Here is a 42,668-nt window from a genome sequence, read left to right as displayed (position 1 = left end):
CATTCGCTCTTGTATAGCTGTATGCTTCGCCACCTTCTTGTCCACCACCTTGAACGTGATGAAGTCCACCGCATACGGCATATTAGACTCATTATCCATACGGACGTGGAAGTAAAGCAACCCATTGTGGGCATATAAGCCACGCAGTAGGAAGCGCATCCCGAATTGCTTCGCTCCAACATGCTTGATGGTTCGCTTATCATTTTGGTAGATGCTCTTCATAATCAGCTTAACCAATATGGGCGACTCACTTCCCAGCTCTTTGAAGTATATGTCCGCACGATTGCTCGGCAGTCTTCCCTCCGTAGGAGATAGAAAGTCCTTCATCTCCATGCTGAGCTTCCCTGGTTCATCCGCATACTTCACGTTGAATGCATAGAACGAGCCATCCTCGCAGATGACGCTCATATTGGTCTCCGTCTCAAACTCACGGACGGCAGCCTTTACACGCAGCACATTCTCCGCTTCATAGACTTATCGCTTGTAAGTTTGGATGTCACGATTCTCTCGTACGAGGAAGTGCTCCATCAGAAACCCTTGCGGATTGTTGTCCGAGCGAACCGAGTTTTGCAGCGAGCAACTAGTCACCAAGCTCCGCTCCGTGACATTGCTCTGTCGGATCCAGCATCAGAGACTTCCCTTGGTCCAGTACGTACACCTTCTCACGCTGCTTCTTAGCAAAGCTGTACGAAGCGTAGACCGCATAGCTACTGACCGCTATGCAGACTATCGCAAAGATGATAGCGTAGAGCCTAATCTGCTTGAAAGAGGTCTCTATGTTTGTGAGTGATTTGAATTCCATATTCCATTATTCTAATTGTCTTATATCTAAAAACTTCTGAGGGGTAGTCTAGTGCCAATGCGCCTTGGCACTGTAGTGCCATACGGGTGAAACTCTAGTGCCAACCCCACTTGGCACTGCAGTTTCATACGGAAGAAACTGTAGTTTCATAGGTGAGAAACTGTAGTTTCATAGGCAGGAAACTCCAGTGCCATGGGTAGGAAACTGTAGTGCCACACGGCAGGCACTACGCTTACCTTCCCAGCTACTACATTGACACACATGGGAGGAGCTAATCCTACCCACCTGACCGTCATACGACCGTCACGTGGTCATCGCATCCTCATCAAGCGTGTCATAGCCACCCTTCGGCTGAAGGGGCGCTATTTGCCCTTGATAAGTGCCCCTTTGATACGTTCGCCTACGTTGCCAGCCATAGATCCAGTGGCACTAGCGACCGCCTTACCTCCCGTATAGGCACCTTGGGTACCTCGTTGCGCCGTCTGATTGACATTGCGTCCGTACGCCCCGATGCCACCGTCAGCCTCTATAATCCAGCCCGCTACCCCATCATGCTCAATCTGAACCGCTCCTGGATTCAGAAGCAGGGTGACTTCTTTGTGGAGTCGCCAATTATCTTGCTTGCGGCTATCATTTGGTTTTTGAAGATATACGAGGAGGGGAAGTATTGCACCTTTCCACATGCTATAGAATTCTTGAATCGACCGTATGCCCAGATATTCCCGATACTCACCTCTTACGATGAGCTGGCGAACTACCTTTCGCCTTTTATGGACGCTTGGGAGGGTGGAGCACAAGACCAATTACAGGGGCAGATAGCTAGTGCCAAGATACCGCTTTCACGAATGATTTCACCAGCATTGTATTGGGTGATGACGGGCGATGACTTCTCTCTAGACATCAACAATCCTAATGAGCCGAAAGTGCTTGTGGTAGGGAACAACCCCGACCGACAGAACATCTATTCGGCTGCGCTCGGACTCTACAATAGCCGCATTGTGAAGCTTATTAATAAGAAGCATCAACTTAAAAGCTCGGTGATTATAGATGAGCTACCTACTATCTACTTTCGTGGTCTTGATAACCTGATTGCTACAGCTCGAAGTAACAAGGTCGCTGTGTGTTTAGGCTTTCAAGACTTCTCGCAGCTGACCCGCGACCATGGGGAGAAGGAGAGTAAGGTGATACAGAACACTGTGGGTAATGTTTTTAGCGGACAAGTCGTGGGAGAAACAGCTAAGACGCTTTCCGAGCGTTTTGGCAAAGTGCTTCAGCAACGGCAGTCAATGACCATCAACCGTAACGATAAATCCACCTCTATCTCCACACAAATGGACAGTCTTATCCCTGCAAGTAAGATTAGTAACCTTACACAAGGTATGTTCGTTGGAGCTGTCTCAGACAATTTCGATGAACGCATCGATCAGAAAATCTTCCACGCTGAGATCGTTGTGGATGTTGCCAAGGTCTCTGCTGAAACGAAAGCATATCAGCCTATCCCCATCATAGCGGACTTTACAAACGAAAATGGCTCCGACAGTCTGCGTGAGACTATTGAAGCCAATTATCGCCAAGTCAAGCAAGAAGTCCTTTCTCTTGTGGACTCAGAAATAGAGCGAATTAAGAATGATCCAACACTTGCACACCTCATCAAAGAATGATTCGTAAAGATAGCCCAAGTTTCACGGGAGGGATCGTGTAATGGTTGCTGGGTGCGGGCGGGAGCGTTTGTGTTATGGACTTTGTGTCCTACAGATTTTGATTTTCCTGAAAGGTGCTTCTCGTAAGCCTAGCTTTTGGTAGATCTCGGAGGCTTGTTTCGAGGGCTTGCTACATTGTCGCATTTCGACCTTTTCGCCCAGCGGATTGACGCCTTCGGTGGTGACTAACTTTTGTGTAGACATACGTCGCACGATCTCTCGCCAGTAGCAGTTCTCGCCTTGTGCTTTCAGTCCACAGCGTATGGTGTTGACAACCCAGTAAGCAAGCAGGCCAAAGAAGAGATGGGCATCGCTGCGCTGATCCGTCTGGTGAAAGAGCGGGCGCAAGTGTAGATCCGTCTTGAGCTGACGATTCGTGCACTCTATCTCTCGGATCAAGTTGTAATAGTCCCAAGTAGTTCGTTCGTCTAGTGTACGGACGTTGGTGCGCAGGAAGTAAACGCCGTGACCGCCCTCCACCTTGGAGAGGTCTTTGATTTTCCAAGCCACCTCTTGCATCTCTAGGGGCTTCTCCTCACTGCGGATGTAGTCTATCTCGTAGTAGCGTGCAATCGACGGATAACGCTCTATGGCTCTGCCTGTTCGCTCCACAACTCTTTCGTACTTCTTCGTACCACCCTTCTTCTTGATAGCCTCGTTTATCTTGACCAACTCAGCTTCAAAACGACTGCGCTATTGCCTGTTCATAGAGGCTTCAGTCATCGCTTTTGAGGGGGAGGTAATCTCTAGGAAATAGTCCTCATCGGGAGCCGTGTGCACCTCACGAAGCTTGATTTCTCGCTTGCTGGAGTCCTGCACGACGACACACTTGTGGTCCTCTCGGAGGGTGTACTCCTTCAGCCTCGTACGCGAGACGCAGAGGTAGTTGTAGCCCTTCGCTTTGATCTTCGTTAGATTCTCCTCAGTGGCAATGCCTGCATCCATGACGATCAGTGTCTTTTCCTTTCGGGCAGGGCTTTTCTGAGCCAAGCTCTCAATCATATCGGGCAAAGACTTCGGATCTGCCGTATTGCCCTCGAGGATCGAAGAGTAGCGAATGAACCCCTCTTTGTTGATGCACAGCGCCAAGATAAGGAGCTTGCAATCGGAGCGTTTTTCCTTGGAGCGACCAAACTTGCTCTTCTGGCTGTTGCGCTTGCTTCCCTCAAAATAGAAGTTGGTCAAGTCAAACAGCATCAACTTATTGTCTATATTAAAGAGGTGGTCAGTCATCATACAGAGATGCAGCTCGAGTTGCTCCTTGAGGACAAAGAGTTGGTCGGTAATCGTGTAGAGCGCATTTCTGCCTGGGAGCCAATCGGGGCGACCCGAGTAAAGCTCAGCAGCTGCCGAATTGTCACGCATGGTGAAGTAAGAGGCGTGCTCCGAGGTGGCGTAGACGGTACGAACGATCAGTGCTGAGAGAGCTGTATGGATGGCCTGCTCGGACCAACCTTGACGCTTCAAAAAGCTCTCCAGCTCTAGCTTATCGATGGTTTGCTTGCAGAGCCACTCGGCACCCACATTGCGGGCATCGGTGTGCTTGGCGGTGTCTAGGTCGATGTAGTGCTCCGCCTCCTTGCGAGCAGCCTGCTCTCGCTTGTCAAAGCGATCTATCCCGCCCTCCTGAATCATCCTATTCCACCACTCGTCAGCCTTAGCTTGTTCGTGCTCAGTCAACCCATTAAGCCGTTCGCTGAAGAGCGTCTTGGCGTGGCGATTCTCAAACCTATTCGTCAGTGCACGAGCGATTTTCTTAGCCTGTAGGGCATCGATGGAGGGATCGAAGCCAACGTTGAGCAGGATCAGCGAATGGACATTTCCCCGCACATCACGATAAGACTCCTTAAGCCGATAGTAAGGAGCCTTTTCGCCGATGGCCGGGTTGAAACGGGTCTGAACATTTGCGTGCATGGGGCAAAGTAACGACAAATATTTCAACCAAAAGTGTCCTACAAATCGGAATCCGCACCGCTCGCCAAAAGCCCCCTTTGACACTCAATCAGTTACGGCTCTCGCCTCCTCAAATTTCGGGGCAAAACGCCTCGAAATTCATTTTTGCCGTGAAACTTGGGTTAAAATGCGGACAGGTTGGGAACTTGGCGTGGAGGGTTTGTGGAAGTTTGAATACCCTGACCCATTCCACCCCAATGCCGTCATCGAAGATCACGTAAAAAGGCATTACGGCGAACCAATAAACATAGCCCTATGTATGGCTGATACCTCCTTGCTTTCGGTATATCCCGCCTTTAATCTGCTAAGATTGTTCTCTTCTTACACTTCGAGAGGAGGCACGTTGGGCTACTTTGACCCCATCAATTATGGTATGGTGGTGACAATCGGAACCCCAATGCACCCTTCGACCAACAGATTGAAGGCGTGTTGCTTCACGAAGTACAACATTTAATACAGGAGGCAGAAGGTTTTGCCAAAGGTGGTAACACATCTCAAGGATATTCCCGCTATCTTCGTCTTGCAGGCGAAGTGGAAGCCCGAAATGTGGTGATACGCCACAGCCTCTCAATAGAGAGTCGCCGTGCCAAACTCCGTTCAGATACCCAAGACGTGCCCGACGAAAGACAAATAATCGTGAGATAAAGAAAGATGTGCTTTAATATGGCATAGCCGAAGCACTATCTTTGCATCCAATTAACAAAAGAATATGGCGAAAAAAGATTATCTCCTTCCCAAATATTGGGATAATGCCTCTGGTGACGAGGAATATCTACGAGACCTCGTTGTTGAGGGTGCGTGCGAACGCTATGGCGAGGATTGGTCAGACGAACTGGCCAACCGCATAGATTATGAACTGAGATATATTGAGGATTCTGGATATGCTGATTACTTCCTCATTGTGGCTGACTATGTGCAGCACGCACGAGAAATCGGGCGTGTCAGTCCTGGAAGAGGCAGTGCTGCCGGTTCTATTGTAAATTATTGCCTTGGCATCACGTCTATCGACCCTTTGAAGTTTGGGCTACTGTTCGAGCGTTTCTGCAATCCTGACAAGAGGTTATTGCCTGACATCGATATTGATGTGGACATGGCTACGCAAGGCAAGATGTTCGATTATCTGAGTGAACACTACGACCATGTGGCATACGGACGTGAAGAAACGCATCCCATCTTTATCTGTTCCCAAAACATCGTAGACATTGTCTCTGTTGAGAAAAAAGGGGTCAGAAATAGACCGACCATTGCTGTATCTATGTTGGATGCGGAAGACGCAGGGTTGATACCATTTCATCTGCTACGAACTGAAGCACTATCTGTCATTGACTTGTGCTTGACAATGTCTGATGGCAATTTCGATTTGGATAATCTTCCTTTGAATGACAAAACCACAATGAATCTATTTCGCCAAGGAGATACCTGTGGCATCTATGACTTTGACAGTTCAACCATGCAAGACCTGCTTCGGCAAGCTGCACCACAGACATTCGAGGAACTGGTTGCACTCTACACTATGTGCCATCCTGGCCCACTGGATTGGACAACAGAATATATTGCCCGCAAGAACGGGGATAAGCCCATAGAGTATGTCATCCCAGAACTGAGGGAAATACTTGGTTACACCTACGGTATGACCATTTATCAAGAGCAAATAATGCTCATAGCCCAAAGGTTGGCATCGTTCACACCTGGAGAGAGCGACCAACTGCGCAGAGACCTTGGAAAGAAAAAGTATGATAGCTTTGTCGTGCTCAAGGACAAGTTCATTGCCCAAGGAACGCGGAATGGTTTTCCGACTGACGCCCTACGGGGCATCTTCGAGGAATGGGAGCATACTACCTGCTATACTTTCATTCGCAGCCATGCTGTGTGCTACACATTCCTTGCGTATCAGATTGGCTATCTTAAAGTCCACTTCCCAAAGGAGTTTGCCACGGCATATAAGACGATGGAACTGGCATCAGCAATGTCTAACTATAGCAATTACAGCGATGAGTGATTCTATTTTAGAAAGATTTGACGAGATGAGCAAGGCATTGCATCTCAACAACAAAGTTAAGAGACTATCCACGTATGAGAACTATCGTGAGTTAGTTATAGAGCGTATTGTGAAACAGCAAAATCTGATTAGTCTCGATTTACAAGACATTGAGGCAGTATGCAAGTCGGGAGATGTTCTTGATGCCTTGGCCTTTGACATCTCCAGGGATAGTCCTAATCGTATTACGTCTGCAATCCAGCAACTTCGACAAGCACACGAAGAAATAACTTTATCCTCCTGGCTATGCAATATGGCTATCCGCGACCAAGAAGAGGTGCCTCTATGGGCAGCATACCTTAAAGACATCTAAGAAAAGATGGAAAGCAACCACGTTGAGATGAAGTTTGGTCTATACTTCCCCGACAGAATGTCTCCTACAGGAGTGATTATTGCTGCTTACACATCTCAAAATGGAGAAAAAACCTCAAATAATGGCGATTAAACGCAGAAATCGCACTACTATGCCGCAATTTTTCATAGATTATTGGTAGCTTTGCAGTCAAAAGATCAAAGCATTAGATATGGGAGCACGAAACGCAGACCTGTTCGGCCGCTATGTATGGCTTATAGACACCATACGAAGATACAGGCGCATCACATTCCAGGAAATCAACGAATGTTGGAAGCGCAGCCACCTCGGTTATGGCGATGACCTGCCGTGGCGCACGTTCATGAACCACAAGAAAGCCATTGCGGACGTATTCAATGTCTATATTGAGTGCGATGCCAAGGACGGCTATAAGTATTACATCGACCACCAAGAAGATTTGGAGGGAGATGGCTTACGATCATGGTTGGTGGACAGTTATGCCACTCTTAACCAGTTGCAGGCCGACCGTTCATTGGAACATCGCATTCAGTTTGAGGAAATGCCGTCGGGTAGCCGTTTCCTCACACGTATTCTGGAGGCCATGCGCTTTGATAGGGTTCTGAAGATAACCCACCAAGGCTTTGGCAAGGACTATGCTTCAACCTTTGAGGTAGAACCTTACGTGATGAAAGTCTATAATCGCCGGTGGTATCTCGTAGGCCGTTCTCCTTATTACGACGATGTGCGCATATACGGCCTTGACCGCATACAGGAGATAGAGGTACTGGAGAAGATGTTTAAGATGCCGGACGATTTTGACATCAATGCATTCTTTGAAGGTTGCGTTGGTGTCATTGCGGATAAAAAAATCGGCATTGAGCATGTAGTTATCAAAGCGTATGACTATGCCCGTAAATACCTGGCCACATTGCCCATCCACCCTTCTCAGAAAGAAATTGCCCGAGATGATGAATCAACGACTTTTTCATACGATGTGCGGCCCAACTACGAGTTTCTACAAGCCCTACTTATGCAGGTGGATCAGATAGAGGTCGTGGAACCGGAATCAGTAAGGAAGCAAATGCGGAACATCGCAAAAAACTTAATGCATATCTATAAATAACAGCTATGGCAAGTGATATTCAGAAGCACATCAACGCATTGTGCGACATCGCAAATAAAACCCCGAAAGCGTCTAAGGCCATCAATATGTATAAGGAGGCTCTTGATTTTAACGAGTCCTTTGTCCCCAACAATGAAAACGACGAAAAGGATCAGAAACGCTTAAAGGGCTTGTTGAGAGATATTCGTATCGAATTTGGCATCTATGATGGTGGCGTGAAAACACACCCACAGTTGGAGGGCTATATCCATCGCCTTCAGGAACTGGTGGATAACCATCCAGACGTTGACGATATTGATGCCCTTCAGGAGGAAGTTGCTGAGATGAAAGAAGAAATGTCTTTCCTTTCTGAAACGGTGCTCATTAATCGAGAAGGGTATATCCCGCATTATACAGAAGAACGTATTAACCTCTTCGAGAAACTGGTGAAGCAAGTGTCGGCAGAATACGACTTCTACGACCCCGAAGCTGAAATGGACATGATGTTTCCGAATCGTCATGATGACGATTATGACGATGACGATTTTAGTATTGACGGTTTCTTTGGGGAGGACTGACTATGAAAAAAGGAGTGAATTTCATCGCAATAGACTTTGAAACCGCCACTGGCAAACGTGCATCGGTTTGTGAAGTTGGCATTTGTGTGGTAAAGGACGGTACTGTGCAAGAAACCAAATCTTGGCTTGTGCGTCCAGAGGACAACTTATATAGTTACTGGAATATGCAATGTCATGGCATACAGCCAGAGGACACTAAAAACGCTCCCGACTTTCCGCAAGTGTGGGAGGAGATAGAACGCCTCTATCTTGATGAGTTCGACACCTTTGTAGCCCATAATGCCGGTTTTGACCGCAGTTGCTTAGAACATTCTTCAGAGTTATATCATTTGCATTTGCCCGAACTAAAATGGGAATGTTCATTGCAAACGGCTCGTCGTATCTACGACTTCGGCTGCAACTCCCTCGAATACCTCTGCAAGCAACTCGACATTCCCGAAGGCACTCACCATCGTGCCGGTGACGATGCTGAGATGTGTGCAAGATTGTATTTGCGAGAAATCGCAGACGCTGCACAATGTGAACTTATAGAACAACCCACTAGTAAATAAAGGATACGGTGATGGCATATTGGATTCAAAACAATAAAGAAGAACTAAACGCAGCTTTGACACGGAGTGGTCTAAACGCTAGGGTCTCCGGCATTCATGCTCCCGGAGGTTCGTGGCAAAGTTCGCGCCATATACGATTCTCTGCTGGCTACGCCCCTGATAATGATGCTCATGATGAAGAAGTTCACTATGAGTATCATAGTAATGGCACATGGAGGGACGGCTATGTACTTTTGCATTTTGAGCCCCAAACCGAAAGTGAAGGAAGAATAAGACGATTGGCCCGGTTCCTGAAAAACAAAACTGTTGGCAAAGAAGACATCGAATGGCTATCGTGGAATTGGAACGATTTTACAAACCTTCCATATGCGCGTCTGTCTGTTGACACTCCAGATTTAGATGCACTCGTTGCAAACCTCAAACGGTTAGAGACATACTTCTTACCCTTGATAATGGATTTTCTTTCACAACCTGAAGTGGAAAGTTTGGAGGCTCCGTACAACATAAAAGAAACATTTGATGAAACTCCTTATTCAGACACATCTGAAGATGGCGTTTCCGCATTCTCTATGCATCTTGGCGAGTTGATGAATTGGAATTTGGCATTGCCTGACTATCAAAGAGACTATTGTTGGGAGAATAACGATATAGTCACTTTATGGAATGCCATTAAATCCTCACGTTTACAAAACGACTACCATTTGGGAACCATTATCCTGCATTACCATCAGGACACAACTCCCGACAAGCCTTATGTTTATGATATTATTGACGGCCAACAACGTTTGGTCACACTAAGCCTGATGATAAGGGCTTTGGGGGCAACCGGTCAGTTGCCGTTGATGAAACATTCATTCTTCTCTCATGAGTCTACGAAGCATGTGTCTAATGCAAAATACGTCATCAAAACACTTGTCGCTCGTGAAAAAGAGCCACAAGATTTTGCCAAGACGATGCTCGAAAAGTTGTCGTTTGCGGTGCTAATTCTCACTGGCAACAATATGGATTTAGCCTACACTTTCTTTTCGGCGCAGAACTCACGTGGCGTACCTTTGTCAGATTTTGACCTTCTCAAAGCTCACCATTTACGCTACATACATATCGAGGAGCAGGCTATGCACCTCGCAGAGAAATGGAATGCAATGACACAAGAGCAAGATGGTTCAGGCAAAGAAAACAATCTCAAACAGACCCTCGCGGTACATCTATTCCGCCTGCGTCATTGGATGCGGAGAAATTTTGCAGACGAAGATGCTTACAGGCACGTACAAAAGGAATACCAGGCAGCTCCGGTAATGATAGGCATACCTCCGTTTGGCGAATCGTTTGTTTTCAACGAAAAGATTCAGGGCGGGAGCCACTTCTTTGCTTATGCCGAAAATTTTGTCCATTCCTATGAGGACTTTCGGCAAACGAAGATTGTCGAGTTACTGGATAGACACCTGAATTGGGGAGCACATGCCAGATATGCCAGTGTCATCGAGAGTCTGCTATTTGGATATTATCTCAAATTTGGACGAGCATACCTGACAGAGGCTTTGTTCTGCATCTGCTCTTATATGGCCAAACATCGTTATTCCACACCGCGTGCCACTACGGCCAGCGTGAGGGAATATGCCCAAAACAGTGAGATAATTATGATGGTTGAGCAATCCTCTTCGCCCACGTTCTTTCTTGCTGAAGCACTGGAACGTATTGTACCATGTGTGTATGAAATGCAGGAGGACGTAAGACCTGTACATTCAGCATTCTTCAATTCTCTCAAAAATCTGTTCAAAGCAATTCCAGCAGTTTCAGATAAAGAAATCTCAAAACGCATAGAAGATGAATTCGATTGGTAAACTCACACCGATAGGCAAACTCACACCGCAAGATATTGTCAACAACAATATTTCATTTGCCATACCTCTTTATCAACGCTTGTTCGTATGGGGATTGAAAGAGGTGAACCAACTCATGGATGACTTGATTGAGCATTATCGCTACAAATCAGGAACTCCATATTATATTGGCATGATAACCACAGTGAGGAATAATGGCACGTATGAACTGATTGACGGCCAACAACGTTTTACCATGCTAATGTTGATTGGTATCTGCCAACAAAAGTTTTCTGATGACTGGAGACGTTTTGTTCAGGGCGGAGCAAGGTTAAAGTTTGTAGGGCGTGATGATGACGAGAAATATTTGAGTCAAATTGCAAGCGTAGACTCTTATGCCATCTCTCGTTATACTAACAAGAAAATGGACGAGGCCTTGTGTGCCATCTCGGCTAAACTCAATAATGAGATACCTGATGACGATGAGAAGCTCCGCTTTGCGAGAGTTGTGTTTGCAGATCTGACTATCTTCAACAGCATTCTCCCAGAACACTACCAGACTGTGCCAGACTCTCTGAATCGCTATTTTGAGGCCATGAACTCAACAGGAAAGAGTCTGGAACAACATGAAATTCTGAAAGTGGAATTGCTACGTCAGCCTATGGAAAACAAGCCATTCTACACGCGCATATGGAATGCTGTGGCTACCATGGACAAGAAACTTATCACTGCAAGCGAAGAAGATGACAAACAGCGCATTGAAAGATACCGTGAAGCAATTGAGTGTTGCAAAAACGGGAATTGTTCCGCTGCCTTTGAATATTGTGATATGGCTCATGCCACAACCAGTGATGATGCTACTACCATAGCCCTTACACCCATTAAGGAATACAAATTCCAAAACAGTCGTTTCGACAAAGAGGCAAGTATCATCAACTTTCCCGAATTGTTGCTGGTAACACTAAGCTATATGGGCTACAATATCAGTTTCCGTACAGACAAACTGACTGAAACCTTCAAAAAAGAGAAACCTGACGCGACCAAATTCTTTGAAACCCTGCTTCAAGTACGTCTTCTGCTCGATTTGTATGTGATTCGCAAGAGCTACTCAGAGCAAAATCGTTTCGACTATAGGCTTCTCTTCACATCTACCGACAAGCAACGGAGCAATCATGATGCCCTTGAGCAATATTTGGCCATGATGGATGTTTCCACCTCTTATTCCAGATGGCTGGTGGCATACCTCAAATATGTATCAACGTGCAATCAAGAGCCATCATCAAACAATATCTTGATTTGGCTGAGATATTACGACACCCAAATCCATCCGTGGCCAACAGGCAATATAGATAAGGCTTTGAGTTATCATATTGTCCGAGGCAACCATTACCTGTTTTGGCGACTGGAATACTTACTGTGGGAAAAAGCGGAAAGCGTATTCGAAAGACTGGCAGATAATATAAAACCTGTTCACGACTACCGCTTCCGCTCCAACAACTCTGTAGAGCATCTTCACCCACAAGAAGAAAGCAACAATGACAAGTGGGCCAAAAGAGATGACGAAGACATACATCCGATTCACTCGTTTGGCAATCTGGCTCTGATATCCCAATCGTTCAACTCTACACAAGGTAACGATCCTGTTCATGTGAAGTTTGCTCGCGTAGAAGATCAAGTAAATCGTTATTCCCTGCAAAGCCTAAAAATGTATCACATGTATCTTATGGCTAGACAATCTGGTGGTTGGTCAAGGAAAGTGTCTGACGAGCACAAAAACATGATGCTCGACCTTTTGGCCGATAGTTACAATATTGATGCAAACGATCGACCTTGGAATTGTACGAGCCTAAATCAAAGTTGTGACAATCAATAAATGTATAAGATGGTATGCAGTATCTAGACCTTTCCGACCATCCCGACAACGTGATTGTCTGCGGTGACATACATGGGGATTTTGAGACGTTGGTCTATGACATAGATCGGCGCCAGATAACTGATGCCACTGTGATTGTAGCAGGGGACTGCGGTTTTGGTTTCTGCCGTATCGGTTACTACGATAACCTCTACAAGCGGAAGTTGCATAAGAAGTTGGCAAAGGCCAATGTTTTACTACTGATGTTACGTGGCAATCATGATGACCCTATCTACTTTGAGAAAGAGTTGATAGACTATCCGTATATGAAGACGCTTCCAGACTATACCATCGTACATACAGCTGGCCATAACATACTATGCATTGGAGGTGCTGTTTCGCAGGATAGGAACTTCCGCATATCTATGATGTCTATCCAAGAGAAAGGAAAGATGCCTTTATGGTGGACTGATGAGCCTTTTGTTTTCAAATTAGAGGAACTTCAAGTGCTGGAAGATGAGTCTGTGCGTATTGACGCTGTTATTACACATCCTGCGCCATCTTTTTGCCCACCACATACCAAAGGTGACTTTGAATACTTCTGCGCTAACGACAAGAACCTAGCAGAAGATGTAAGACGAGAGCGTGAGGGACTTAACAAAGTATATGAGTGGCTATCGAAATATGGCCATCCTCTCCGCTACTGGTACTATGGCCACTACCATCAATCTGCTACTTACGAGCATAATGGTACGTTTTTTCATTTACTCAATATCAACGAATTGAAGGAATTACCAACTCACAACGAACTATAGGCCATGAAAAAAACTTTTTGTTATTCCTCTTATGGTTCTTGTATGCATGGTAGTAGCCATACATAACCTTGGTAGGGATGAACCCACATCAGATGCAAGAGGTTTCCTCGAAGCATTCTATTATAAGGAGGTGTTTGTTCGTGACGGTCTTTCTATTGACCCCAAATATGACTATGTTTCCGTAGAGAACAGCTGCTCCTCGACCCAAGTTTCACAGGGAAAAGCGTGTAATGGTTGCTGGGTGCGGGCGGGAGCGTTTGTGTTATGGACTTTGTGTCCTACAGATTTTGATTTTCCTGAAAGGTGCTTCTCGTAAGCCTAGCTTTTGGTAGATCTCGGAGGCTTGTTTCGAGGGCTTGCTACATTGTCGCATTTCGACCTTTTCGCCCAGCGGATTGACGCCTTCGGTGGTGACTAACTTTTGTGTAGACATACGTCGCACGATCTCTCGCCAGTAGCAGTTCTCGCCCTGCGCTTTGAGTCCACAGCGTATGGTGTTGACAACCCAATAAGCAAGCAGGGCAAAGAAGAGATGGGCATCGCTGCGCTGATCCGTCTGATGAAAGAGCGGGCGCAAGTGTAGGTCTATCGTGTCATAAATAACAAGAAGGCCGATCGGAAAATCCCTATTTTTAGGTATTGTGTATTCTGGAAAACTTCACGAATTTTGCTCGCAGAAGTAGGATAAAGCACTTATTATGCAGACGACAAAGGAACATACACGCAGACTATTGCAAGATACAGCTCGAGAAGCGTTTCTAGGGAAAGGCTTCAAGGCGGTGTCTATGCGTGAGATTTCCAGGCTGTCTGGTGTTGGGCTAAGCAACATATACAATTATTATCCCTGCAAGGATGATTTGCTGGCAATCGTCTTGCGTCCACTTTTGGAGGCGATGACTAATATGCTGGAAAACCATAATAGTGATGAAAAACTTTCACTTGAGATCTTTACCTCAGAAGAGTATTACCGTCAATATATGCAAGAGGTAATGGGTGTGATTACTCGTTATCGCAAGGAGCTTAGGTTGCTATTTCTCGATACTCGAGATACACGATTTGAAGACTTTTGGGAGCGATGGATTGATAAAAGCACGATAACCGGAATCGAGTATTTAGAAAGGATGAAAGAATTATATCCGGGGCTACATACTAATGTTTCCCCTTTTTTCATACACTTCATCAGCTCTTGGTGGATCAGTATGATGAGAGAGATTGTATTGCACGAGGAGCTTTCCTCCGAGGATATCGAATGCTTTATCGGTGAATATATCCACTTCAGTATAGGTGGGTGGAAGCGCCTTATGAAGGTAGATCATCAGAGCGTATTATGAGCATTACATATAGTACTAGCAATGAAAGAAATATGATTTTGGAGAGGGCGTTGATGGGCTTTCTCTCTTTGATGCTGATAAGTGTGGGCAAAGCCGTGGCAATGTCTATTGCACTAAAGCTTGGTACGAGTGGTCAATGACAATAAAGAATGAAATGAATGATACAGACTATCCAAATACAAAGTAGCGGGGAAATTTATTCTAGAGTCCTGCAGTATAAGAGATTTCATTTTAGGAAATCATCCTATCGAGCGAGTCGCCTACAGAGGCGGCTCGCTTTGTTTTTGAACAAAAACGTCTTCCCGTTCTCTTTTGGACTATTGCCACTTAGGAGTAAAGACACTTCAAGATCAATATAACATGAAACGATATGAAAATAGAAAGAATTAACAATTGGTTTGCCTTACGTGGCAAAAGAATGATGCGTAATCGCTGGGTAGTGCTGGGAGGGTTTATCCTGATCCTTGCCATTGGCGTATCGGGACTTAGGTACTTCAAGGTAAGTGCCTCATGGGAAGACTACTTTCTCGAAGACGACCCGATGCTTGTCAAAACCGAAGAATTCAAGGAGATATTCGGGAATGACAACTTCGCAGCCGTGCTGACTAGGTGTGACAATTCGTTTACGAAAGACAATCTGGAGCTGATCCGTGAACTAACGAACGAGATGGTGGACAGCCTTTCGTACGCCGACAAAATCACCTCTCTTACTGACATCGAGTTTATGATGGGAGGCGAAGATGGTATCGCCATTGAGCAGATAGTCCCCGATACGATCCCTACGGATCCCAAGCAATTGGAAGAGATTCGTCGCAAGGCTTATATGAAACCTCACGTAGCAGAGCGATTAATTTCCAAAGATGGGACGCTCTCGTGGATTATACTCAAGCTACGTACTTTTCCCGAAGACTCTGTTTGGAATAAGGGGAAGAACCCTGTTTCTCCCGAGGTCCTTACGGGCAATGAACTAGATCATATTATTACCAAGGACAAGTACAAGGCACTTCATCCCAAAGGAACTGGGCTACCCTATGTGACAGCGATGAAAATGAAATGGATTGGGACGGAAATGCCACGTGTAATGGGTATCGCAACCCTCGTCTCCATTCTTATTCTTCTACTAGTGACACGTTCATTTAGAGGGGTAGTCGTCCCTCTTCTCACCGCTATCAGCTCCATCATCGTGGTGTATGGGGTGCTGGGATATGTTGGTATGACCATAGACAGCGGTATGGTAATGATCCCTATGTTGCTGGTCTTTGCCGTTTCCATTGCATACAATATTCACGTATACTCCTATTTCAAGCGTAGGTTCCTCATTCATGGATTAAGGAAACAAGCCGTAGAGGAAACGGTAGGGGAAATGGGGTGGCCAGTGCTTTTCAGTGCACTCACCACTTTCGCTTCCTTGCTTTCATTCCTCGCTATTCCTATGCAGCCGATGCGTTTTATCGGAATAGCCTCCTCTTCGTGTGTGATGCTGTCATTTCTTTTCTCCATCACCTTGATGCCCATTCTCCTCAGTTTTGGCAAGGACGGAAAGCCTCACCCCAAGGTGCAGGAGACTGGTGGAAGGTGGATGGATCAGAAGCTAGAAAGCTTAGGTAAGAGTGTACTCAGGCATGGCACTTTGATACTATGGCTCACTGGGATTATCTCTGTGGTTCTTATATACCAATTCACCAAAATAGAGACGGCTTTTGATGTAGAGCGAACGATGGGACGAAAGATTGATTACGTTAACAACCTATTGGAGGTGGGAGAAAGCGAACTTGGGTCTGTTTATACCTACGATGTAATGATCGACTTCCCGGAAGATGGATTGGCAAAGTCTCCAACAATGCTACTGCAATTGGACTCCCTTGCACAGCATGCTGGTGGGTATAAGTTGACCAAACGAACGACCTCGGTATTGAATATACTCAAAGACCTAAATCAAACGCTCCATGACGGTAATCCTTCTTATTATACCATCCCCCATAACCCTGATGAGGTTGCACAGCTGTTGCTCCTTTACGAAAATGCGGGAGGTAGTGAAGCAGAGTATTGGATAGATTACGACTACCGCCGTCTTCGTCTGATGGTGGAGATGAATTCATACGATTCTGGGGAAACGGAGCGAGAGTTGAACGATATAATTGCTTACGCACAGAGGCTCTTCCCCAATGCAGCGGTCACTACCGTTGGAAGTATCCCACAGTTTACCGTAATGATGCAGTATATCGCACGCGGGCAAATGGTTTCGTTCGCCATTTCTCTCCTCATTATAGGTATACTGATGATGATCGTTTTCGGCAGTGTACGCATAGGACTTGTCGGTTTAATCCCTAATATCACCCCGGCACTGGTCGTTGGAGGACTAATGGGGTGGCTGGGCTATCCATTGGATATGATGACGGCCACTATTATGCCGATGATCCTCGGCTTGGCTGTGGACGATACCATACACTTCATCAATCATAGTCATCTTGAGTTTGACCGTAAGGGCAATTATAGGAATGCGATCCTTCGTTCATTCCACACCATTGGTACTCCAATCGTCTTGACAAGCGTAGTAATCTGTGCCAATTTCGCTGTATACACCACATCAGAGGGGCTCTCCTTTGTACATATGGGCATACTATCTGTGACAGGGATCTTGTCGGCCCTGCTTGCCGACCTCTTTGTGACGCCTATACTCATCCAGAAGTTCCGTCTGTTTGGCAAGGAGACGAACACTATTGAAAGACCAAAAGAACAAACAAACATAATTGAATCATAATGAGTAATACAAACAAACAGAAGAAGCCGTCGGTATTGAAGCGATCACTCCACTACGCAGGTAAGAAAAGGTATATGCTTCCGCTGGCGATGGTTTTCTCGGCCCTCTCGGGTATTTTGGTGCTGATGCCTATGGTCTATATCCATAAGATTGTCAGCGGGATTATCTTGAGTGGTAGTGTCGATGGGGGGACCATACGATACTACGCCATTCTGGCAGCGAGCTTTGCTGCAGCAGGAATGCTACTCTATTTCTGTGCATTAATGGTATCCCACCTCTTCGCTTTTGAGGTAGAGGCCAACATCATCAAACTCAGCGTGAAGAAGATGATGGCGAAACCTTTGGGCTTCTTTGCCAATCGTGAAAGTGGCAATCTCCGCAAGACGATTGTTGATGGGGCTGGAGAGACCCACACGATGCTGGCACATCAGTTGCCCGACCTCGCCATGACGATTGTTTCGCCCATAGTGCTATTGATCTTCTTCTTCCTTTTCGACTGGCGGCTTGGTCTAGTGAGCCTTGTTCCGATGGTCATAACCGTGCTATTGATGGCGACTATGGCGACCCCAAAGAGCAAGAAGTTGCGGGAAGAGTATTACGAGGGACTTGCCAATCTTTCTGCCGAATCGGTAGAATATGTGCGTGGCATCCCAGTCGTAAAGACCTTTGCCCAGAGCGTGGAGAGCTTCGATCGTTTCTACTCACTCATCGTAAAGCTGAAAGATTTCGTGGTGCGGTGGAGCATGGGGTTCAAGAATAAGATGTCGCTGTACGAAGCCATTTCAAGCTCTACGGCATTCTTCTTGGTGCCTGTTGCCATTATGATGATCACCTCGGGAGCTGATATGCGAGAGGTGCTGGGAAATTCCGTTATCTATCTATTAATAGGGCCTGTGTTCGGTGTCTTTATGATGCGAAGTGCCTCCATGCAAAACTTCATCTACTTCGCAGAGTTGGCGTTGGATAAGATTGACACAGCTTTGGATTATGAAGACCTCACTTACGGCGAAGCAACAGCTGTTGGAGAGGGCTTGGAGTTCAGAAACGTCTCCTTTTCATACGGAAAAGACAAAGTGCTGGACAATGTATCGTTTAAGGTGAATAAAGGTGAGACTGTTGCCCTGGTGGGAGCTTCAGGAGGAGGTAAGACCACCGTGGCACGTTTGGCAGCCCGCTTCTACGATGCCGATGAGGGCGACATCTTCATTGGAGGCATCAGTATCAAGGAATATAAGAAAGAGGCCCTGAGCCAAAAAGTGGCTTTTGTATTCCAAATGTCTAAGCTCTTTAAGATGAGCCTAAGGGAGAACTTATTGCTAGGTAACCCCAACGCCAGCGATGAGGAGATAGAGCAAGCTCTCGTCAGAGCCGGAGCCAAAGAGATTGTCGATAATCTAGAAAAAGGCTTGGATACCGTATACGGCACTAAGGGCACCTATTTTTCAGGTGGCGAAATCCAACGCCTTTCTATCGCAAGGGCTTTCCTGAAGAATGCCGACTTTGTGATACTTGACGAGGCAACCGCTTTTGCAGATCCCGAGAACGAGCATATTATTCAAGCCTCGTTCAAGGAACTATCAAAGGATAAAACCACACTGATGATCGCACATAGGCTCTCCACAGTGGTCAATGCCGATAGAATCCTAGTAATGGAGAATGGCAAAATCGTGGAAAGTGGTACGCATAATGAATTATTAACCCTAGGCGGTGTCTACAAAAAGCTGTGGAGCGAGTATCAAAAAGCCGCCAATTGGAGAATAGGAGGTGACAATGAATAAGTTCTTTAAGCAAAAATACGCCATGTCGGAGCAGGGTGCGAAGAACCTGCAGAAGTCTATCTTCTCGCATACCATCCTAAATCTGACCAAGATGTTTCCGCCCATTATCGGATTTGTCTTTTTATTCCAGTATTTGGGCAGTTTGGAGGGTATTCCTGCACCAGTAGAGCTGACCCTAGTAGACTATATCGTCATCATCTTAGTGATGCTGTTGGTGATGTTTTTTGTGGCAAGGTGGGATTACGTACGCCTTTACGACAATGTCTATAATGAAAGTGCCAACTCACGTATCGATATAGCCAACCGTCTGAAGAAACTGCCTCTCTCATATTTCGGCAAGCGTGATGTATCCGACCTCTCGGCGACGATGATGAGCGACCTGAATCTCTATGAGCAGATATTCTCACACTCCGTGCCGCATATTTATGCCACATCCATTTCCACGGTGATTATATCTGTAATGATACTCGATTATAATTGGCAGCTCGGATTGGCGGCATTGTGGGTCATCCCCGTCTCGCTACTACTCTTTTCGCTTTCCAAGAGGAAACAACGGAATGATGTGAATGCCTATGTGAAGACCAGTCGTGACGTGCTTGACGACTTACAAGAGCAGATAGACCAGATACAGGAGATTAAGTCCTATAATCTAGAAGAGCGGACACTGAACGAGTTCTACCACAAGATGGATGGTAATACTAGGAATAAGGTAAAGATGGAACTCTCCGCTGGTATTGCCACCGCACTGGCTGGTATGCTGATGAAGCTCGGAATCGTCTCGGTGGCGATTGTCGGTGCCAACATGCTGATTGCCGGACAAATCAATATTCTGGTCTATATCGCCTACCTCATCCTCACGGCAAGCATCTACGTGCCTATAGAGGGCATTCTGTCCTTTATGGCTATGATCGTGACACTCGATGGTGTGGTGGCACGTATCAAGGAGATCAAGACTATGCCTATTCAGGAGGGCAAACAAGAGATGAACCCTAGGGATTATAGTATAGATTTCAAAGATGTAGTATTCGGCTACGAGGATTATACCGTCATCAACGGCGTGAGCTTCACTGCGAAACAAGGCGAGGTGACAGCATTGATTGGGGCTTCTGGAAGTGGCAAGACCACGCTGACCAAGTTGGCCGCTCGCTTTTGGGACATACAGCAGGGCAAAATCCTGCTCGGTGGCGAGGATATTAGTCAGATAGATCCCGAAACACTGCTCAAGAACTACGCCATTGTCTTTCAGGATGTAGTGCTATTCAATGCCAGTATCAAAGACAACATTCGTATCGGCAAGAAAGGAGCAACGGACGAGGAAGTGACTCGTGTCGCCAAAATTGCCCGCTGTGATGAGTTTATCGATCGTATGCCTGATGGTATTGATACCGTCATTGGGGAAAACGGCGAGCGACTTTCTGGTGGAGAACGCCAGCGGATCTCCATTGCCAGAGCCCTCCTAAAAGATGCACCCATCATCTTGATGGATGAAGCCACGGCCTCGCTAGATGTGGAAAATGAAAGCCTAATACAAGAGGCTTTGTCGGAGCTGATCAAGGAGAAGACAGTCATTGTTATCGCTCACCGCATGCGTACCATTCGTGGAGCCAATAAGATCGTGTTGCTCCATCAAGGTAAGATTGAAGCAATGGGTACGGATGCAGAGTTGCGGGTGCAATCGGCTACCTACAGGAAGATGCTTGAAAAGTCAATGGGATAAATCAACAACAAAATATCAATCATGATGAAAAGAATTATTTTAGCAAGTTTGGTGGTTTGGGCTTTTGCCGCTACTGCAATGGCTCAGACGGGCAGAGAGATTGCCCAAAAAGTAAAAGATCGTCCCGATGGCGATACCCGTCAATCGGAATTGGTCATGAAACTGGTCAATAAGCGTGGGGCGGTACGCGAGCGGAAGCTTATCTCTTACTCCATAGACGTGGGAGCGGGGAAAAAAGACCGTAAGAGTATCATGTTCTTCCTATATCCCGGAGATGTAAAAGGGACGGGCTTTCTCACTTGGGATTACGACAATCCTAATAAAGACGATGACAGATGGCTCTACTTGCCCGCGATGAAGAAAACCCGCCGCATCAGTGGCTCTTCTGCCAAGCAGGATTACTTTATGGGCAGTGACTTCACCTATGATGATATGGGCAGTCGCAATGTAGACGAAGACTCCCACCAGTTGCTGGGCGAAGAGACTATTGGCGGACACAAGTGCTGGAAGCTGGAATACACGCCTAAAGACAAACGAGAGATCTACTCTAGAAAGGTGGCGTGGATTCGTCAAGACTGCCTTATCGCCGTTAAGGTGGAGTACTACGACAAGATGGGGAAGCTACACCGTCGCCTTGAATTGTCGGACATTGTGAAGGTTTCTGGTTTTTGGATTGCAAAAAAACTGCATATGACCAATGTTCAGACTAATCATCAGACGATTCTTGAGTTTAAGGATCCTAAGTTCAATACCCCTATGAACGAGGCTCAATTCAGTGTAAGCACCTTGGAAAAAGGCCGATTCTAATGACAGATACAACTAGTCATTCAGCAAAATTCTTGTTGCTGTTTATTCTCTTCTTGCCCCTGCATATCGCATGGGGTCAAGAAGAGGTGGCTTCATCGTGGCAAGTCAAAGGATTTGTGGATACCTATCATGCCGTCCGATCCGAAAAACCGAACAACTTTATGTCTTCGCGCACGAGAATAAGGGGAGAGATAGGTAAAAGTTTTGAAGGCTCTTCGCTTTTTGTCTCATTCAACGCAACTTACAATGCATTATTAAAAGAGCGTACAGGTTTTGAACTGCGGGAAGCGTATCTTGACCATAGAGATGACCATTGGGGCTTTCGCCTCGGGCGACAATTGGTCATTTGGGGGGCGGCAGACGGTGTGCGTATTACCGACTTGGTCTCTCCTATGGATATGACAGAGTTCTTGGCACAAGACTATGATGACATTCGGATGCCAGTCAATGCCCTACGCCTTTTCGTTTTTAACGATAAAATGAAATTGGAACTGCTTGCCGTGCCAACCTTTGAAGGGTATAAACTACCTACCGACGCAATAAATCCATGGTGCATTTTACCCAAAGATAGCCCACTGCCTATTGCCTGGGAAGAAAATGGGAGCCACCCCAGTCTTCATTTTGCCAATATCGAGTATGGCGGAAAGCTATCTTTTACCTTGCCTGGAGTGGACTTTTCGCTCTCCGCATTGCATACGTGGAACAAGATGCCCGTGTTTACGTATCGCCCTACAGATACCCACATTGTCGTTTCTCCGCAATACTACCGAATGGGATTTTTCGGAGGAGACATATCCAAACCTCTAGGGCAACTGGTATTACGAGGAGAAGCAGCCTTCAATGTGGGGAAGCATTTCAGCTATAGACCTGATGCGTCTGATCAAGAACAAAAGGGATTCAACACTGTGAATTATCTCGTGGGTATCGATTGGTATGCCCCAAAAGATTGGGTGGTGATGGCACAGTTTTCCTCTGAAAGCATCCTAAAGTACGAAGACCAGATTGCACAGCCGCATCACAATTCACTCCTTACGCTCAATGTGTCGAAAAAGCTGTTGGATAACACTCTACAACTCTCCAACTTCACCTATTTCGACCTCAATCATAAAGGTTGGTTTAGTCGGTTTACTGCCGCCTACTCTCTGAATGACTTCATTCAGCTCTCTCTCGGGTATGATTGGTTTGGAGGCGATGAAGGCGTGTTCAGCGCGTATAAAAACAACTCAGAAGTATGGGCGAAGGCAAAATATAGCTTTTAATCGAATGTGATGAGCAAAGCAAACGATACCAGCTGAATAGCACAACAATAGAAACGCAACCCCACTCAGGGTATGTTCGTTGGGGCTGCAGACAAATTCGATGAACGCATCGATCAGAAAATCTTCCACGCTGAGATCGTTGTGGATGTTGCCAAGGTCTCTGCTGAAACGAAAGCTTACCAGCCTATCCCCATCATAGCGGACTTCACAAACGAAAATGGCTTCGACAGTCTGCGTGAGACTATTGAAGCCAATTATCGCCAAGTCAAGCAAGAGGTGCTATCCCTCGTAGACTCTGAGACTGCTCGTATCAAAGCTGACCCAACTCTCTCTCTCCTTCTGAAGGAGTCGTAGGTTGTTTATCCTCCCAGCTATCAGTGAGTTTAATCGTTTGACTTTTTGGTGCTATAGAGTCTTCTAGTTTATCTATCTGAATAATTACAGGAAGGTCAGCAATAATCCCAGATAAAACACATGCTCCAGGAGGTAAAATAGGCAAAGTTTCAATGGATAATTTATCCAGGTATGAAATCGCTTTCTCAATCATTTCCAAGTCTCTATTATTGATAAGTCTATGTACGAAATAGTTGTGTAATTGAGAAATTATGGTAGAAGAAATATCTGAAGGACGTTGACTGGCTATCGTTAGAAAAACACCGAACTTACGTCCTTCTTTGATAATCTCTTCGAATGTCTCTAATCTAAAATCCTTCCAGGATTCACTCTCTCTATTGGAGTCATAAGACAAAATATTATGAGCTTCATCTATTACGATATTAAGTGATTTTGTAACTGTTTCCTGTTTGTGACTTTTATGTTCTTGATAACACCAATGTGAGATTAATAGAGGAATTAGTTTTTTTGTTGATGTATTGACTTTGTCAAGGTTGATGACGACTAAAGGCTTTCCGTCCTCCCACAAGTCACTATGTTCATTATTTGCAGGAATTGAAATAACCTTTGAAAAGTCCTTGCTAAGGCTGTTGAGTTTGCTTATAGCAGGAGCAATATGTTCGTTTTTTGCTCTATTGGATAATACATCGTTTATAAGTTGAATGTACGAAAACTTTGTGATGCGAGTTATAAATTCCTGATTAAAATCAAAATCATTAACTGCTTGGAAAATCTTTGTCTGCTCAATATATGAATAGTTATTTGGATCGTTAAAATACTTCATTCCAGTATTGTGCTTATAATAAAAACAATTATGCCTGCTTTGCCGCCCAATATCATCAAGCAAATTCTCATCGTTGTCGCTTGAGTTTGATAGTAATTTCACAAAGTATGCAATAAGCAAATCTCCCATGACCAAATCAGCCATTGTAAGTGTTTGGATAAGTTGATTCCTAATGATACCTCTTGTATAGCCAATGGGGTCATCTTTTATTTGAACCTTTTCGTATAGTCTCAATGCTCTTCTAATAAAAGGTTGTTGTGTTTTTTCTGTTGCACTGGCTAAGATGAAGAAAATTTCAGGTGTAAGAATAACTTCTGGATTTAATCTAATCTTATCTCCACCATTATTAGTCATTGTAGATAGATTGTACACTTTCTTTTGACTAGTGATGCTTGTTTGTCTTGAATACTCTCCATTAAAATCAAAAAGTAGGAAGCGGGCATTTTCTTGAAAGTTAGAGTGTTCTCCAAAACGATCAAACAGAAGCTTGTAAAGAGAAGCAAGAGTGTAGCTTTTGCCACTCCCTGTATTACCAAAGATGCCAATATGGCTAGCAAATAATTTATTTACTGACACTTCTATTGGGATGCTATCGTCAGAAGCGAGATGTCCTAGCTTGATAGATACCTCATCCTCTGAAGAAAAATTGTGAATGTGTTGATATTCGCTTTTTTCTAAAATCAAACACTCGTTGCCTATCAAGGGAAGTTCTTTTACTCCTTTATTGTACTTGCTTTCTTTGTAATAGCCAATAAGTTTAACAGACAAGAATCGATCTATCTTTTCACTGGGATTTCCATAATCATCCTTGACAATAATCTCTTTAATGTATTCTCGCTCAATCTTTCCTATAAGACGGTTAAATCCTTTAAGGATCTTTACATAACTTCCCACTGAGACATTGTTGAGTAGTTCGCCTTGAAAAAGCAAATGGGATAAGTTTTTGTCTTTGTCAACTCGAACTGTAACTTCTCTCCCATCAACAGATGATACAACACCTACTCGAAAAATAGAATGTTTTAGCAAATAGTTTTGACTAACAATTGATCTCGATTTCATTTTAGAAGAGCCCTCTTTTGATCGGTTCAAATACATACTGATTAATTGATTTCAGATCAAAACGCTCCAGCTTGTTGAAATCATCAGGAGATTGAAAGCTCTCTATAAATTGCTTGTCTTGAGACTTTTTGTAATCTTCTGGAGAAAGAATAAGTATATTATTATTGTTTGTACAACCAGCTTTGTTTAAACTTGTTGCAATGTCCTTTTTTGAGTTTTCGCTATAGGCAAAGATTACAATTTGGAGTGTTGGATTCGCTACGGCCGCTCTTATTGTGATCTGTGCAATATGCTCATCTGCAAAAGAAAAACCAGCCACAAATAGACTAGTAGATGCTTTTTCTAAAGCATTTGAATACAAGCGCAATAATTCATAAAAGTGAAGGTCTAACACGGTTTCTTGAAACTTGTTTTTTTCTTGGATTTACCATTACAAGTTTACTATAAACCTCCCTAAATGCTTGCATTTTATCAGTCACTTCAAATTTGCCTTTTTCAATACATTGTTTAGCTTTATCTTCAATAAGCTTAAAGGAAAGAGCTTCTTGTGATTCTTCATCCTTGCCTTCATTCTCTTTTTCCAGTTCTTCTTCGGCAAGCTCTACACAACGATAGTCTTTAGGGTAATTCTCTATCGCTTGAACAATCGTGTTTAAGCAGTTTAGCTGGGAGTCGTAAGTAATCTCATTGTCTTCTGTTGTCATCCAATTAATAGATCCATGAATTTTGAGGTAGTTGAACACAGGAATTTGAGACTGATTCTGATATAGAGGACTTACCTTTGCCATTATTGTGCTAAAAGACTCTTCTCGAAGTACTGGAGTCAATAATCCCTTGAAGCCATTGTTAAATTCAATTCTTAATCGTTCGGCAGCTTCTTCAACAAAGGGGTCAATGTTAGTTGTGAAGATATTTACCTGTTTATTTAGCAAGTTACTACTTCGTCTAGACATTACATAGTTCCAAATGCTTAAGAAATTCTCATAAGCATTCTCTACTATCGTCAAGCTATCTTTGTTAGTGCGATATTGTGGCAAACAAGGCTTCATTACATCTTTTACATACTTGATAAAAAGAATGTCTTGTATAAGATAACGAAGTGTCTCGTCGGCTATTTTATTAGATTCAGTCAACCAGATCTCTATATTTGTCAAGGTGGTTAAGTAAGGGCATGATAATCCCGAACCAAATAAGAAGTTTATGTGTGTTGATTGGATTAGGTTTTTAAGTTTGTCGATATGCATAGTAACTTGCTAGTTATTAGATTGTTTTCATTTGTAGTTTCTAATACAGTGTATCTTAAGGGATTAGAATTCGTTTGTTTTTTTCTTGACAGACTCAAACTGTTTGAAGAGCCTTTTCCCTATTACATCTTGGCTAAAAGTGCGTTCATGTGTAATAGGTGCAGTAGAGATGCGGACTTTTGATATTCCCTTGTTCAAGAGCTTAATTTGATCATCTGTTATTGAGAACTGTGCCTTTGCTTGTAGCTCAGAAATTGGCACCACAACGCTACCTATGACCATACCTGAGGTCTCACTTGAGGTTGCAAGTGAAACTCCATACAAAGTAAAGATCTCACCATCAAATGTTTTGAGTTTGATTGTGGGTGTCCCTGTAAAGATTAGTCTATCTGACATGACTTCCACAAATAGCAGTGGAGCGTTATCTTGGTAAATTGCAGTATAACGAACTCTACAGCCTTCCGCAGCAAGAGGTCTATGTGAATAGACAATTTGAGAGCCACATGAAGTCAGTAGTAACGCCATCAAAATGGGCAATAGGACTCTTTTCATATCAGTAACTAATAAGGTGATTTTCACACATTATCATCATCCATTTCTAACCCAGCGACGAAGTCGTTGAAGTCGGATTGGTCTTGCTTGGTGAACTTCACCTCTAGGGTCTCCTTGAGGTTGAAGATGATAGTCCAGGCACCCATACTAGTGTCTTGGATATCGCTTCCTTGACCATCAGAATCAAAGATGACGTCACGGTCTACAAATGCTTTCACCTTTATCAGTCAAATCAGACAATATTCGCCCCACACTCTCAGGGTGATACCGTGGAAAGTCACTCCTAAAGAAGATGGTGTCATCTTCTGTAGATAAGATCTGCTGCCTAAGCGTCTTTTCATTCATATTCATGTTGGAAATTCTTTAAATATTTCCAACCACAAAGGTAGCTCAAATTATTGAGCAGATCAAACTTATGGCTCATCCGAGAATCTGCGTACATTCCACCCACTAATGCAATTTCTCAAGAATGATGTTGTGTACCTCATTGTATTTCTTGTTCTTGTCAAACTATGTTATCAATTCCTCCTTCAAGTCAGCTTGACGATTCACTGACTCATTTTTTCGTCCTGATTTCTGTTAATGCGTAAAACTAAGGTTTACCACTCCTCTCGTCTTTTTAGCATCTCATCGATTTCCTCACGAAGGAACAATAGGCGACCATTAGCTTTAAGGTAGGGGATCTTACCCGCCCATACCCAATTGTAGATGGTCTTTTGCTCAACCTTTAGCAATCTAGACACATCAATGATGTCAAGATACTCAGGCTTGAGAGGTGGCTTAACAACAGTTTCTATGGCTTGCTCTCGTAATACCAGTAAGTGGTCTAGTTTTTCTTCCACTCTCGCTAGCTTATCGAATAGGTGTTTTTGCCACTGGTCTTCTGTAAGATAGTCTAAGTATGACATAGTTTGCCTTTTATATAGTTACCCATACTATCTTGAGATAAGATATTTTGTTCTCTCATATAGGCAATATATTTTTTTGCCGTCCTATCCTTGACATCCATCTCCTCCATTACTGAGACCACCAAGTCACTATAAGCTATCGATTTTTGCTCTTTCAAGATTTCTTTAGCCACTGAAATCAAGTCCACTGTCTTTCGCTTTTCTTTTTCTGCTTTGGACTTTTCACCTCTATAAGTAAACATGTCAAGCTCTTTATCCCACCCAAAGAGCATCATTGGCACATCTAGAGGACTTCCGTCTCTCACCTTGAGTGCTTTAACCACAGAAAGCTCAGGATTATCATCAGTCTCAATCGAAAGGATACCAGCTGCTTTTCGTTGAAGTTCAGAGCCAATGTGTCCACGTAGCTTCACTCCGCTTGGCACGAAGTGAAGCACGCAGATGATACAAGTATTATAAATACCCGCAAGACGATACAATTCGTCTACTACAGCTATACTCTCACTCTCATCATTGGCAGAGCGGATTAAATCTGCAATCCCATCTATAACTACAAGTTGAATACCTCCGTATTTGTGATAAAGCATATCCATACTATCCCGAATAAGCTTTAGGCGTTCTTGGCGAGAAAGAGAAGCCAAGTAAAATGAGTGAAAGAATAGAGGGACTCGATTTAACCCTGCACGTTTGAGCGTCCTACCTAGATTCTTATGCAATTGAGCCTCAGATTGCTCCGTGTCATAGTGTAGAACAGCTAACTGCCTAGGATTGGCTGCAATCCGTAGCCCTAAGGTTGTCTCTGGGTCTAATGCTTCTTCGTTTATAACTCCTGAAAGAATAGCAGAGATGTAATTGCTCTTTCCTGTGCCTTCACCGCCAGTAATACAGAAAAGGTTATCTTGAGTTCCTAATGGAACACCGTTAACGGACACAATGGGATGGGAAGCTTCAGGTGGGTTATCATAGTCAATCTCACAGGATTTCATCATCATTAGCGTGTTTGCATATAGTTTGTTCAATTCCTTGGCTAATAGCTCCTTGAGATCTTTTGCTACTCGTCCCATTGAGAAAAAGTCTGATATATCTTTCTGCGCTTTTCCTCCGTCTAGTGGAAGTTCTAGCCTAAGGATAGACAGTTCTGAAAAGGTTTGTAACACCTTAAATGAAGCCCGAATACCCGTTTCATCTACATCATAAAGGATGACGATATGCCTAAATCGTCGACTCAAGAGTTCCATCAGAGACTTTGGTATATCGGCTGTTTCACTATTCAAGCAAATAGCATTGAAGCCATGAGCAGAAAGACTCATCACATCCTTTTCTCCACCTGTTATATAGACTACATCACCTTTACTAGATAGTTGTTCCAATCCAAAAACGTAATCTTCGACTTTCTCCCCACCATAGAGAAAGCGGATACTACTGTGAGGCCGATAAACCTTGATGAAGCCTTGCATTACATAGCCAAACATTGGTTCCTCATCATTAGAATATATTGAGTAGGGTTTCCCCTCCCGATTGATTGACTTAAAGCAAGTCAATGCTTTCACATGAAAACGATGAAGCACCTCTTCTGTAATCCCATAACGGAACCAAAATAGGAGTTCTCTTTGTCCAAAACTCTTTGGTGTGAACTCATATCGTTTAGGAGGTGCAACCGTGGCTTTAGACATCGTTTTGTCGTTGTAGCTTTTGGAGGGCATCTTTGATATCGAAGAATCTTGACCAACTCTAAGGTTTAGCCCCAAGTCTCTATTTATCATCTGTAGGATATTGCGAAAATCTCGCTTGGCATCAAGCCCAGCAACCATTGCTACAAACCAAAAGCAGTCTCCAGAATAAAGCTCGTTCCCAAAGTCCTTCATACGGTAACAGTCATTCTTGCTATCGAAGTAAATGTTACACGAAGCTCTTTTATCCTCATAAAAAGGATTGCGAAAATTCCGCTTAGGCACAAAGTCCATAGGCATATAGTAGGTGAATACATCCAAGCCTCTATTCGTGCGACCAAGTATTTCTTCTTTGATATTCATAGCTCCTCAAACAACATTTCAGGCTTATTTTCACCTAGATACCCCTTGATGATGCCATCTTTGTACGCATTTAGTCTTTGTATTGCCTCAATCCTTCTGAAGCCTTTGAATGTTGCTCGACCAGTCTTCACTGCGATGTAAAGGCCTTTGAAAGGATAGACCACATGATTAGCTGATACGTAACGAAAAGGAACTGCATTCGCCTCTCGCCAGCGAGCTAATGAAGCTCTTGAAACACCAAGGATTCTCATTACATCAGAAGAGTTAAGCTCTATTTTCTCTTCAAGGACTTCATAGTCACTTTTGAGTTCCGCAATAAAGCCCGATACCTTATCTATTGCAGATCTAAGAGACTGAATCTCTTGAAGTATTTCCAATTGCGTCTGATTGTAATCCATATGATTCGTCTTGTAATCCTGCTTTAAGACACTTAAGGTAGTCTTCAGCTTGAGAGATAAACTTGGAGAGATCAAGGTTGGACCCCATCATGTAGTTCACTACTTCTCTCACTAGAGCATTAAGAATGGATTGTCTTTCGCTTCCATAGATGCTGCCCAACACTTTGAAGAACTGTTCTTGAGTCAGTGTATAGTGTACATCGTTTTGCAGGCTCAAAGGTCCCGTTATGGGCTCTACAACATCTGCATCAATCATCAGAAAAATGACATCTTTCTTAGCTGCTTGAGCGATTTTGAGGAAGGTTCTTAATTGCTGACCGCTACTAAGAGTCATTGATTTTCTAAAGTTGGAGACATCCATCTCAGCTATGAAAGCTTGAGACTTGAGGTTATTCGAACTGCGAATGATATCCTCAAGAGACGGATTGACTATGTATAGCTTAGCTGTTTCTTTCATTAGGCTACTTTTTATGGTTTACCACAGCAACTTGCTGCGCTGCAAAGTTCCCAATGTTTAGACGTTTAGACGAATATCATATTACTATTGTTGGGTAAAGTATTACCATTATAGGCATCTGTTCGTGGGAGGAGGTAAGGTACTGCAAGTGCACGGTGCAAGATCCCTCTATATATAGGGGACTTGCACCGTGCACTTGCAGTGTAGCCATACTACTCTCCGAAGGGTGATGAAACCAAGAATTTGGTGATTGTTCAGAAAAATGGTACTTTTGAACTCGGATAACACAAAGTATAAGTGTACTCTGTACGGACTCTCAAAAATATCCGTCTTGGCTACAATTTGGCTACAGGAATTTTAGAGAGTATATAAAGAGAGTGAGACATAGGAAGTTATGGGCGTAAGTTCATTTTCCCCCGCTTCCGCAACTAGTTGTTGCATAGAGGAGCTACAGATTATTCTGGGCGTAAGACTAGAGCAACGGAGCAGAATCAAGTAAGTGTCGTGACCCATACGGGTTGCGACACTTTTTTGCTTGTATGTGTATGTCAAAACGCTGAATCTCTTTTTCCCGCATCGCACTCGATGCGTCACGAAGTGGCGCAAAAGTCGTAGCTTTGCACATGCACTTCGGTAGGTGAGGACGCTCCTTGCCACGAGGAACTATGTATCACGATATAAGATAGCATAATGGACAAAAAACTAGAAGCGGCTGCGAGAGCCTATCATGCGCTCCCTCAGCCTGGTAAGATAGAGGTGCGACCCACTAAGTCGCACAATACACAGCAGGATCTGACGCTCGCCTACAGCCCTGGCGTGGCGGTGCCCTGCAAGGATATAGAGACCGATCCTGAGCTCGCCTACGACTACACGGCCAAGGGCAATCTCGTTGCGGTCATCTCCAACGGTACCGCTGTCCTAGGTTTGGGCAATATCGGTGCTATGGCGGGCAAGCCCGTCATGGAGGGCAAGGGGCTCCTCTTCAAGATTTATGCGGGCATTGACGTCTTTGACCTAGAGGTCGACGAGAAGGACCCCAAGAAGTTTGTCGAGATCGTACGCTCTTTGGCACCCACCTTCGGCGGTATTAACCTCGAGGACATCAAGGCGCCCGAGTGCTTTGAGATTGAGGAAGAGCTGAAGGCTACGCTTGACATACCCGTCATGCACGACGACCAGCACGGTACTGCCATCATCTCCGCAGCGGGTATGCTCAATGCCCTCAAGATAGCGGGCAAAAAGATCGAGAAGGTACAGATTGTAGTCAGTGGTGCTGGCGCATCGGCGCAGTCCTGTACCAAGCTCTACATCGCTCTGGGAGCTAGGCGGGAGAACATTGTGATGATTGACTCCAAAGGGGTCATTCGCACCGATCGCCCCAATCTAGATGAGCGCAAAGCCTTCTTTGCGACCAGTCGTGAGGGCATCTATACGCTGGCCGATGCGATCCAGGGGGCTGACCTTTTCCTCGGACTCTCACAGCCTGGCGTGCTGACTCCTGAGATGGTGCAAAAGATGGCTCCGAATCCAATCGTCTTCGCTCTTGCCAATCCAGAGCCTGAGATCAAGTATGAGGATGCAAAAGCGGCTCGCCCAGATGTGCTCATGGCTACGGGACGGTCGGACTATCCCAATCAGATCAATAATGTGATAGGCTTCCCCTATATATTCCGAGGAGCGCTCGATGTGCGTGCCACGGCAATCAATGAGGAGATGAAGATGGCCGCTACGATGGCTATCGCTGGTCTAGCGCAGGAGCCCGTCCCCGATGAAGTCTCTAGCGCCTATGGGCATATGCCACTCCACTTCGGTCCCGACTACTTTATCCCCAAGCCTGTAGATCCACGCCTTATCACGAGGGTCTCGATGGCTGTGGCTCAAGCCGCAATTCGCACCGGAGTAGCGCGCCGTGAGATTACCGACTGGGAGGCTTACGAGCAGTCGCTCATCATGCGTACGGGAGGTATGAGTCACTTGCTACGCCGTATCCACGAGGCGGCACAGATGTCTCCGAAGCGTATGGTCTACGCTGCAGGCGAGAATCCTCTCGTACTGCGTGCTGCTGCAGAGGTGTCTCATCTAGGGATTGCCCATCCTATCGTGCTAGGAGACCCAGAGGTGATCAAGCAGATTGCCAAGGAGCATGACATAGACCTCTCTACTATTGAGGTGATCAATCAGCATGACGAGCAGTGGAAGGCTAAGCGCGAGGAGTATGCCCAGCGCTACACAGAGCAAAACTGGCGCAAGGGTGGTGTCCTGAGCGAAGCTAAGGACAAGATGTTTGGCCCGAATTACTTCGGTATGATGATGGTCCAGTGCGGTGATGCCGATAGCTTGATCACAGGTATTTACTCAAACTATGCCTACCTCTCCAATGTGGCCCGCGATACGGTCGGTATAGCACCCGGGCATCAGCACTTTGCCACGATGCACCTTGTGATGATGAAGAGTGGTCCCCTCTTCCTGGCTGATACGCTGATCAATCAAAACCTCAAGGCTGAGACGCTGGTAGACATTGCGCTGCTGGCTGCCGAAAAGGTGCGCTGCTTTGGCATCAAACCCGTCATTGCGATGGTTAGCTTCTCAGATTTTGGTAGCACCGATGCCGAGTCCTCCGTGGAGGCTCGTAAGGCGGTCGAGATACTGCACAGAGAGCATCCGCACATCGTGGTGGACGGTGAGATGCAACTACAGACGGCGCTTAACTATCAGCGACGCGATGAGGAGTTTCCCAACAATCGTATCAAGGGAGAGCCCGCCAATGTGCTCATCTTCCCCCGTCTCTCAGCTGCGAATGCGTGCTACCAGCTCCTCAAGCACCTAGACATAGCGGAGGATGTGATCGGTCCTATTCAGATCGGACTGGCTAAGCCGATCTACTTCGCCGATCACGATGCAGATGTGAAGGACATCGTCAATATCACTGCGATGGCATCGCTAGACTCGAACTCCTGCTTCGTCTAGTCCGTCGCTCCATAGTACGACAAAGAGGGAGATCTACCAAGCTGGTGGGTCTTCCTCTTCAGTTTCATTGGGGGAGGGTACAAAAAAGAGGACACTTAACCGCATTTAATTAGCGATTAAGTCTCCTCGGCTAAACTATGTCAAGGGTCTATGAGTGAGGGCTGTACTAGTATTGTCGCTCACCAAAGATGGCGGTGCCGATGCGTACGATGGTGGAGCCCGCCTCTACGGCTAGGGGCCAGTCGTTGCTCATGCCCATGGAGAGCTCGTCCCACGAGATGTCGGGGTAGCGCTCTCGTAGCTCTGTCTGTAGGGCACGGAGCGTGTCAAACTCGTGGCGTACTTGCTCTTTGTCTGCCGTCAGTGTCGCCATGCCCATCAAGCCACAGATGGTGATGCGCTCCCGCCACTCGGGTGTCGCTAGGTAGTGATCTACGAGTGCTAGGAGCTCAGCGTGGTCTAGCCCGCTCTTGCTCTCTTCCTGAGCTATCTTGTACTGCAGGAGGATGCGTAGCTGGCGGTCGAAGCGGTTCGCCTGCTTGACGATCTCCTGGAGGAGCGACTCGGAGTCGACGCTCTCGATGAGGGATACGTAGGGGACGATATACTTGACCTTGTTGCGCTGGAGGGTGCCGATGAAGTGCCACTGAATGTCTTCGGGGAGCTGGGGAGCTTTTTCGGCAAGTTCCTGAGCTCGGTTTTCGCCAAAGAGTCGCTGACCAGCTTCGTAAGCCTCACGGACGGACTCGACGGGATGAAACTTGGAGACTGCGACCAGCTGCACCTGCGCTGGTATCTGACTCCGTATCTCTGCTAGACGCTCTGCGATCATGATGTGTGGGGGAAAAGAGGGTGTGTACAATACAAAAGAGAGACTGCTACCAGTCTGTCTGGGTAACAGTCTCTCGATAGGGATAGATTATTCGTTAGGCTTGGAGAAGTCTATCGGCCAAGCGTCCATGATGATGGTCTCGGTGATGGCAGCTATCTCGTAGGGAGAGAGAGTCGTGGACATCTCCTTCTCGAGGCGCTTGAGGGCGTTGGGCAGGCTATCGCTCTGCACTATCATAGCAGCAGCGGTGCGCTTCTCGACACCTCTCGTCTCGTCAAGCGAGATGAAGTTGACCTTGCAACGATAGAAGCGGTCGTCCTCGGGGTGATCAGAGAGGAAGAGCTCAGCGAGCTTGATCCGCTTGATCGTATTGATGATTAGCTCGCCTAGAGAGGTAAAGGAGGAGAGCTCCTCGGTGAGTCGCGCCTCAATCTCGGTATAGGTGTCGCCCTGTACGAGGTAGCCCTCGGAGGTACGCTTGGGCGTTCCGTTGTCGACCATCTTTTCGTAGGTCACTTTGCATTCAAACCAATTGGCCATATAGTTGCTATTCGTCTAAAAAGTGAATTGATGTGGGGCAAAGGTACGGATTTATTGAGATGCACGAAAGAGCCGATCAGTCAAAGGTTACTCCTGCATGAGGTCGCGCAGGAGCACCTTGAGACGTACGAGCGATGGCTTGACGAGGAGGTATGAGGAGGTGGCTCCGAGGGTGACTCCGATGAGCGGAGCCTTGCGACCGATCCAAGCTGTGATGCCACCCTTGGCGGATAGGATGAGGAGACGCTTTGATATCTCGGCTATGACTTTGTCAATGGGGGACTCTTTGCCTAGATAGCGCATCGGTGTGATGGAGACTTGCCCCTGGTATAGTGTGCAGGCACTGCGCAGGAGCTCATCGGCCTCACGTATGCCGAGCATGCTACCCATGAGGAAGGTAAAGCGTGCTCGCGTCTCTGTTGTCACGGCTCCGTAGGTGAAGAAGTCGTCCCAGCCGTAGAGGTAAGCGAGCTTTTGTATCAAGAGGAGGATGTTGACGCTGTACTGCGCTAGCTCCGTCGGTATGCCGACCCAGGTGCCCACGCAACCTGTGAGACTGCTACCTGCCGAGCCTATAGCTAGGAGTTCGGTGTGGCGACGTATCTCTTGGTTGGCTATGTGGTTGAGGACTTTGACCGAGAGGAAGCGGTGTGGAGGCTCCGTGGCGAGCTGCTCTAGCTCAGTGATAGAGAGAAATGGGTAGAGCACATCGGTGAGCCACTCGACACGGTTGACGCGAGCCATGTCTGAGCGTAAGAGGATGTTGAGGAAGCGATCCCAAGCTTTGGAAGATAAAGACATAAGTGTAATGCGATGAAGAGACTTAGAACTTAAAGCCGAAGGTGGCGACCCCGTAGATGCGCTGCTTCTGTAGCTGGATAGGTTGAGGCGTCGTGAGCTGCTCGCCATTATCCCCATAGTAACGTGTCGGGAAGGGGTACATAAGAGACTGCTGTCCCTGATAGACGACCGCTAGATCTACATAAGAGGAGGGAGAGAAGCGCCAGCCTAATCCGCCCGTGACACCGTAGCCCATGCCGACGATCTCGTAGTGTGGCACGGTACCAGCTTCATTGACAGGGATGGTAGCACTCTGCTGGTTAGGGTTGGAGTCGAAGCTCGCCTTCATAGGCGCTTGTCTCCAGTAGCCACCCGCACGGAGACTGAACTGAGGAGAGAACCTCACCTCGCCACCAAGACGTAGGGTGCTCTGCATCGGGGTGAAGTACTCCTTCATTAGCTTGTTGTCATTGACAAAGGGACCGTAAGTGTCCTTGAGCTGGATGCCTGAGTAGTTGGCCAGCTCATAGTCTAGGCTCAGCATACCTAGCCGTCCGACGAAGGCTCCACTGAGGACGATCTTTGTTGGGGTCTGTAGCTGGTACCGCCAAGCGGCATCGCTAGGAGTCTCATCCTTGACAGTCCACTCCTTCTCGGGTAGAGGCTTGCCCTTGTCATCTACAGCTCGTGAATAGCGAGACTCAGCCCCTGCTACGTAGTTGTCCTGAAGGGTGTACCATGTGGGTGTCTGGATGGCAGCGCCTAGGCGCAGATGATCTGAGACTCGAGCGATCAAGCCAAAGCTAATTGATGCGCCAGAGCCTGAGGTGCGGAGCTCGTTGGCAAGCTCTAGGTAATCCTTGTCTATGAAGTCCTCGCCGTAGTAGGAGTTCATCCGATAGTCTAGCGCACTGAGCTTGACGCCTAGACCGAAGTAAAGGCGGTCACTGTAGTTAAGCCCACAGGTGAAGTCAAAGTCCTGGATACCTCCACGCTCGTTGACCCGTAGCTGCGAATTGCTTGGTCCTAAGATTCCCCCCTTGTCACTATAGTTGAAAGCACTCTCGTAGAAGCCTTCTCTATTTCGATTTGTCCAGCCAGCTCTATGTCCTAGTATGGCAAGCCAAGGCGCAGGGAGGTTACCATAAGTGTTTTTGCCGAAGAAGTCACCAGAGGGAATGTCTTTAGGGGTGATAAAGGCTGCGTAGTCCGCCAGCGAGAACTTAGTAATCTCATGATTGCTGATATCAAAGGAGCGAGCGAAGCTCTGACGCTGGTAGAAGCCTAGGGCGAAGTTGATGGATAGACCAGACCCTCTGAGCGGTGTGGCTAGCACGACAGACATATTGCCCCCGAAGGCAGTGCGTCCCTTCTTGTACTGCTCCTTATACCAAGTGGCTTGGTCCATGTTCTGCCCGAAGGAGACGGTGCCCTGTATCTCGTTACTGCGAAAGAGCCCCAGCCCCGCGGGGTTTTGACGCAAGCTACCGTAGTCAGCACCTACAGCGCCGAAAGCTCCACCCATAGCTTGGTAGCGAGCCGTCCCGTCGAGTGTCTCGGTGCTAAAGCGTAGCGCATTGTCATGGGTCTGTGCAGATAGATAGCTCCCCGTGATGAGTAGGAGAGCTGAGCTTATGAGGGGAATGAAATAGTGTCGAAGCATAGTCTGTGTGTCTGGGTTTATAAACGAATGAGACTTGACCATTAGTCATATCCTATGGCGGTGGCTAATGATACAAGTCTCATACTAATAACTGTCTACTATCGGCGTCCTCTAGCACTGCCACTAGAAGAGCTACTAGAGCTGCTACTAGAGGAGGACGATCCAAAACTACTGCTAGAGGTTGATCTAGAGCTAGGAGTGTCGTAGCTACCACGGCGAGAGCGTGCAGAGCCTGTATCGTAGCTGCGAGATGAGCTAGAAGATGTAGAGCTACTCTGCCAACTGCTATTGCTAGGGCTGTCGTAGCTACCACGGCGAGAGCGTGCAGAGCCAGTGTCGTAGCTACGAGATGAGCTAGAAGATGTAGAGCTACTCTGCCAACTGCTATTGCGGGGGCTGTCGTAGCTACCACGGCGAGAGCGTGCGGAGCCTGTGTCGTAGCTACGAGATGGCGAGGAGAGTTGACGATCTTGTCTTACCGTGCTATTATCCTCAAAGTAAGAGCCACGGCGAGAGCGAGCAGAGCCTAGTGAGTACTGCTCGGAGGAGCTACGACGGGCAGAGCTTGACTGGTCATACGATCCACGAGCACTACGTCCCTGCGTATTGTCATAGATACGATTGCGATCATCCTTCCAAAAGTTGCCCCGGTCGGCGACCTCGGTGCGATTATTAGTAGAGGCGTCTAGCGAACCTCTACGAGCATTGCCCGAGAGTGTGCCTTGGTTGCCTCGTGAGGCGCGTGGGTTGCTACTATAGCCCTTGTCATAGTAGCTACTACCTAGGCGACCGTTGGAGTAGTAGGTCGAGGGCTTGACATAGTTTCCGTAGTATGGATCGTAGATACCGTAGGAGCCAGCATAGTATCCGTCCCAGTATCCATTGTTATAGCCAGCACCATAGCCGTAGCCTCCGTAGTGTGGATAGTATCCGTACCAATAACTACCGCCCCATGACCAGGGATTGGTATACCAAATGGAGGGGCCCCAGTAGCCGTAGCCACCCCAGCTGTAAGGGTAGGAGTAGCGGTTCGTGTACCATGGATACCAAGAGCTGTACCACATATAGTCATAGTAGTAGTCCCAAGAGGGGTACCAGCCAGGGCTCCATAGATTGATAGAGATGCCTACGGGGTTGTAGCGGTCAGCTACGTAGTCGTAGCGGTCTGGGTAGTTGTAGATACCGTAGGTGCCATCCTCGTTGTAGTATACATCTACATTGTCCGAGTCGTATATGTATACAGTGGCAGGATTGTGAAAGCGCATGATGCGACGGCTATACTTGCCTACACCTTTCTGCTGCTGCGAAGAGGAGTAGCTCCGTCCGCGCTCTCCTGTGTATTCCTTGCCACGATGGTTGTAGGCATCGAGCTCGTCTAGGTCATCATACTGATCCTTGTCGTCGCCCCACAGGTTGTTAGAGCGACTATCTTGCTGAGCAGCTTGGGAGGGAACGTAGTACACGTCGTCATCCCAATCCACCTGTGCAGCACTCCACATGAATGATGAGAGGGCGACGATCACGAGTAGAGATATAGATCTTGTTAGCCTCATCATGGTATTTGTTGGTTTAGGGTTTGTAATCTGTTTAAGCTGGGTGCTGAGGGGAAGCCTCTTGGCGAGCTACTTCCGCCTCAGTCACCTTTGCTTGCTTAGAGAGCTAAGGGTTAGTTTCGTTTAATCATTACTCTCTGTGTGAAGGTCTCTTGCGCAGTACGTATGAGCGCCACGTATGAGCCTTCGGGTAGATCAGTTAGGTCAATGGCACTGTGTAGTGCATCTCCACTCACAGTCCGTAGGCACTGACCAGATAAGTCAAATATCTGGAGTAAGCGCACCTCGTCCGCCTCGGCGAGGGTTGCCATATCTCGTATTATAGAAGGATAGAGATAAGGTTGCTGAGCACCCCTTAGGTCTTTATCTATAGCGAGTTTGGCAGGAGCATCGTACAGTACTTCGATACGATACTTGTCTCCCTCCTTACCAGTAGCGTCTTGGTAAGTGCGAGTGGACGGATTTGTCTCTCCGACCTTCTCATCATTGCGATAGATCACGTAGCCCTTGACCTCGGGGAAGGGGACGGGCAGTGGTCCACGTGTGAAGGTCTCACGGATGGTATCTCCGCTGAGCGTGGGGCTATCTGATATGACCAGCTCGATAGCCATGTAGCCTTTGTCTGTGAAGGGGGTAGATTGATACCCTATGAAGTTTGGTAACATCACATAGTATGCCTCCAAGCCTCCATCGATGCCCATGTACTTATCCTTTGAATTGGTGTCTACGAAGACAGCGTGAGGAGCTCCTGTCCGAACTCTAAATCCTACCTCAAGGTTCTCATTAGACTGTATCTTAAAGGGCTTCTTGAGAGGTATTGAGATCCACTTCTGATCTTCTTTTGTCGGGCTTACGAACTGACGAACCTCTTCAATTGTGTTGCTGACCTTCTGTCGTAGATAGAGTCGCTGTATCCCTTTGTTGACCGTCGGGATGACATTGATCTGATGTATGTAGAGAGGTTTGTCAAAGGGTGACCTCCCTAGACGAAACTTGTCAATAAGACATATCTCACTAATCCTCATCTGATATAGTTTACGAGCCCCAAGAGGGTCGACCTTAGTCAGGTTCATACGCTCTCGGTCAGCTATCTTAGAGACGATCTGAGCATTGAGTGGTGGAGTCCAGGTGAGTGATACCCCGCCAGTATTGCTGGGAGTGACCTTGGGATTGAGCTGCTTGACTAGCTTGCCCGTATAGATGGTACGATGTGCTACTGGCGTTGATACGGGCTTGCCATTGACATCATAGACAGCCTCGACAGCATAGCTGATAGAGCCAGGTGCTGTCAGGTCTGGGGTGAGCTGGTCTGTGTATTTGGTCTCTGTCTGCTTGTGGAGTGGAGTGCCGTTGCGATATATCTGATAGCTGATGGGGTAGCCCTGTGCGTGTGCTGGGACTGGATCCCACTCAAGCTCTACCTTGAGGTGATCCTGGAGGTCTAGCTTGCCACGTAGCTCTCGTATAGGGGCAAATGGCTTGTAGCCCTCACGCCATGTGCCAGCTACCTTGAGAGCTCCCGTATTTTTGGGGTCAAGGTACATATCCATGTGGTAGAGCTTGCCCTTGTCTTTATACTTATTGAAGTGTGAGCTAAGACGACCATAGTAGCCGTCTTGAGCACATGGCGTGACGGCTCCACCTGTGAGGGTCCCGATCTGCTCTTTATGCTCGTTGTAGAGTGGAGAGCCAGAGGAGCCACCTTCGGTATTCCCCGTGTGGACGTTAAGGCTATAGTGGTCCCCAACACCAGCTCCATCCCATGGAGTTATTGTCATACCCTTGTTGTATAGACAAAGCTTGGTCACATCACCCGCTGGATGATGGATGCCAGCACCGCTCTGCCAGGTCTGATCTGTAGCATTCCAGCCCGAGTAGTAGACGCGGTAGTCGAGGGGTATATCCTCTTTGAGCTCTAGGAGCATGCCGTCGGAGAACTTATAGGGCGAAGTGTAGGTGCGGATGAAGGCTCCTACGAGGGTCTTGGCGGGCTGAGCATAGTCACTATTGTTGCAGCGAGGCTTCTCATAGTGAAAGCCAAAGAGCCACTGATCCATCTTGCTCTGGTCTATGTCGAAGTCTCCCTTGAACTCTCCTGTCTTAGGATCGTTTTTGTCAGCATCTTCTCCCGAGCAGTGAGCAGCTGTCAGGATATAGGGCTTGAAGTCTCCCTCGATGTTGTTGATTAGGTTGCCTGAGCAGAGAGTTATCTTACCATTTGCAAAGACTGGTATATAGATGACCGAGCTACTCTTCTGTTCCTGCCACTCATCGCCTTCAGGGCAGTTGATGTTGAGCTGACAGTATTTGTTTCTAGCGGGGTCAGAGGCATCTTCCTGTCCCAGATTACGCTCTTCCTTTGCCTTTAGTATTGAGCGGTAGAGGTAGCCCACACCACTGATCTGGATAGAGGGCATAGCCGAGCCATGAGGAGCCTCATAGTCTAGGATGAGCTTATTACCACTCAGAGGCTCGGAGGCAAAGGCTCCATGTCGAGGGTGCGTCTCGTGGGTGTAGGCTCCGAGGAGTTGGTCGCCACCAGGCGTGTATATGTAGAGGCGCCCCCCTTGGGGGATGAAGAAGTCTGAGTAGTATAGATTGATGCCTACGGGTGTCTGCTCCATCTCTATCTCTAGCCGATAGATATCTGTCTCCACAGTAGAGCTAATCAGCTCAGCAGATGTGGCAAAGTCTATGGAGCAGGGTACGACCTTTCCAATGTTGTAAGGCTTGTACTGCAGCGTACCTCCCTGCCACATCTCTTTGCGGATGAGGTCCTGAGGGTTGAAGTCTGGGGCTAGTGAGATGCCCGCAGCTGCGGTACGTAGCGTGCCCTCTCCGAGTAGCTGTGGTCTGCCCCCGAAGGATTGCTGTGCGCTACCGTGGCTGGCTACCGCAAGGAGGCAGAGCGAAATGAGGATCCGTAGGATCAGTCGATTCGTTAGGTGATTCATTAGTCTTCCTTAGTATTGTATGGTTGTTTAAGTATTAAGCTTGTCTTCAGAAACGAGGTTGGTGAATCCTCCTCAAATGTAGTCACAATGCGCTCTCGTGGGCATGCTCTCTCCCGTGATGGATCGAGAACATTTACCTCTGTCACCACGGACGTGATAGTATGACTTGAGTCTATTATGTCCACATTCGGTCTGATTTCACACTCCAAGCAAAGGTATAAAATGTTTTGAAACGGAGCAATAGAGTCTTGATTCAAAACAGGGCTGACCAATCTCTCCTGAGGAAATCAGAAGTCTCTAGGGAGCAAACGAAAATTCTCCACGGAACCGGGAAATAAAAGTTCGGAAGAATGAAATGAAACTTCGGAAGAATC

At 46.5% G+C, this 42,668-nt stretch carries 34 protein-coding genes and 4 pseudogenes; 18 read left to right on the top strand and 20 right to left on the bottom strand.

What is annotated here, in order from left to right; all coding sequences use genetic code 11:
* The 3 pseudogenes from traN to PORUE0001_RS10200 form a co-directional block, all read right to left on the bottom strand.
* Positions 1-468 (bottom strand): annotated as a pseudogene (gene traN, locus PORUE0001_RS09485) (conjugative transposon protein TraN); the annotation flags it as partial.
* Positions 469-474: 6 nt separating this feature from the next.
* A pseudogene (locus PORUE0001_RS10470) lies at positions 475-802 on the bottom strand (hypothetical protein).
* 362 nt (positions 803-1,164) lie between these two features.
* Positions 1,165-1,347: pseudogene (locus tag PORUE0001_RS10200) on the bottom strand (conjugative transposon protein TraJ); the annotation flags it as partial.
* On the opposite strand from PORUE0001_RS10200, the pseudogene PORUE0001_RS09475 reads away from it, so the two are divergent.
* A pseudogene (locus PORUE0001_RS09475) lies at positions 1,345-2,463 on the top strand (TraM recognition domain-containing protein); the annotation flags it as partial. The pseudogenes PORUE0001_RS10200 and PORUE0001_RS09475 overlap by 3 nt on opposite strands.
* A gap of 72 nt (positions 2,464-2,535) precedes the next feature.
* Here PORUE0001_RS09475 and PORUE0001_RS11005 read toward each other — a convergent pair.
* Both PORUE0001_RS11005 and PORUE0001_RS11000 read right to left on the bottom strand, forming a co-directional pair.
* Entirely contained in the window at positions 2,536-3,174 is a 639-nt protein-coding gene (locus tag PORUE0001_RS11005; RefSeq protein ID WP_007366215.1) for a transposase, read from the bottom strand.
* Positions 3,175-3,195: 21 nt separating this feature from the next.
* A complete protein-coding gene (locus PORUE0001_RS11000) occupies positions 3,196-4,416 on the bottom strand; it encodes a transposase (RefSeq protein ID WP_007366208.1) in 1,221 nt (406 codons plus the stop codon).
* A 748-nt stretch (positions 4,417-5,164) separates the two neighbouring features.
* On the opposite strand from PORUE0001_RS11000, the gene PORUE0001_RS09460 reads away from it, so the two are divergent.
* The 16 genes from PORUE0001_RS09460 to PORUE0001_RS09385 all read left to right on the top strand — a co-directional run bounded on the left by PORUE0001_RS09460 (position 5,165) and on the right by PORUE0001_RS09385 (position 23,531).
* A complete protein-coding gene (locus PORUE0001_RS09460) occupies positions 5,165-6,454 on the top strand; it encodes a hypothetical protein (protein WP_007366205.1) in 1,290 nt (429 codons plus the stop codon).
* Positions 6,447-6,806: a hypothetical protein gene (locus tag PORUE0001_RS09455; protein ID WP_039865890.1), complete on the top strand. Its 360-nt coding sequence runs from the start codon at positions 6,447-6,449 to the stop codon at positions 6,804-6,806. The genes PORUE0001_RS09460 and PORUE0001_RS09455 overlap by 8 nt, the downstream gene beginning before the upstream one ends.
* A gap of 211 nt (positions 6,807-7,017) precedes the next feature.
* Positions 7,018-7,929 (top strand): helix-turn-helix transcriptional regulator, encoded by a 912-nt coding sequence (locus tag PORUE0001_RS09450; protein WP_007366209.1) that lies wholly within the window; start codon positions 7,018-7,020, stop codon positions 7,927-7,929.
* A gap of 5 nt (positions 7,930-7,934) precedes the next feature.
* Complete coding sequence (locus PORUE0001_RS09445; protein WP_007366216.1) at positions 7,935-8,486, top strand: hypothetical protein; 552 nt, start codon at positions 7,935-7,937, stop codon at positions 8,484-8,486.
* 2 nt (positions 8,487-8,488) lie between these two features.
* Entirely contained in the window at positions 8,489-9,037 is a 549-nt protein-coding gene (locus PORUE0001_RS09440; RefSeq protein WP_039865888.1) for an exonuclease domain-containing protein, read from the top strand.
* A gap of 11 nt (positions 9,038-9,048) precedes the next feature.
* Positions 9,049-10,878, top strand: a complete 1,830-nt coding sequence (locus PORUE0001_RS09435; protein ID WP_007366200.1) for a DUF262 domain-containing protein — start codon at positions 9,049-9,051, stop codon at positions 10,876-10,878.
* The gene (locus tag PORUE0001_RS09430; protein WP_007366226.1) at positions 10,862-12,730 is read left to right on the top strand and encodes a DUF262 domain-containing protein; all 1,869 of its coding nucleotides are present in this window, start codon (positions 10,862-10,864) and stop codon (positions 12,728-12,730) included. The genes PORUE0001_RS09435 and PORUE0001_RS09430 overlap by 17 nt, the downstream gene beginning before the upstream one ends.
* Before the next feature lie 14 nt (positions 12,731-12,744).
* Positions 12,745-13,524 carry a metallophosphoesterase gene (locus tag PORUE0001_RS09425; protein WP_007366196.1) on the top strand — a complete coding sequence of 260 codons (780 nt, stop codon included), beginning with the start codon at positions 12,745-12,747 and terminating at the stop codon, positions 13,522-13,524.
* Positions 13,525-13,945: 421 nt separating this feature from the next.
* A complete protein-coding gene (locus PORUE0001_RS10665) occupies positions 13,946-14,107 on the top strand; it encodes a hypothetical protein (RefSeq protein WP_157750211.1) in 162 nt (53 codons plus the stop codon).
* Positions 14,108-14,222: 115 nt separating this feature from the next.
* Positions 14,223-14,855, top strand: a complete 633-nt coding sequence (locus PORUE0001_RS09415; protein ID WP_007366210.1) for a TetR/AcrR family transcriptional regulator — start codon at positions 14,223-14,225, stop codon at positions 14,853-14,855.
* Between the two features lie 370 nt (positions 14,856-15,225).
* A complete protein-coding gene (locus PORUE0001_RS09410) occupies positions 15,226-17,616 on the top strand; it encodes an efflux RND transporter permease subunit (protein WP_007366207.1) in 2,391 nt (796 codons plus the stop codon).
* Positions 17,616-19,394 (top strand): ABC transporter ATP-binding protein, encoded by a 1,779-nt coding sequence (locus tag PORUE0001_RS09405; RefSeq protein ID WP_007366203.1) that lies wholly within the window; start codon positions 17,616-17,618, stop codon positions 19,392-19,394. Before PORUE0001_RS09410 ends, PORUE0001_RS09405 begins: the two co-directional genes overlap by 1 nt.
* Positions 19,387-21,111, top strand: coding sequence for an ABC transporter ATP-binding protein (locus PORUE0001_RS09400; RefSeq protein WP_039865886.1), 1,725 nt, complete (start codon positions 19,387-19,389; stop codon positions 21,109-21,111). The genes PORUE0001_RS09405 and PORUE0001_RS09400 overlap by 8 nt, the downstream gene beginning before the upstream one ends.
* A 21-nt stretch (positions 21,112-21,132) precedes the next feature.
* Positions 21,133-21,918, top strand: a complete 786-nt coding sequence (locus tag PORUE0001_RS09395) for an outer membrane lipoprotein-sorting protein (protein ID WP_007366223.1) — start codon at positions 21,133-21,135, stop codon at positions 21,916-21,918.
* Positions 21,918-23,177 carry a DUF1302 family protein gene (locus PORUE0001_RS09390; protein ID WP_007366229.1) on the top strand — a complete coding sequence of 420 codons (1,260 nt, stop codon included), beginning with the start codon at positions 21,918-21,920 and terminating at the stop codon, positions 23,175-23,177. Before PORUE0001_RS09395 ends, PORUE0001_RS09390 begins: the two co-directional genes overlap by 1 nt.
* A gap of 72 nt (positions 23,178-23,249) precedes the next feature.
* Positions 23,250-23,531, top strand: a complete 282-nt coding sequence (locus PORUE0001_RS09385; protein ID WP_007366219.1) for a hypothetical protein — start codon at positions 23,250-23,252, stop codon at positions 23,529-23,531.
* Here PORUE0001_RS09385 and PORUE0001_RS09380 read toward each other — a convergent pair.
* The 9 genes from PORUE0001_RS09380 to PORUE0001_RS09345 all read right to left on the bottom strand — a co-directional run bounded on the left by PORUE0001_RS09380 (position 23,488) and on the right by PORUE0001_RS09345 (position 31,005).
* Positions 23,488-25,413, bottom strand: a complete 1,926-nt coding sequence (locus tag PORUE0001_RS09380) for an ATP-binding protein (protein WP_007366221.1) — start codon at positions 25,411-25,413, stop codon at positions 23,488-23,490. The two genes, PORUE0001_RS09385 and PORUE0001_RS09380, sit on opposite strands and share 44 nt — an antisense overlap.
* 1 nt (position 25,414) lies before the next feature.
* Complete coding sequence (locus PORUE0001_RS09375) at positions 25,415-25,807, bottom strand: hypothetical protein (RefSeq protein WP_157750210.1); 393 nt, start codon at positions 25,805-25,807, stop codon at positions 25,415-25,417.
* Positions 25,785-26,657: a hypothetical protein gene (locus PORUE0001_RS09370; RefSeq protein ID WP_007366195.1), complete on the bottom strand. Its 873-nt coding sequence runs from the start codon at positions 26,655-26,657 to the stop codon at positions 25,785-25,787. The genes PORUE0001_RS09375 and PORUE0001_RS09370 overlap by 23 nt, the downstream gene beginning before the upstream one ends.
* Positions 26,658-26,720: 63 nt before the next feature.
* A complete protein-coding gene (locus tag PORUE0001_RS09365) occupies positions 26,721-27,236 on the bottom strand; it encodes a hypothetical protein (protein ID WP_157750209.1) in 516 nt (171 codons plus the stop codon).
* Complete coding sequence (locus PORUE0001_RS10660) at positions 27,233-27,427, bottom strand: hypothetical protein (protein WP_007366192.1); 195 nt, start codon at positions 27,425-27,427, stop codon at positions 27,233-27,235. Before PORUE0001_RS10660 ends, PORUE0001_RS09365 begins: the two co-directional genes overlap by 4 nt.
* Before the next feature lie 381 nt (positions 27,428-27,808).
* Positions 27,809-28,117: a helix-turn-helix domain-containing protein gene (locus PORUE0001_RS09360; RefSeq protein WP_039865884.1), complete on the bottom strand. Its 309-nt coding sequence runs from the start codon at positions 28,115-28,117 to the stop codon at positions 27,809-27,811.
* Positions 28,105-30,150: a bifunctional DNA primase/helicase gene (locus tag PORUE0001_RS09355; protein ID WP_039865883.1), complete on the bottom strand. Its 2,046-nt coding sequence runs from the start codon at positions 30,148-30,150 to the stop codon at positions 28,105-28,107. Before PORUE0001_RS09355 ends, PORUE0001_RS09360 begins: the two co-directional genes overlap by 13 nt.
* Positions 30,147-30,548, bottom strand: a complete 402-nt coding sequence (locus PORUE0001_RS09350; protein WP_039865881.1) for a hypothetical protein — start codon at positions 30,546-30,548, stop codon at positions 30,147-30,149. The genes PORUE0001_RS09355 and PORUE0001_RS09350 overlap by 4 nt, the downstream gene beginning before the upstream one ends.
* Positions 30,496-31,005, bottom strand: a complete 510-nt coding sequence (locus PORUE0001_RS09345; protein ID WP_007366201.1) for a hypothetical protein — start codon at positions 31,003-31,005, stop codon at positions 30,496-30,498. Before PORUE0001_RS09345 ends, PORUE0001_RS09350 begins: the two co-directional genes overlap by 53 nt.
* A 690-nt stretch (positions 31,006-31,695) precedes the next feature.
* Here PORUE0001_RS09345 and PORUE0001_RS09340 point away from each other — a divergent pair.
* Positions 31,696-33,972, top strand: coding sequence for an NADP-dependent malic enzyme (locus PORUE0001_RS09340; RefSeq protein WP_007366217.1), 2,277 nt, complete (start codon positions 31,696-31,698; stop codon positions 33,970-33,972).
* A gap of 166 nt (positions 33,973-34,138) precedes the next feature.
* Here the strand turns inward: PORUE0001_RS09340 and PORUE0001_RS09335 are convergent, their stop codons facing one another.
* The 6 genes from PORUE0001_RS09335 to PORUE0001_RS09310 form a co-directional block, all read right to left on the bottom strand.
* Complete coding sequence (locus tag PORUE0001_RS09335) at positions 34,139-34,804, bottom strand: YggS family pyridoxal phosphate-dependent enzyme (protein WP_007366199.1); 666 nt, start codon at positions 34,802-34,804, stop codon at positions 34,139-34,141.
* An 87-nt stretch (positions 34,805-34,891) separates the two neighbouring features.
* On the bottom strand, positions 34,892-35,344 hold the full coding sequence (locus tag PORUE0001_RS09330; RefSeq protein WP_007366198.1) for a DUF4494 domain-containing protein: 453 nt from the start codon (positions 35,342-35,344) through the stop codon (positions 34,892-34,894).
* Positions 35,345-35,431: 87 nt separating this feature from the next.
* The gene (locus PORUE0001_RS09325) at positions 35,432-36,145 is read right to left on the bottom strand and encodes a hypothetical protein (RefSeq protein ID WP_007366193.1); all 714 of its coding nucleotides are present in this window, start codon (positions 36,143-36,145) and stop codon (positions 35,432-35,434) included.
* 22 nt (positions 36,146-36,167) lie between these two features.
* Positions 36,168-37,787, bottom strand: coding sequence for a hypothetical protein (locus PORUE0001_RS09320; protein ID WP_007366197.1), 1,620 nt, complete (start codon positions 37,785-37,787; stop codon positions 36,168-36,170).
* A 98-nt stretch (positions 37,788-37,885) separates the two neighbouring features.
* Positions 37,886-39,343 (bottom strand): hypothetical protein, encoded by a 1,458-nt coding sequence (locus PORUE0001_RS09315; protein ID WP_007366218.1) that lies wholly within the window; start codon positions 39,341-39,343, stop codon positions 37,886-37,888.
* A 110-nt stretch (positions 39,344-39,453) separates the two neighbouring features.
* On the bottom strand, positions 39,454-42,294 hold the full coding sequence (locus PORUE0001_RS09310; RefSeq protein WP_007366204.1) for a T9SS type A sorting domain-containing protein: 2,841 nt from the start codon (positions 42,292-42,294) through the stop codon (positions 39,454-39,456).
* Positions 42,295-42,668 lie beyond the last annotated feature (374 nt).

Origin of the sequence: Porphyromonas uenonis 60-3, assembly GCF_000174775.1 — a bacterium.
GTDB classification, from domain to species: domain Bacteria; phylum Bacteroidota; class Bacteroidia; order Bacteroidales; family Porphyromonadaceae; genus Porphyromonas; species Porphyromonas uenonis_A.
This window is presented reverse-complemented; position numbering and strand designations above follow the sequence as displayed.

Bases quoted from the DNA above. Each gene is read 5' to 3' on its own strand.
- PORUE0001_RS11000 (WP_007366208.1), bottom strand. From the start codon at position 4,416: ATGCACGCAAATGTTCAGACCCGTTTCAACCCGGCCATCGGCGAAAAG.
- PORUE0001_RS09460 (WP_007366205.1), top strand. From the start codon at position 5,165: ATGGCGAAAAAAGATTATCTCCTTCCCAAATATTGGGATAATGCCTCT.
- PORUE0001_RS09455 (WP_039865890.1), top strand. From the start codon at position 6,447: ATGAGTGATTCTATTTTAGAAAGATTTGACGAGATGAGCAAGGCATTG.
- PORUE0001_RS09450 (WP_007366209.1), top strand. From the start codon at position 7,018: ATGGGAGCACGAAACGCAGACCTGTTCGGCCGCTATGTATGGCTTATA.
- PORUE0001_RS09445 (WP_007366216.1), top strand. From the start codon at position 7,935: ATGGCAAGTGATATTCAGAAGCACATCAACGCATTGTGCGACATCGCA.
- PORUE0001_RS09440 (WP_039865888.1), top strand. From the start codon at position 8,489: ATGAAAAAAGGAGTGAATTTCATCGCAATAGACTTTGAAACCGCCACT.
- PORUE0001_RS09435 (WP_007366200.1), top strand. From the start codon at position 9,049: ATGGCATATTGGATTCAAAACAATAAAGAAGAACTAAACGCAGCTTTG.
- PORUE0001_RS09430 (WP_007366226.1), top strand. From the start codon at position 10,862: ATGAATTCGATTGGTAAACTCACACCGATAGGCAAACTCACACCGCAA.
- PORUE0001_RS09425 (WP_007366196.1), top strand. From the start codon at position 12,745: ATGCAGTATCTAGACCTTTCCGACCATCCCGACAACGTGATTGTCTGC.
- PORUE0001_RS09415 (WP_007366210.1), top strand. From the start codon at position 14,223: ATGCAGACGACAAAGGAACATACACGCAGACTATTGCAAGATACAGCT.
- PORUE0001_RS09410 (WP_007366207.1), top strand. From the start codon at position 15,226: ATGAAAATAGAAAGAATTAACAATTGGTTTGCCTTACGTGGCAAAAGA.
- PORUE0001_RS09405 (WP_007366203.1), top strand. From the start codon at position 17,616: ATGAGTAATACAAACAAACAGAAGAAGCCGTCGGTATTGAAGCGATCA.
- PORUE0001_RS09400 (WP_039865886.1), top strand. From the start codon at position 19,387: ATGAATAAGTTCTTTAAGCAAAAATACGCCATGTCGGAGCAGGGTGCG.
- PORUE0001_RS09395 (WP_007366223.1), top strand. From the start codon at position 21,133: ATGATGAAAAGAATTATTTTAGCAAGTTTGGTGGTTTGGGCTTTTGCC.
- PORUE0001_RS09390 (WP_007366229.1), top strand. From the start codon at position 21,918: ATGACAGATACAACTAGTCATTCAGCAAAATTCTTGTTGCTGTTTATT.
- PORUE0001_RS09385 (WP_007366219.1), top strand. From the start codon at position 23,250: ATGTTCGTTGGGGCTGCAGACAAATTCGATGAACGCATCGATCAGAAA.
- PORUE0001_RS09380 (WP_007366221.1), bottom strand. From the start codon at position 25,413: ATGAAATCGAGATCAATTGTTAGTCAAAACTATTTGCTAAAACATTCT.
- PORUE0001_RS09370 (WP_007366195.1), bottom strand. From the start codon at position 26,657: ATGCATATCGACAAACTTAAAAACCTAATCCAATCAACACACATAAAC.
- PORUE0001_RS09360 (WP_039865884.1), bottom strand. From the start codon at position 28,117: ATGTCATACTTAGACTATCTTACAGAAGACCAGTGGCAAAAACACCTA.
- PORUE0001_RS09355 (WP_039865883.1), bottom strand. From the start codon at position 30,150: ATGAATATCAAAGAAGAAATACTTGGTCGCACGAATAGAGGCTTGGAT.
- PORUE0001_RS09350 (WP_039865881.1), bottom strand. From the start codon at position 30,548: ATGGATTACAATCAGACGCAATTGGAAATACTTCAAGAGATTCAGTCT.
- PORUE0001_RS09345 (WP_007366201.1), bottom strand. From the start codon at position 31,005: ATGAAAGAAACAGCTAAGCTATACATAGTCAATCCGTCTCTTGAGGAT.
- PORUE0001_RS09340 (WP_007366217.1), top strand. From the start codon at position 31,696: ATGGACAAAAAACTAGAAGCGGCTGCGAGAGCCTATCATGCGCTCCCT.
- PORUE0001_RS09335 (WP_007366199.1), bottom strand. From the start codon at position 34,804: ATGATCGCAGAGCGTCTAGCAGAGATACGGAGTCAGATACCAGCGCAG.
- PORUE0001_RS09330 (WP_007366198.1), bottom strand. From the start codon at position 35,344: ATGGCCAATTGGTTTGAATGCAAAGTGACCTACGAAAAGATGGTCGAC.
- PORUE0001_RS09325 (WP_007366193.1), bottom strand. From the start codon at position 36,145: ATGTCTTTATCTTCCAAAGCTTGGGATCGCTTCCTCAACATCCTCTTA.
- PORUE0001_RS09320 (WP_007366197.1), bottom strand. From the start codon at position 37,787: ATGCTTCGACACTATTTCATTCCCCTCATAAGCTCAGCTCTCCTACTC.
- PORUE0001_RS09315 (WP_007366218.1), bottom strand. From the start codon at position 39,343: ATGATGAGGCTAACAAGATCTATATCTCTACTCGTGATCGTCGCCCTC.
- PORUE0001_RS09310 (WP_007366204.1), bottom strand. From the start codon at position 42,294: ATGAATCACCTAACGAATCGACTGATCCTACGGATCCTCATTTCGCTC.